Genomic DNA, 57,671 nt, shown 5'->3' with positions numbered 1-57,671 from the left:
CTAAATGAATAGGAGATGAAATGTATGCCCCTAAAAAACTACGGTGTGTTAAAAGGTACAGTTATACAATCAAAGATTGGAAAAGGGAAAACACCTCATTATCAAGTTCATTTACAGGGCGAGACAGGAGTAGATTATCGTATTGCAATTAACGTAAAATCGCAAAGTTATCCATCAGAAGTTTTATATTTTGCGAGTAACAATATTCGGTCAGAGGCGATTCATATTTTACCGACATTACCATTCGGTTTTACAGAAATAAAAAACAATGAACCGAAAGTAGCTTTAGATTATGTAAGAGGAAATTTATTTGACTCAAATCAAATGATTCCTTTGCCTCCCGAAAAAGCAGGAGAAGATAATGATTTAAATGAAAAAATAGAACGTTATATAAAACGAGCAATAGAAGAAAAAGCAATTATTTACGCGTTTGGTGAAAGATGGGGACCAGAAGAAAATACACCAGATTCCTATTTTCATTTCAAACCAGGAAACGGTATACATGATATTCATATGAATCAAGGGAATGTAGAAAAATGGAAAGGTGATGATGGAATATGGCAAGATGGAGGGATACTCATTCACTTTGAAAAGGAAGAAGAATGGATTGGTATCTTTCTTGCATTCCAATCACAGTCATGGTGTACCGATGAAGAAGGGCATGCTCGTGTTCCGGTTGAACATTGTGATTATAAGGGGAATAATTAATAAGAAGAGGGCGTTCAAAAAGAACGTCCTCTTCTTATTTTATAAAACGAAAAACTAACAAGTGTAGAAATACAAGAGAAAAGCAGTGCTACACTAGAAAAAGCAATGAGATACATATTATATTTCATAACCTGTCCAAGTAGCTGGTTACTGTCGTATTGAAACAGTCCCGCTATGATGTTGAATAAAAATAAAACGATAAACATGACGATAACTCCGTCTATTGATCCTTTAATGTCTGGTTTACTTAAAGCGATATGTGCGGAAATGCAAATGGCGATAAATAAAAATAACCAAAAGGAAGGATTCAATAAATTGCCGATTGTAAATAAGCTTTTCAATAATACAAACGTCGACAAGAGCATGTTTTGAATCATTTCTACATTAATAGAAGTAGAAGCAATCGTTTTTTCGAGAGTTGTATTAAATAAAAAATATGATTCTGGTACGAAATAGCGCATTAAAAGGATTAATGCAGTAATACCAGAAATAATAGGCCCAATGCCGATAAAGAAATTCCCAATTCGTTGATACACACTTTTTTGATTGTATTGATGTTGTATGTAACCTAAAGCCCCTTGACTTGTATCTGTTGGGAAGAACTGCGTTGCCACAATTTTATGACGGAACAGTACGCACATAATGGCATGTCCAAGTTCGTGAATCGGAACACCGATCCAAGCCGTTAATAGGAATCCTTTTCTTCCAAAAGCTCTCGACCAATACATGCGTGTGAGAGATTCTAAATAGCCTAATAGAAATCCAATTACAATGATAACGCCAATTAAAGATAATAATTGGATTACGCTTGTAAGGAGTATTTGAAAAATTGAGTTTACCAATTCCATTACCAGTCATCCAATCTGTTAAAAATATTATTTATTCTGTTTCATAATAGCATTTTTTTTCAAGATTACTAGCACATATATTTTCTTTCGGAAGAAGGATTTCAGAATCTTTTTCTTGTAGTCATGTTTTATGTCCAAAGTCATATATTGAACTTGTAACACCCTATAAGGTATATGCTTAAGGAGGGATAAGAGAATGAAATGTCCGTCATGTCATACAGAAAATGCAGCGGAGGCAAAGTTTTGCGGGAATTGTGGACATTCGTTAACGGAAGAAGTAGTGGCAAGTAGTGGCCAAGAAGAAGGGCCGGAACAAGCGCGCGCGGCACAAGAAAAGGAAACGCGTCCAAATGAAACGGTAGAACAAGCGAAGCGGTTCGCGAGCGGCTATTTTCAATTTTTTAAACATGCATTACAAGCACCGACAGCGATTATGAAAAGCGGCGCTATTGAAGTGCGAAATGGAATTGTAAGTCTTGTTCTTATTTGTTTTTTAGGAGCATGTATTTTTTATAGAATGATGAGTGCAGCATCAGCAGTTACGAGAACATTTGCACCAGATATATCTACTCCCACGTTTTTTGGAGAATCTATAACGGTCTTTTTCTTTTTATTAATTTTAACTTTATTTGTCGGATTTATTATTTTTGTAAGTGGTAAGATGATGAAATCGTCTTTTTCGTTTCTTGAAGTATTTGGTATATGGGGAACGATAGCGACGCCGACTATTGTCATATTAGTCCTTTCTTTTCTTTTTAGTTTCTTATTAATCTTTTTCTTACCTATATTATTATCCGTAGCTGCAACTTATATAGGGATTAGTATAACTGTAGCCGTATTAAAGCTAGACAATGGCGGATTAGATCTCGTTTACACACTTATTATTGCAAATGTTTTAATTGGAATTGCAACGTTCATTGTACTTTGGTCTTACATTAGTACGATAATTCAAGCCTTAACAAAGGGAATAACTGGCTTCTAATGAAAAGGTGGTTGACTGAATGAATGTATGTACAAAGTGCGGAGCTCAGTTTGAAGATGGTGTGCAATTTTGTCAAAACTGCGGGTCGAAGAGGGGACGTCCTGTAGTAAAGAAGAACATGAGCGGTGGTGCAAAAGTTGGCATTACACTGTTAGCGCTATTTGTTATAGTGATTATTGGATTGTATTTGTACGGATCGTCGTATTATACGCAGCTGGCACAAGTAGACCGGATGATTACGATTTTACAAGAGCAAGACGGAGAGAAATTAGCTGAGATCGTTACGGCAGATGATCCATCGGTTATGATAACGAGAGAGTGTGTAAAGCCCCTATTTTCATATATAAAAGAAAATCCATCTTACGTAAATGAATTAAAAGGATATTTGAGACAAGGTGAAAAACAACGGGACGGAATAGAAAGAGCTGATTTTTCATTAACGAAAGACGGAAAGTATTTCTTTATATTTGATCGATATAAATTGAAAGCGAAGACGTACTATACAACTTTGCTTACAAATGAAAAAGGCGTATCGTTAAAAATGAACGGAAAAGAAATTGATAAGACAGATGACAAAAAGTTTGAGAAGCAATATGGGCCATTTCTTCCGGGAAATCAAGTGTTTCAATCAGATTATAAAAATGACTATGTAAAATTATCTCGTGAGGAAAAGGTTGTACTTATGAAACAAAGCCAAAATAACGTAACGATAGATTTAACGTTGCAAGGTCAATATATTACAGTTCAAACGAACGCGCCTGGTGCAACATTGTACGTAAATCAAAAACCGGTTACAGCGCTGGCAGGAGAAGAAATTACATGGGGGCCAGTAGCGACTGATGGAAGTGCGACGATTTATTTAGAACGAAATGGAGAAAGCGAACGGGAAACGACACAAGTAGAGACGGTAACGGCACTTTCGTCTTATAATCTTCCATTCCAAAAGAAAAGTACAGAAAAAACAGTTGTTTATAATGTTACTCCAACGCCCGCGACTGGGTATGTATATAATGGTTTCATCTTTCCTGATAGTGATATTCGAAAATTAACGAGCGCAGATTTAACATATTTATCGAAAGAGCAGTTGAAAATTGCTAGAAATGAAATATATGCAAGGCATGGACATATTTTTCAAACGAAAGATATGCAAGCGTATTTTGCAAAACAGTCTTGGTATAGAGAAAATCCTTACTTTACAGGAACGTTAACAGATATCGAAACTTATAATATTGAACTAATCAAATCAAGAGAATAGAACACATGAAAAAAGGTACAGTGCATAACTGTACCTTTTTTATGGTTTTTTATCTGAACCAGGATCCCTTGAGAAAAAGATATGAAAGAGAAATGTGACTTTACTTGCTCCTCCTGATGTACTTGCTTGCACATCAGATAAACCATTAGATGTTAAAACACCTTCAGAATGAGGGGGTACGACTATTTTGAGATTATCATCTGATTCTGATGATGCAGTAACTGTTATTGTATCATCAGATAAGTTCAAAATTTTTACAGTACCGATTGGTAAGATGGACTTGCCAGCGTGTGATGCTGAAGCGAAGCGAGAGCCTTTCCAAATCGTTTGTGGGAAAGTCTCATCATTAGATAACCAAGCACGAGCACTATAGATGGTTGCGTTAATAGAGAATTCTTGATCAAGCGACAAGGCGGGTTTTGGTTCTTTCGGTTCCTCTGGAGTTTGAGCGAGAAGGCCGGCGCACATGTATGTTTCACCTACTTTCAATTGTTACTGTTATAGCATATTAAACATATTGTTTATAAGACACGACAGTTACCTATTCAAGCATAGGTTTGTGCACAAAATTTGAAGATGAAATTCTCTTTCTTTACAATGGAAGTAGGTGTTATTTCTATAAAATATGGAAAACGTAAAGAGTATGTAAAAAAGAAGGAGTGGTAAAGTGAACTATGTCATTATTGGCGGAGATGCAGCTGGTATGAGTGCAGCGATGCAAATTGTTAGAAACGATGAAAATGCAAATGTTGTAACTTTAGAAAAAGGTGAAATTTATTCATACGCTCAGTGTGGATTACCGTATGTCATTAGTGGTGCTATCACTTCAACTGAAAAGTTAATCGCGCGTAACGTAAAGACGTTTCGTGAGAAATATGGAATTGATGCGAAAGTGCGTCATGAAGTAACGAAAGTAGATACGGAAAAGAAAATGGTGTATGCAGAGCATACGAAGACGAAAGATGTCTTTGAATTTCCGTACGATCGATTATTAATTGCGACTGGAGTGCGTCCTGTTATGCCAGAATGGGAAGGACGGGAATTACAAGGCGTTCATCTTTTAAAAACAATTCCTGATGCTGAGCGCATATTAAAAACGCTAGAAACGAATAAAGTTGAAGATGTAACGATTATTGGCGGTGGTGCCATTGGACTTGAGATGGCAGAAACATTCGTCGAACTTGGTAAGAAAGTAAGAATGATTGAGCGAAATGATCATATCGGTACGATTTATGATGCAGATATGGCAGAGTACATACATAAAGAAGCAGATAAACATCATATTGAAATTTTAACGAATGAAAATGTAAAAGCATTCAAAGGGAATGAACGAGTAGAAGCAGTTGAAACGGATAAAGGTACGTATAAAGCGGATCTTGTTTTAGTATCTGTCGGAGTGAAGCCAAATACTGATTTTCTTGAAGGGACAAATATACGTAAGAATCATAAAGGGGCAATTGAAGTAAATGCATATATGCAAACGAATGTGCAAGACGTATATGCAGCTGGTGATTGCGCAACACATTACCACGTTATAAAGGAAATTCATGATCATATCCCGCTCGGAACGACTGCCAATAAACAAGGGCGACTTGCTGGACTGAACATGCTGGATAAACAAAGAGCCTTTAAAGGTACGTTAGGTACAGGTATTATTAAATTTATGGATTTGACGCTTGCAAGAACAGGATTAAATGAAAAAGAAGCGAAAGGGCTACACATCCCGTATAAAACAGTCAAAGTAGATTCGACTAATATGGCGGGCTATTATCCAAATGCAAAACCACTTTACTTGAAATTACTATATCGCTCCGATACGAAACAATTATTGGGCGGGCAAGTAATTGGAGAAGAAGGCGTAGATAAACGTATTGATGTAATTGCAATGGCACTCTTCAATAAAATGAGCATTCACGATTTAGAAGATGTCGACTTAAGTTATGCCCCACCATATAACAGCGTTTGGGATCCAATTCAGCAAGCGGCAAGGAGAGCGGAATAGCACTTTTTAAAGTGCTATTTTTTTGTTAAAGGGGAATTATCATTTTTGTCGAATGAAGAGGATCGGGAAATAGTTACATATGTGGAAGGGGAGTTTTTTTATGATTGTAGCACTTCAAAAAGTTCAAGAATCAGAAAAAGAAATATTACGTAATTTGTACGCTTTATATCTTCATGACCTTTCTAAGTTCACTATGAATATAACTATCGGAGCGAACGGATTTTTTGAATACGAAGATTTGCACATGTTTTGGGAAAATGACGGAATCACTCCGTATTTTATTAAAAGTGATAATGATATTGTAGGGTTTTTATTACTACTGGAACGTCCTTTTTTGAAGAAGGAAAACGACTTTGGTATAAATGACATTTTCATATTGAATCAACACAAGGGGAAAGGAATCGGTAAACAAGTTATTGAGAATGTACTAAAAGAGAAACGGGGGCAATATTTCGTTATCGAGCTTGTGAAAAATATACCAGCTGTTTCTTTTTGGAAGAAAATATATAGGGAGCTAAACATCGAATTTGATGAGAAAATACAGTTAATCGATGATGAAGAATGCCTCGTGCAAACGTTTAAAATACAATGAGATTGGTGCTCCTAGTATATTACTTTGAAATTTAACTTTATTTTGAATATACCGTTCACCCTTGAAAACATAGTACGTATCGCTTATATTGTCATATAGTATTTATTTTTTAAACAAAGCAATGAACGAACCAGGGGGCACAGTATGGCAATTAACATGAAAACAATCGAAGAATGGATTGTGGAATCAAACGCAAGACAAGAAGAAGACTTTGGACACGTTGTGGAAGAGATGAAAGAAGTATGTGTCGGACTTGATAACGCGACGTTAATCTATACGAAAAATGTATTTTGTTTCGGTAAAAAAGTAGAAGTATTTTTCTTCTTCCAAGACCATGTCGTGATTGGACAAGAAAAAGACGAATATATTGAGATTGAAAAATTAAAGTATGATGACATTACAAATAGTAACTTAAAAACAAATGACAAAAATACTACGTTAGAATTAAAGTTTGCTAACGGACAATCTATCAATTTAGATAGTTTAAATGATAACTACGGTACGAAAAATTGGTTATTTGCTAGACAAATTAAGAGTATTTTTAAGTTAATCTAGTAAAAAAGCACGCCGATAGACGGCGTGCTTCTAACAATGCAAAGCCCCTTTTAACCAATTCCGCGCTCGATATGCCCCAACTGGAATTTGAATAAGTGACGTTTCATTTCCAGCATCTATCCCGTATAACTGATCACATGAATTTGTATCAAAACTAAGTAAAGGATGCCCGCCCATCCCCATCGCGGTCGCTGCAAAAACGAGTTTATGAACGAGTATACCTGCTTCCATTTGGTGAATACGGTATCCTCTATAGCCTAATACATTTGTATAATAATCTTTCTTTCCGACTACATGTAGGCAAAGTGGTACTTGAAAAAGGTTTACGTTATCCATCGTCATACTAGACTGAAGTGGGTAGCGAAGGTCTCCATATCGAATTGGTTGTATGGAATGTGTTTTACTGTTATAAGCGTAAGCCCCGTTTTCAATATTTTTCACGTTATAAAAACATCCGTATACGGAGACGCGTGTATTTTCATTTGTATACTTACCGTCAAGGTCGTTGTAATAGGGGAAGGAGAGACTCGCTTCTTGTAGTAAAGTAGCGAGCTCAGCTGCATCCCATTTCGTTAAAGTAAAGTCAGCATCAGGGGAATACCGTTTTCTGCAAAGTTGCAAGAAATCATAAGATAAACGCTCTACTTTCGGCAGTTGTACAGCGTGCTCATGATGTTGATAGTGCTCTTCATGAGCAAGTGTTTGGAAGTGTGCTGTCGATTCGATTATAGAAGCCTCATTTATTTTTGTTATCATCGGATATTCATCTACATGTTTTGAGCGAACGAAATGTTCATGTGCGAGCGGCGGAATTTGTTGCAACAACTCATGAGAAGTAACTGTTTTATTTTCACGGTAATCATTGTGAAACCAATTAGTTTCTGGCTCTGTACTTAAAGGAATAACGGCATACACACTTTCTTCACCTTCTGACAATCCGAGTAAATGGTTCAGTGCACGGTCTAGAAATTGAAAGTATACGCCGTTCGTATAACCGAACTGATTTGCACATTCTAGTAATTGTCCAATGAGAACCCCGCTATCTAATCCTTGAAGTCGATATGAAAAGTTATTGTATTTAAAGAAGTTTTTCCAAAACATAGTGGATACGAATGCAGCACCGAAACAATCCTGTATGTTACAGCGATTACCGAGTGCGTCTGCTAAATAAGAATCGAAATTTCCTTCGCGAAGTAAAATAAGTCGGTGATGCGCGGCGTCATAATGGTAAATGCCGTCTGGATAATCGTCAATCTTTAAATAGATATACAATTCATTCGGGTATAAGGCACCGCCTGAAGGAATGGATCTACGTAATACATTTCTCCCGCTATTTAGCTGACATAATTGTGTTACACCAAATGAATACCAAAGGTAGTGACCAATCTCATTTAGAGTAGGTGTAGTAGAAGAGTTCGATAAAGATAACGGGATTTCTAAGGAGAGCGGGATGGTAGGTACATTTCGATATAATTTATAAGGAAGCGGTGCATCTTTCCAGTCTACCTCATGATTTGGCATAATTTCATCAATAGAGAAATGGAGATGATGTAAAAAAGTATCTAGCTGCATGAAATCCCTCCTTTACTATGGAAACGGGTGCGGATGTGGATTTAATTGTTCATTTGTTAACGGTTCAGTGCTATATCCAAGTGTCATCGGTACGGTATAAACTCGGTCTAACCCTGTAACCCGAGTAAGATGGTGTCCGAACGTCATCGGTAACATACCTGGAATAATAACTTTTACACAGTGTAGTCCATTCTTTTCTATAAGGGGAACGGTTTGATCTACAACGATTACTTCAAGGTCAGATTGATGCAAACGATTTAAAAGTTGGTGGAGATCGGATGTTAAATCCATATCAAATGATTGTGATACATTCATTTCTTGGAACGTTTGCACCGGTGCATCTTCTCGTAAAAGGAAGTGAAGACGTTCTTCCGTTTCTTTCAATCCGTACAGCATACTATGGTCTTCCATTTTATTAACGAAATAAGGATCTTGTAAGCACTTTTCGTAGTATTCTCTTTTGTGCTCGAGCTCATCGTCTGTTATAAGTAACATGCCTGCTATTTCTTGAATAGCGCTTTTTAAGGCTCGAATAGGATCTAAATGAGCGCCTCCCGCACAAACAACGTTCATTCCATTTTCACGCGTATTTTTTGCAATTACCCATAAGCTCGGGATGCCGTGTTCCATCGTCGCGTTAAAAGCGTGTAATTCATATCCGGTAATCGTACGTAACCGCTGGATCATTAATTGTAATTCTGTATCATTTGCTGAATTAAGATCAAGGCGGGGAAGAGGTAATTCGGCATACCAAGTGAGTAAGAAGGCATCACGCTCTACAATTTCTAAAATGCCGTGAAAAATCGCTTCTTCTAAACTACCGCCAATTGCACATCCATTTGATGTTTCATACACGAAAGCGTCTCGATGACCGAGGCTATAATAAGCAATTGATTCAGGAACTAAAAGCGGTCTGTTTTGTGATAAAGAATATCCCCATACCCAGTTTTGCTCATAATCAGGATCAAACGGTTTAAATGGAAAATTATCACGATTGTAATGTTCATTTGTATGTACACCGAGCGAGAGGGGATTTAGTGCATGTTCCTCTAAATCATGAAAACTACCATGCACATTTGTCTTTTTCCCGCGAGGCGACATACCGCAATATCGTTCTAAACCTTCTAAAATAGCAGTTGCTTCACTCACTGCAAATGAATGGGTTCGGCCTGCAACACCTTCATTTCCAAACATCAATGGCATGTTTATAATGACGTCAGCGAATGGTAATACAGAATGCTGCATTTTGCCGTTCAACATACCGACCCGATAATCTAAATAGTCTCTCGTTAAAAATGTGTTTAATTCATGAATGGAACGGCAGCGATACGTTTCGGTGCTTACTTTTAAACTCGGTTGTAAAGAAACTTCCGCCGCATCCGCAGTATCATCAGGTAAATTACTACATACAGGACAGAGAGGATCTGGAAGAAAAGAATGCCGCGTACATTGTAATGTTTGTAAGTTTAGTAAAATAAGTTCATTTTCTAAAGAAGAATGGTTATGAGTTAATATTTTTTCTGTTTCTGCGCAAATAAGATGGCACATTTGTAACATTCCATTTTGGGTGGCACGTACATCACGCCTCGTTACATTATCTGCTTTAAAGGCATATTTCCGCTGTAGTTCCCACATTTCTTTTTGATCAAAGCCAGCGATAAAACGGCGTCCATCAGAACAATGGGAACATCCGGGCGTAAGAGGATGAATGTAAGGACCGATAATACCTTCGCCAAATGAAGTAAAACCACGTAACCACGGAATATGATTTGACCGAAAAATTAGCTCAGCGTCATGATGAATAGTAGAAGGAGATCCGTCATGTAATACGAGAGCGAGATGAATATTTTCAGGAAGTTCTTCTGTAAGGGTATGCTGACGAATGATGGAATATTGTTTGCATAATTGATCATGTACATAGTCTGCAAGAAGGCCATCCCCTATAAGTAATATATTTTGAGTCATAGACCGTCCTCCTTTGCAATTAATACCCCATACACACCGTCTAAGTTTTCTTTCAAAAATGGTTCGATTGCTAAATCAAACACGAAGGGATAAAAATTATGTTCTTCTAAATGCTGTAAGGCAAGCTGTAAAGATTGCACACTTGGAATTTCTTCTTCCGCTTGTATTTCCACTCTAAAAGAATCCGTGTCATATAAAATAATAGATGATTCAGGCAAGATATTAGCTCTGTAAGGAGTCTCTTCACTTTGAATGTGGAGCAGTGATAGTTGTAGTGCGCTTCGTAACGCTAACGTCATATTAATATTAGATGCACCGTACCATCTATCATTTATACCAACCCAAACGACTGGAAAACTGAGAATCTCTTCACTCATTGCGATTTTAGGTGTTTCATGAATTGTAGAGAGAGCATCGTAATAAAATCTACAATGTTTATCATGAATATCAGTTAAATCAATCGTTGTAAGTTCTTCTAGCATATGTGACTGCCGCTCATACAATTTATTATTTAAATGTTGTTGTAGTGCCCGGTAAAATCCTTCTGTCATCGTTTCTCCAGCACCGATACCGATATCGTTATGTTCAGGAATAAGGCGGTGAATGATTTCTGCTACATATGTTTCAATTCCTGTTAAACCAGCTTCTCGGCGTGCTTCATTATGAGTTAATCCACTACGAGTCATAAGAGGCAGAAGGGGAGCTGGGCCATCTGATAATGGATTGGCTACTTGAATATAGCATTGTGATAATGGTAATTGATATGAATCTTGTTCATCCCATACATGGAATATACCGGCTTCTTTAGAAGTTAATGAGTCGAAAAAGCGGAATACATCAGTTGAAGTATGTTGGCCATACCGATGCTCAAGTTTTTCAGAAAGATTTTCTATCGTATCAATTGTAAAACTTTCATCAGTTGCAAGAGGGTGTTTTATAAAAGGATGCCACGTTCCTTCAAGTGTTTCATAGTTTAATAAAAAGAATTGTGATTCTTTTTCACGATATGAATCATCCGCGACATGTTTAAACAATTCAAAAACGATTACATTTGCTAACATGGCAGATGTAATTGGTGAGAAGGAATCCGATGAATTTTCATTTTGCAAAGTCGTTTCATGTAGCCGATGCCATGCGGATTCCCAGCATTCATCACGATTTTCTGTTACGACAGGTCCAGCTATACCGAGTGTTGATAAACAAATAGCTGGTATGAAATTCTTTTTCGTTTCTCTACAAATAGTGTGAACTGTTTTTAAACCGTCAATGTCTCCGTTTTGAGAAACATATAAAATCCAATCAAAAGGTTCGAATACTTCATGCAAGGGACGGTCAATTGTAGTATCGATTTCTTGAAGGAGTACACTGTTATCAACTTCATATGCACGTTCTATTAGCTCATGTATTCTGTCATAGTTTGTTTCATCCCGATCTGTAACGAGGTAATGAAATGTAGGTAAACCAGATTCTAATAAAGAAGAAACTAAGGAAGTGAGCATATCCCCAGAACCAAGTACAAGGACATTTGCTCCGCGGTACGTTTCGAATTTTAAAGCACCTGAATGAGAATCGGCTTCTAAAAATTCAATTTGCGAAGCATATCTGTCGAGTAATGTACTGTTTAATTCATGAGGTGCATCTTGATTTGCATCACGAACGAAACCATTTTCATATAAAATCTCTCCAATTTCAAATACACGGTTTTGATAGGGGAGAGGGAGGCCATCGGTTATTTCGGCTAAAGAATAATTCCCGTTAAACATTGGCATTAATTTTTCAATCCAGTCATAAATTCCATCACCGTCCATACGAAATGAACTGGCGTTATTTCGAAAATAGACACCCCCGTTTGAATCGGGGAGGAAGAAAGTATCCTTATTTACTTTAAGTTTTGCATGAATTGGAAGGTTATTCATTTTAATCCTCCTTACGTTTAGGCATACATTATTACCTTATGTCATGAAATTTGTCCCGTATGAACACAATAAAAAAAGGCTGTAGAATGAATCATTCTACAGCCTTTAATAGATTTTTAATCTATCAACCTTCTAATAATAATGACTTTGGATCTTCAAGCATATCTTTAACAGCAACAAGGAAGCTAACTGCTTCTTTACCATCAACAATACGGTGATCGTAAGATAAAGCAATGTACATCATTGGGCGGTTTTCCATACGCTCGTTATCAATTGCAACTGGGCGTACTTGGATTTTATGCATTCCTAAAATACCAACTTGAGGGCTATTTAGGATCGGTGTTGACATTAGAGAACCGAATACACCACCGTTTGTAATTGTAAATGTACCACCTTGTAGTTCTTTTAATGAAAGTTTGTTATCGCGTGCTTTTTTACCTAATTCACGAATTTCGCTTTCGATTTCAGCGAAGTTTAATTGGTTAGCATCGCGTACAACTGGAACAACTAATCCATCTGGAGCTGCTACTGCAATACCGATATCATAGAATTTTTTAATGATAAGCTCGTCACCTTGAATTTCAGCATTTAATAATGGGAATTGTTTTAATGCTGCAACAACTGCTTTTGTGAAGAATGACATGAAGCCAAGACGTACATCATGTTTTTTCTCGAAAGCATCTTTGCGTTCTTTACGTAATTCCATGATCGCACTCATATCAACTTCGTTAAATGTTGTTAACATTGCAGATGTTTGTTGAACTTCTACAAGACGTTTTGCAATTGTTTGACGGCGGCGGGACATTTTCACGCGCTCAACTGGTTTTTCGAATTCCGTTTTTGCAACTGGAGCAGGAGCTGGGCTCTTTGGAGCAGCTGGTGCTTCTTTTGGTGCTGCAGCATGAGCTTGTACATCATGTGGTCTCACGCGTCCAAGTGGATCTGTACTACGTACGTCGTTTAAGTCGATTCCTAATTCACGAGCCATCTTTCTAGCAGCTGGTGATGCGATAGGACGGTTTGTATTTGGTAACCCTTGTAGTGTTGCAGTTTGCTCAGCACTTGGTGCCGCAGCTTTCGGTGCTTCAGCTGTTTCTTGTTTTGGTTGCTCAGCCACTGGTGCAGGTGTACTTACTGCAACTGGTGCTCCATTAGCATCTAAAATTGCGATAGTTGCGCCAACTTCAACTGTATCCCCAGGTTCGCCTAGTAACTTCGATACAATACCTGAATCTTCTGCAATGATTTCTACATTGACTTTATCAGTTTCAAGCTCAACAACGCTGCCACCTTTCTCAACTTTGTCGCCTACGTTGATAAGCCATTGTGAAATAGTTCCTTCAGTAATAGATTCTGCAAGCTCAGGTACTTTAATTTCGATCATTTTAAATGTCCTCCCCTTATTTGCCTAACGGTGTGTTTTTTCTTCTTTTGTCTTCGGTAATCTCCATTTGTTAGCCTGGCCTTGGGCAGAATATCTGCCCAAGGAACAAGCTAGAAACCTTCATTGTTACTTTTTAGTTGCTGTAAACTTCAATTTCTTGTTTATCTTGACGGAAGTTATACTTCACATCTAAAGCATGTGCAACAATTAGCTCTTGCTCAGCTTTGTGAGCGAATGGATCGCCGCCAGATGGACTAGAGCGATCAGGACGTCCAATGTAGCCTGTTTTCACTTTATCTCCAGCAAGTTCGAACAGAATTGGAGCCATGTAATGCCATGCACCCATATTACGAGGTTCTTCTTGAACCCAAATGATTTCTTCTAAGTTTTTAAAGCGTTTAATAATAGATTGAACTTTCTCAGCAGGGAATGGGTACAATTGCTCAATACGAACGACATGAACTTCGTCTAAGTTGTACTCATGTTTACCAGACTCGATTTCTGCTGCTAAGTCAATCGCCATTTTACCTGTGCTTAAAACAAGACGTTTTACTTTATTTGGTTTCATGCCAAGGTTTTCTTGTTCTAAAGCAGGTTGGAAACGTCCTTCGCTTAACTGACTAGCAGTTGAAAGCGTAAGTGGGTGACGTAATAAACTCTTCGGCGTCATCAATACTAATGGTCGAACAGCTTCTGTTCCTAAGATAGATGCTTGACGACGCAGGATATGGAAGTATTGTGCCGCACTCGTTAAGTTTGCAACTGTCCAGTTATTCTCAGCAGCTAACTGTAAGAAACGCTCTGGACGTGCACTAGAGTGCTCTGGTCCTTGACCTTCATAACCGTGTGGTAATAGAAGAACTAAGCCAGATTTTTGACCCCATTTTGCTCTTCCAGCTGAAACATATTGATCAAATAATGCTTGCGCAGTATTTGAGAAGTCACCATATTGCGCTTCCCACATAACAAGAGTTTCTGGAGCGAATACGTTATAACCATATTCGTAACCAACAACAGCAGCCTCTGATAACGGACTGTTATGAACAGAGAACGATGCATTAATGTTTGGTAAGCGATGCAATGGTGAATATGTTTCGTTTGTATCAGTATCGTGTAATACGATATGACGGTGTGCGAATGTACCACGCTGTGAATCTTGACCAGTTAAACGAATTGGCGTACCTTCTTGTAAAATAGAAGCGAATGCTAACGATTCAGCAAGTGCCCATTCAATTTTACCATTTTCTTCAAGAGCATCTTTACGGCGCTCAAGAATTTTCTTCACTTTCGGATATACGTTAAATCCTTCCGGCCAAGATAGTAGACCTTCATTAATTGCACGAAGTGAGTCAATCTCAACACCAGTATCAATTGACTGAATACCTTTTGCAACAACATCTGGCACTTTAACGTGAATTGTTGCATCGCTCGTATCAGCTGGTGGTACTTGTGCATAGTCGGATTTTAATTGTTCTTGTGTAAACTGTGTAATTGTTTCAACCTCATCTGCATTTAGAACACCAGCAGCTTGTAATTGATCTGCATAAATTGCTCTTACAGTTGGATGGTTTTTAATTTTTTTGTACACTTGTGGTTGCGTAACTGCTGGATCATCCATTTCGTTATGACCGTAGCGGCGGTAACCAATTAAATCGATTAAGAAATCTTTTTTGAACAACATGCGATATTGAATTGCAAGGTTAGCAGCTGCAAGACAAGCTTCCGGATCATCAGCGTTCACGTGAACAATCGGAATATCGAAACCTTTTGCAAGGTCACTAGAATATTTCGTAGAACGAGAATCATAGCTATCAGTTGTAAAACCAACTGCATTGTTTGCGATAACATGAATCGTTCCGCCTGTTTGATACGCGTTCAATCTGCTTAAGTTGAGTGTCTCAGATACAATACCTTGACCAGGGAATGCAGCATCACCATGAACTAAAATTACGAATGATTTTGAAGTATCTTGATCTGGAAGACCAGATTTTTTACGATTCTCTTGAGCAGCACGTGCGAAACCTTCTACTACAGGATTCACGAACTCAAGATGACTCGGGTTATTTGCTAATGTCACGCGAGTGCTAACTTCTTCGTTACTAACGACTTGTTCTCTACCTAGGTGGTATTTCACATCGCCAGTCCAGCCAGAATTAGCCACTGCGCCTTCTATTTTTGCATGTTTGAACTCAGCAAACATGTGGCTATATGGTTTTTCTAATACGTGAGCAAGTACGCTTAGGCGACCGCGGTGAGCCATACCAATCATGACATCCTCAACGCCGTTTTTAGCACCTTCTAGAACAATTTCATCTAAAACAGGTACAAGCATATCAACGCCCTCGATAGAGAACCGTTTTTGCCCAACGAATGTTTTATGCAAGAATTGCTCGAAACCTTCAACAGCTGTTAAACGTTTTAAAAGAGCAGTTCGTTTTTTATTTGATAGTGGTTGACGCAATGAATTTGATTCCACCATTTGATGCAACCACGCGCGTTCTTCACTATCTTGTATATGAGAAAATTCATAAGCTAAAGATTTTGTATAAACGTCTTTTAATCTATGAATTACATCAAGTGCAGTGTGAATACCTTCTGGTGCATCTTGCCATACTGTTTTTGCTGGAATCGCTTTCAAGTCAGCATCGCTCAGTTCGCTCATTGCTTTCTCAAGAAGAGATTGTCCATTTGCAGCATCTTCCATCGGGTTGATGTGAGCCAACGTGTGCCCGAAAGAACGAATCTGCTCAACTAGTTGAACGACTTTAAGAATTTTTTCAATGTTACCTGTGTTTTGAGGAGAAAAATGTGTTGCTGTGTTGTCCCCTGTTACGACATCATCTTGAAACGAAGGAGCTCCAAAAATTTCAAAAAGCTCTTGTAATTCCGGATCAACAGAACCTGCTCCAGTTACGTAAAGATCATACTGTTCAATAACATAACCAAGGTTCGGACCGTGGAACTTGGCCCAAGGGTTTGTCGTTGTATTCTTCCTCGTCATTTGTTTAAACCTCCCAATGCATATAATCCTTTTCCATACAAAGGTGCATTTTGCTCTTTTTCAATAAGTAATGAATCAATAATCAATGTAAATGTTTTCTTTACTCTTATGTTATTACAATAATTTACATAATACCAAACACTATTACTTATCTGTTTTGTAAAAAAACATTCACAATAACTTATCACCCAAGTTAATCTTTCATGTTATAAAGTAATTTTACAGAAAAATGGGGTGGATATATTTGGTATGCCTATACTAATAGCTATAATTGTTGCATTTAAATATAGGTATAATAGTTAGAATGTTTCGATAAAATCAGTTTGAATTATGTATATTGAAATAATAAGCGCTTTCATAGATATTATACAACAATATAACGGAATATAGTATAAAAAATAAAAAATTATGAATTTATCGTAAACTTTATTTAGATAGTGTTAAATATTGAAAGGAAAGTGAAGGATTTCTACAAAAAAAGTTGCTAAACATAAAAAATGCTCCATAAACAGTTAGTTTCTATAAATATGACGAAAAACACCGTAAAACAAATAACGTATTTCGTGAAATAAAGAAATAAATGAAATATTTTAAAAGGATAAAACAAATATGGAGATATTAAATTTTAAAAAAAGAAGTGAGGAGATATAGTAACAGTTATTTACAGTGTTCCGTGTTTCGCTTCAAAATAGACGTGCTGAAATTGAAAAAAGTTTCTTCTATATAAATAGCGTGAATAATAATCAAAATATATGTAAAGGGAACTTGATGTAAAGTTTCCTTTACATATATACTCGGTATATGGAAGGAGGGAGAAATTTCCTTGGAAAATAAAATGGTCGAATACCGAAAAAAATTTGGACTATCTCAAGAAAAGTTGGCTGAGAAACTTGGAGTTTCCAGACAAACCATTATCTCAATTGAAAAAGGGAAATACGATCCATCACTTCCGCTAGCATTTGAAATAGCGAAAACATTTCAGACAACGATAGAACATGTATTTATTTATGAAGGAAAAGAAGAGGGGGAATAGGGATGAATTATTCACAAAAGTACTTTGTAATTATGGGGATTATTTTTCTATTTATGAGTGGATTTATGATATTAACAGGTATAATGACGCATTCTGCACCGCCAGCCATAACGTATCCATTGCTTGGGATGATGATTATGAGTTTCTGTCTAAGCTACTTGCACCCGCAATTTAAAGAAAAAGATGAGCGAATGAAACTTATTCGTTATAAAGGAATGTTTGTAACCTTTTTTGCGTTAACGGCATATTATCTTCTTTTCTCTATCGGCTTAAACTTAAAAATACTTACACTATCTGCTACTGAATTATTAAATATACTTATGGCACTTACAATGAGTACAGTTTTTATCTCATTTGTTGTTTTATCAAAAAGATATTAAGATGGAAGAGAGAAAGGAAGATTAACATATGCAAATGATGTATGCTTTTGGCATTGGGCTTGTATTATTTTTAGCCGTATTCTTATTTATTCGTAAAGACGTTCAAGGCGGGACGTTAACGAAACGAGGATTTTATAAATTAATCGCCTGTTTAGTTGTTATGCTTATAGCGATTATTGTAATGATTGTTTTAATAAGTCAGTCACTATAGAATGTAAAAACGGAACCTTACTTCGGTAAGGTTTTTTTTTATTATTCAACCTAAAAAATACCATTAAATCCATTTACTATAAATAACTTATATTATATAATCCAATGAAATGATAGATAAGGAGTGTAGTATATGAATAAAAAAACTATCTTCTATTTATTAACTTGTCTACTACTTGTAGCTAGTACTACTTATATAATATGTAACAAAAGAGAACAAGTGCCACCTATATTAGTATGGGACGAACAAGAATATTATGTTACGAATGAACCTGCCAAAGTAGAAGAAGTTGGGCGAAAACTTGGCGAAGTAACAAGGGAAATTAAAACAAGTAAAAAACCTACTAAAAATAGAGAATCTAATACATTACAAGAGAAAACAGAAGTATTTACAATGATTGAGGAAGAAAAAAGTGAATATCCGCCTTTAATCATAAAGGAAGCTTATAGTGATGAATATAGGGTAGTGAGGCCGATGTCGAAGCAGGTATTGTGATGAAAAGGAGAATCTTTTGTAGACAGTAATTTAGTATTCGTGTTCGTTAAGAAAAATATTTGTCTTTTCCTCCTATCGGTGCCGTTTACATTTTGATGAATAGAGGAGCAATGCGAAAGAGAGATTTCATTTTATATTTATTATTTACTGCTATTAATATATCGCTTTGGTTATCGTTTATGATTTTTGATTGGAATATGTGGATGGTAGTAGGGCATTATTTGTTTGGAGCAGTTGTTATTGTTTTTTCGAATATGAATAAGAGCTAAGCCAGCAACCTTAAAGTTGCTGGTTTTTATTTTGCTATTTATAATGAAGAAACAAATTTTTAATAGAGAGTAGTGGGCGTTATGAGATGGAAAGAGGGAACGTTTGAAAAAATAGACACGAATGACTCATCTGTTGAGCAACTTATAAACACGTTTAAGGAACAAAACTTAATTGGTGGAACAATAATAAGCTGTTTTAAAGTGCATAACGAAAATTTTTTTAAAGAAATACCACATTCGAAAGATGGACATGAGCACTTCTTTAGAAGAATCTTCAACTCTTTAGACATAATCAATAACTTAGAAGAGTTAAAAATACATACATCAGACAAATATAAGTTTCGTTTTAAAGAGCAGCTGGCAGTTATGCTTGATGGTAGCATTGCTGCGCAAATTTTGTGGGGCGGAGCATATGAAGGGTTTAAGGAACGACCAGTTATCGCAAAACAATTAGCAGTCAATGTATGTCAATATATGTTCCAAGATCGATACGAAGATATTAAAGTGTTCGAAAGCTATCGCCCTTGGACAGATTGGTTTTACGATGTTGCGTGGGATGTTACTTGGATGGTGTTAGATAGTAGGGAACAGAAAATGTGGTTCATTTGTGCTACGGATACAGATTGATAGAAGAGGGCCTTGTAGGAATGCTGCAAGGCCCTTTATCTTTTGGGAATTAATAGAAAACGAATCATATAAATGCTATACTAAAAAATGTTTGTAATGTCAGTTTCATAATATTGTATGATGCTGACTTACTAGAAAAGATAAGAGGAGAATGAGCGTGCAAAAGATAAAGAAATTATTGCTATTAATGATGGTAGTAGGATTAACAGCAGGTGTTTTAGCAGGGTGTGCAAATCCGAAAGATACTACAGAAGAATTTTTAACAGCGATACAAAAAGGTGATATAGAAAAAGCTCGTACATTTGTTGAGAGTGACAAGGAATTTAATAAACTAAATGAAAAAACAGATGATACTGAGGCAAAAGCAATGCTAAGTGCAATTACAAAGAACTTTAAATTTGAAAAGCTAGAAGAAGTATCGAAAAAGGATGACAAAGCAGAAGTGAAAGTGAAAATTACATCTGCTGATCTATCCGTTGCTGTAACAAAAGCAGTGGGAGAAGTTATGCCAATGGCCTTCGCTAGCGCATTTAGTGAAGACAAAGAACAATCTGAAAAAGCAATCGAAAAAACAATGACCTCAACTATCATCAAAAACTTAACGGATAAAGATGCAGCAATGGCAACTCGCGAAGTTACATTGAACTTAAAGAAAGACAAAGATGGCGACTATAAAATCGTTGCTGACGATAACTTGAAAGAAGTATTGTTTGCCAATGCAAAGTCTTTGGAGAAGATGTTTGGTGGGAAGTAATTGAATGAGATAAAAAAGAGACACTATATCACGTAGAAGGTTGATATGGTGTCTCTTTTTTATATGACCCCGGAGAGGCTCGAACTCACGACCTCCACCCTGTCAAGGTGGCGCTCTCCCTGCTGAGCTACGGGGGAAAACGTTGATTTAAAGGGGGTCTTAAGGATTTATATAAATGAAATTCTATTAAAAAAGGCGCAGGTTCTGTGACCGCTGTGACCAATATTGTGACCACAAAATTATGTCTTTAACTGTCTGTATAATGGTAAAAGGAATGAGATGTCTCATTCCTTTTTTGATGTAGAGGGGGGGAGTTTCCACAATCTCCAACCCTCTTATTAGAGCAGGGCTACATAGCACCCAAATCTACACCAAACAAGGCATAAAAAATTTCGATACGAGATAAGTTGAAATCTAAAAGGAAAACAAAGTCTATTGAATGAGTTTCTTAAAAATAAGGGTTTCTTAGCCTTTTATATCAACATCAGTAACTTAGTAGTTTGGATTAGACAGTTCAACTTCATGTACCCATTTAATCATTCTATCTATTTGGAATTTGAAAATAAATATTAAGTTTTTTAATATACTGCCAATTATGTTGGGAATCACATATAATAAATTTTGTGAGTAAGAAACTTATTATATTAGCTTAGAAGTATAGGAGGAGGCATTTGTTGTGAATAATTATCAACGACTGAGATTAGAATTTAATAATAACTGGGAAGAAGGAAAAAGAATTTCTTTACCACACTATAATTTATTGATGGAAAAAATACATGCCACCACGACAGGGGGATTTATTCCATTCAAATTCCCTGAGACCGATGATAATGAGTTCCATAAGGCGCTTGCTTATTTCCTTGATGGTCTCGATGGATTACCATTAAGACCAGATATCGCTTTTGATAATACATGGAGAGCGGTTGATTCATATGTATTAGGTATTTTTCAAGGTAATACAGAACAACCGAAAAAAACTTGGGATTTGTATATAGACTCTTATCAGATAGTAAAAGATACATTTGAAAGATTTCATAATTTAATACCTCTACAATCCTTAGAGTTTTTATCCAAGAGGCTACTCAATAACTCAATATCAAATGTGGAAAGAAGACATGTTAAACATATACGGAAAAGAGTCAAAAGAGTTTTGACCGAGGTAGATAATGCTCTATATGATGATATCTTAACGAAATATAACATCTTTAATGCAGATACCCAGAGAAGATGTGCATCTTTATTTAAGATTGTGTTGGCGGGTCAGAGTATTAACTTAAATAATAGAGATGTTCAACTTAATACCAAACAAAATGCAGTGTTAATTTTAGATGGTATTATTTATTCTTCAAGGAATGAGAGGTTTCATGGGGATTCGTTTCCGCAATTCTTAAGTAGTAAGGCTAAAATGTCAACTTTCGCTAGTGGATATTTTGTCTTTCTGTATACATATTTTTTGTTTTTGCTATTAGTACACTATGATACTGTACTTGAGTTAGAAATTAGTTCTGTCATTGAAAACATTAATGTAAATCTTGATATTTATGAAAAGTTGTTTTTAAACAGTATAAAGCGTTAACAAATTCTTTATTTAAACTTACTAAATTATTTCCCTCCAATACTATAAGTGATGGAGGGAAATAATTTAGTAAGTTTTTTACTTTTTAGACAGTCCCTTTATACTGTAGGTGTTTTTTCTTCTTTTTTTATAATCCCCTCAATTTGCTTGACAGTAATATCTTTGGTACTATGAGCCGAATCTCTTTCATCTATAATAATGGATATGTTTTTTATCGTGATTATATTCGATGTCGTAATCCATAGTTGTAGTTCCATATTGAAAAGTCGGCATACTATAACTCTTTGTCTTGTATAGCATCATTTTAGAGACAGAAGTATGTTATGGCAATTGCAATTTTAGTTCTTGCTAAATATTGTATATACGTTATGACAATTATGTGTGTTATAAGTGGTCATGGGAGTATGAGGTTATATCATATAAGCTTTGAACGGAGAAGAGATTTTCCGCATCCCACAGCAGTCTTATAATGGAAAGAGAGATGAGTACTTACATCCACACCAATGTAATGTATGGAACTCCGATACGAGACGGGTATTTGATGCTTTTTATTTAATAAAAATACCTTAACAATAAGTATTTCTAAAGTAAATGTCGAAGCGTGTATACATCATTTGTTCATGTCGACACTTTGTATTTTGGATATCAAAGTATTTTTGTATCGATACTACTATTGTAAGTAACGCTTGATGCAAGAGTTGATGAGAAGACGCTAATTACAAATCCTTTAGAAGGTTATGGTGGATATAAGAAAGAATTTTTATCAAGTTGTTGATAGAATCTATTGCGTTACACTGTTAATAATATTAATAATTGAATGAGGCGTTAAACAAATAAACTATAAAAGGAGAGAGTTTATATGTACCAGCTTCAATAGGAGGCTTACCTGTTACGTACTAAAATAGATAGGATGTTTCATGTCTATGACGAGGGATAAGTGTGTTTTCTTTGAGGTCAGAGTATGTAAATCCACTTCTTTTTTGTGGTTATTGGGATAGGATATATCGACTCGTACTAATCTTATGAGTGCTTTTTTAGCCGTACACAGTTTGTCGGTGGCTATTTAAATTCTGGGTTTATATGCTTCAAACTCTTGTGGTTCTAAGGTTTGGAAGGAACTCCCTAAAAAAAGGGGAGTTCTTTCTAAAGTTGGAGGGTAAACTCCCTAAAAAAAGGGGGATTCGTTCCAGACCTTCGGGAAGAATTCCTCAAAAAAAGGGGAGATAACGGGTCGCTAAACAGAAGACGAATTATAAATAGAAGATAAAAATAAAAAAGAATATATGTAACGCCCCCCGCAAGCGAGTAGGGGACGTTACGGTCTTCGGTAATTTCTGCTTTTTTATGGAGGCTAAAGTTTTAGATAAAGCAAAAGAACCACCAATTCCCTTCAAAGCGTAGTGGTCTAAAGATAAGAAAAATAATCTATGAGCCAACCGCCTTTGTAGGCATTTAAGTCAGATAGTTTTCAACCCTTGTCAGCTTCTTAGTTGTGAAATGATACTAATGTAGACGGGCAAAAGAAATTGATAAATGCTGATAACTTTTGGGGTGTGAGATAATACTAAATTATGAGAGTATACGAACTTTTTAGTTGTAATTTAAAAATATACCATTTACTACAATTTTTCATCAGAATCACTAGTAATTCTTAAGTGAATCTGATATAATTTTAATTTTGGATACATGTTGATATTGTGTTGCGTCTGTGATATAATAGACTTACAGTTAAATAGATGTACTCGCATTCTTGTCCAACGGACATAGTGTTATTTTGCGACTTAGTTCTATTGCAGAACTGACGACTTAGGCACAGAAGAGTCTATCAATCCATTAATTTGGGTCGGTAGCTTTTCTGTGCCTTTTTGCGTTGACTTTTTAGTAACGAAACTACGTTAACAGAAGGAGAATGTGGATGAATAATACTTACTATTGCTACTCAAAACAACTTAAGGATTTCTTGAAAATGAATAATTTAAGATATGCCACCACTGGAAAACACAACAATGGAAACATCTATTGGTGCTTTGAACGTGGTGAAAAATTAGACAGTGCTTTAGGTAAATGGAATGAACTTAAAGAATTATTGAAAAAGTGAAAAAATTACGGCTAGTGAAAAAGGCTTCTTCATACTAAGTCAAGGAAGAAGATTAAGAATTTTAAGTAAAAGAAGGAGAATTACAGTGATTAATTACGTTGAAGTTGATAATAATTTTATTTGGAATATTGAACAGTACAACTGCAAGGAGCAGTTCATTACAGTTCTATTAAGAACCTGGAGCATGAATCCAATGGGTTCAGCTAGAGTAGGGGTTAACAGCTTGCTACAGATGCTTTCGTTGAGTGATGATAAAAAGAATAAAGCATCTTTAAAAGAAACCCTTGTAGCAATGGAAAAGAAGGGTATGATTATTATCTTTGAAGATTTCATAAAGATGAATCAGATTCAAGCAGAAGATATGAAGTATGCGAATGATTACTTTATTGAAGTATCTGATATTTCTGATGCTAAAACAATTTCTGGAGAGAATGCTGAAGGTAAAGTCAAGAACAACTTCACTAAGATTTCATTTGATGTGATGATGAAGCTTATTGCAATGAAAGAGCGTAATAAGTCAATCGCATTCGCAGTTTACTTCAATATTGTGCATTGGATTTGGGAAGGGGTTTCAAATTGGAGTGTGTCAAACCCCACAATTGAAAAGCTTGCAGAAGCTACTGGATTAGATAAGAAGACAATCACTAAGTATGTGAAAGTGCTTATGGAAAATGAGTTAATCTACTTTGAAACTATCAGAGAAGAATACGATAAAGAGAAGAACTACTACTGTAAATGGGAATATAGGGAATCATTTAAGGCAGATGTTAAGGCTCTTCAAAATTATTATAAAGAGAAAGGTGGACAATAGAGTGAAATATTATTATATTGAGGGACAAATAGAGTTGCGTATTGACAAGAGAGGGAATATCGTTTTTAGTCCTATAACAGGAATGTACGCTAAGGGTAAAAGCGTTGGTGAAATGCTTGATAGCTATGACTTAGAGATAATTCCCAGTAACAAAAAGATAAAAGAAGAAATGGGAATAACAGAAGAAGACATGAGCAGGTTCAATTTCCCGAAGATAATCAGAAAAAAACTTGTAAAGGATTGCCGTCCGATACAAGTCAAAGAAAATAAAAAATTAATTAGTTAATGACATTATAAGATATAAACAGATAAAGGTCATCCCTTTAATAATGGTGACTCTACGATAAAGTATCACAAATAAAAGAAAGAGGTAATTTGAATTGATGGAAAATTTAAAAGTATTTGAGAACGGAGAATTTGGTAATTTAGGAATTTTAGATGTTAATGGCAAGTTAATGTTCCCTGCGACAAGATGTGCAGCTTTGTTAGGATACAAGAACAAACATGATGCAATAGGAAAACACTGCAAGAAAGATGGGGTCGCATTTTGCGAGGTCACCGATTCTCTAGGAAGAGGTCAGAAAGTAAAGTTTATTACAGAAGGTAATCTTTATCGATTAATCGTTAGTTCTAAATTAGAAGAGGCTGAACGGTTTGAAAGTTGGGTGTTTGATGAAGTTATTCCTCAAATTAGACAAACTGGTGGGTATATTCCTGTAAAGGCAGAAGAATCTGACGAAGAAATATTGGCTAAAGCATCATTAGTTGCTAAAAAGACATTGGATAAAAAAGACGAAATTATCAAACGACAACAGCAAAAAATCAAAGAGCAGGAAGATATTGTTCAATCATACAACAGAATGATTGCATTGGATGGAATATTCAATATGAAAGAAGTTGCTCAGTTACTAGACTTTGAGATTGGTAGAAATAAATTATTTGCACTTCTACGAGATAAGAATGTCTTAGATAATCACAACCTACCATATGAAATGCATCGTAAAACAGGGAGATTTAAGGTTAAATTGTTTGAAATAGATGGAAAAACGGTTACTACAACAATGGTTACATCAAAAGGTATCGATTATATTAATAGATTGATAATGAAAAATGGAAGATATAAACCTCGTAAGGAAGTCAGCTAAAAGAAGTATCAGAGGGAAGAGGAGGACTCTTGTTGAGGCTCTCCTTTTTTTGTGTCTATGAGCGGATAATTGGGCATAGGGAGAACGTGTACAAAATGTATGTTCAATAATTAGGTAAGGTGAAATAATTCTGTAGAAGAAATGAGTCTAATGAATACATAAATATTTAGTAACGTAATTTTATATTTAAAGCTATTTTGTTATTAACGAAAGGCCTAGGTGTTAATAAAATTACAATTTTAATATGTTAACTATCAATATAAAATCTATGATTTTTCTAATAAAAGACTTTAATAAAATATATGAAAAGGGCTAAGCTAAAGCTTAGTCCTTTAATAGAAATTCATCTATCCTTCTGAAACAAGCTTCAATATTTTCTTCAATTTGTTGGCTTGTAATAACGTTTAGCATGTAATCATTATTACTTGCTACAGTTCTCTTGATGGCATCTTTATTCCTTTGCTCCACTGTTTTATGATAGGCATGTCCGTCAAGTTCAATAACCATTTTCTTTTGTTTATACCAGTTGATTATCAAAAAATCAAAACGGATATTGACCCCTCTTATCGAACTAAAATCAAATTTATGTGTGCCAGGAACATCAGAAGCGCTCATATAGTAATTATCATTCTTCCGATTAACATAGAATGTCGAGCGGTTACCACAAAATTCAGGAATCAAGGCAGGTTGTGTTGTATCGTGGTAATAGTTATCTACCCAGTATTTGTAAAACTTCTTTTCTATATAGCTTGTAGATAATTCGCTTAGTACAGTAGGTAGGTCGGTGTCATAGCATGTTAATTGCTCATTAACATGCTCGATTGTCCAAGGAATTAAATCTGACCCTTCAACTATTTCTGTTTTAGCATAGTTATGAGACCCTTTTTGAAGACCATAATTTATATCGAAGTAAAGCTCTTTGTTCCATCTTTTACCAAATCTTATTCGGTCTTCCATTGGCCCTTTTTTCTTTGCAAGCTTTTTATTCTTTTCATACTTTTTGGTAAAGCGTTCTAGTATAAAACTCCTAGCACATTCTGAAACTAGCCAACGCTCAGATACTTCATTTGTTGATTGGAGTACACCATCAATGAATCGTTTAGGACCAAACCAGCCTTTTTTATGATTTAATAGTTTCTTTTCCATAAGGTCTTCATACATTTGTTCTGGAGTCCAGATTTTATGCTTTCTAATGTAAGCATCCATATGTTGTGAAAGAACACCATTAATATATTGTTGTTGAGCTTTTGGAAAATCTGCATAATTCAATAACATCACCCCTGAAAAATTATACCATTTATTTGAATATTTTAAAACTATATAAAGCTTACTTAGTAGTTTTTGATGGGTCTTGTCTAATCAAGGATAATTAATAAATTTTCGATTTTATTAGTTGAATGCTATTTATCTCTATTAGTAAATAGCTTAATTGTTATAACATAGATTAAAGCAAACTGTTAGAGTTATCTAGTCATACTTTGATTATTGAGAAGAAGTACTGTTCTGCATTACAATTAAAGTATGAGCGGGGAAGAATAAGAACTTTTATGGTATACATAAATACAATGAATTAATTATGAGAGAAGCGATAGAGTATGAAGAAAACATGTGCAATTATAAAATTGTAAACCTCAAACCAATTGTAAGTGTGGAATGAAACACATAAGGAGAATCTCTTAATGGAAGTTCTTTGTTTTTGTATACTGGAGCGAATGATTGAGTATAACGTGTTTAGCACATAGAATTTAATAAGTTAGTTTTACGGAAACAACTATTACTATTAAGTACTGCAGTTTACGTATTTGTCCAGTAATAATGAACTAATATATTTCTAGGTAATTTTAAATAAATCTAACTTTTATCCAAATGAAAGAATTTGTTGAAAGGATAGAAAATTGTGGTAAAATTACATTTGATAAATATAAGTGGAATATTCTTTAAATTCAATTAAGAGGGTAAAATAAATGAACTTTTTTAACAACATAATAAATTCGAGTCCTGTTATAAATACAGCAACAATTCTTTCCTTAATTTTAGCAGTCATAATTTTTTTATATCAAGAGGTTAAACAAAGAAAAGAACAGCAAAAGGAAATAATAAGATTAAAAGAAGAGATAATTAACCTGGTGATTAGAAATCATGTTAACAGTGGGGTTCAGATATTCCGAATTGATTTAGATTCACTAATAGAGGGGTTTGAAAAAAATAAAAATTGTAAATTAAATATGGAGAGAGTGGACATTGTTAAGATGATTTATGCGAGAGTATGTGAAAATGAGCATATTTCTAATGACATAAGGTTAGGATTATTAAAGCAACTGGAAGAAATGTTGGAAAACTCAAGATATGAAGTAACTAATACTACCATTCAGGATGAGTCAGATACATTTTCTTTTTTCACTTCAAGAGTCTCTTTAATAATATCATTAGTCTGCTTTATTTTTATTGTACAATCTGCTCAGTATTTTGAATCAAATCTTAACCTAAATAATGTGATAAAATTTGCGGCTGTTTTTGTTCCAATTGTAATATTAGTATTAATAAATCCTTTATTAGATAACTTAATAAAAAAGTTAGTCGGAATTATGGAGGGGAGTTTTTTTCTTTTGGCAAAAAAAGAGAAAGAGGATAAGGATAGTAAATTGATTGAGCAAAACTACCAGATATCACTTTCAACTCTTAACGATGAAGTAAAAGAAGAAGTTAAATTCAATGAATTTTTTAATGACAGTGAGGAGATTAGACAAGTATATGAGCAAAGAATTATAATAGAAGCTATAATAAGGCAACTTTACTTCAATATATTTAATGAGGAAACAAAAATGTCTGTTATTAAAATAATTTCTTTATTAATTGAAGAAGCTGTTCTTTCAAAAACACTTGCTTATAAATTAAAGCAAGTTTACTCAGCTAGCAGTCATGTGGTACATGAGGGGAAACTGCCTTCTAGCATTAATAATTATGAACAGTTAATTAATCTTATGAAAGAAAGTGCATTTATTATCAATTCTATACTAAATGATTATACAGAGAAATCTAAAGATGTATCTTAAGGATTTGAAAAAGAAAACATAAATATTTTATTAAAGAAAGTAATACACCTATGTTTTGTTAGGATGTCCTTAAAAGGTAAAGGACATTCTTTTTTATTCTATAATAATAAATTGTAGGATAAGGAAGTATTTAGAAAAAAATAAGGAGGTTTTTTATATGAAACCGAGCAAGATATCTATAAAGGTAGAAGATGATTTAACTGGTGAAAAGTTCGAATATAAGCTACGCATGTTTTTCCCAAACTATGAAAATATAGGGAGGGAGATGAAAAGGTATTTGGAAAACTTCACTTATGCTGATGCGCAATTCATTGTTAAAATGATACGACTATATCATATATTTGGTACGCAAGATTTGATGAGAACGAAATCAATTAATATAAAAAAACTTATAGAAAATAGTTTATTGCAGTTACATAAACATGAAATTTCTGGTTCAGTAGGTGGAGATAAATATGAAAATGAAAATTTACTAGAGACTGCACTGTTTAAAAAAAATACCCCTTTTAACCTGCTAATGTCAGAAGAATCTTACATTAGTTTCCGAGAAAGTGTTTTAAATGAAATTGAAAGTGTTGATGCTCAAATTAATACAATGATGGAAAACGTACTGGCTGAACAAATTGACCAATTGGGATTTATGAAAAAAATTAAATACCACTTAGTTAAGAAAAAAAAGGTTAATGAAATTAAGGATGAGCTAAAAGAAAAAATGTACTTAATGATATTGGAGACAGCTAAGGAAATAGATAACGATATAGAAAAGCAAAATTTCCACATAGAGGCGCTAAGCTTAATAGAAAACTTTCAAAAAGATAAGTATCAGGAACTAATAGAAAAAGTTCTTAACTATTTTTCAAAACAAAAAGGGGAGAATATTGCATATATTAACCAACTTCGACAGGATGGTTATGAATCAGAAATGAATAATCTTTTTTGGATTGTAGAAAATACTGTCTCAAGAAGTGATGCTTTTGATTTAATTCGTTTAGAGGCTGAATCAATATACATAGGTTTTATGGATTGGTTTCATAAACGAGAATACGAGAAGTTAAGAGGGGAAATGGAATTCTTTGAAAGGAGAGCTTTTCAGTTATTATTTTTTAAGAGAAAAATATTTTATGATAGAATTCCTGTGTTTGAGCCTATGTTTAAAAGTTTTATGTTTGATTCAGGAGAAGAAATTACTGCGAAATTAACGTTGTTATTAATATTCAAAAAAAGGGAAATTAGTAATATTAATCTTGAAGAAGAAATGCTAGTTAATTGGCGTCAATACCTTTCTCTATATCCTTCTCTGGTGGATGATAAAATTGATTTTTTTGAAATTCTATTAGATAAAACTAAGTGTATAAAATATGCTAGGCAAGTATGTAGCCAGCAAGAACTTGAGATATTAAAATGGTTTTTAGATGGAATAAATCTTGAATTAATTTCGATAAAGAGTGGCATAGAGAAAAAAGAAACTATTCGTATATTGGAAGAAGCGGTTAAAAAGATAGAAAGTAATTATAAGGGAGGTAAGTACAATTAAAATAATAGACAAGTTAGAGACTTTAAAGAAAATTCCCAAAAAGATAACTATAGTTCATTTAAGTATTACTTTTATAAGTATATTTGCTCTTATTTGTATTTTCTTCTGGGATTGGAATGGGTGGGAGAAAATAGGTTGGATAGGTAGTTTTCTTGCAGGTATAGGAATTATATTTGTGACAATGCAATTCTTTATTCAAGAAAATACTTTTAAAAAAGAGCAAATTATGTTAATAATGCAATTGAACAAAGAATTGAATCAGTATGATAAGTTGCTAGAAGGGATTAATTATCAGTCTGGTCTTGATGGAGAAGAGTTAGAAAAGTTCTTAACTTATATTAAAGAGACTATTATTCTATTAAACCGTATTAGCTTATTAATTGATAATAAAGTATTAAAGTCCCATGATATATATTTGTTTACTGACCATTCTCTCGTCAAATTGATAATATTGACTATAAAATCGTTAGTACAACACCATGACAATATAGAAGGGATTGAAAATAATATTAGCAGTTATTTTATAATTAAATATAGAAGTAGTTTAATTTCCCTATATGAAAACTTAAAAGACCATGACTATAGTTTATCTATAGTGCAAAATGAAGTGGAACAAATTAAGTTAATTGATAAAGATAGAAATAATTTATCTTTATTTGTCACAGCGAACGAATAATAAGTTAGAAATGATGTATGGTATTGATTTAAAAGAAGTATAGTATAACTTTCTTTTCAATGTACCAACAGATTATATATATTAACGTGTGTCTATAGGATAGGTTGTGTACTATTACATGAGCCTTTCAAAGGGTATGAGTAAATTACTCATATCCTTTTTTATTTAGCAAAAGTCTATAACAGGTAAGTTTAAAAGCTTAGAATGGTATATTTGCCTAAAATACATTTTGTAGAATAACTTCCTAAACTAAGGTCAAGTTGTTAATTTTATTTTGTTATAGGGTTAAGTAGAGACAGTGAAAATTATCCTCTATAATAGAATTAACCATATACAGCACAGTTAAGGACTCCAAGGAGGCTCTTAACAATGAAAGGAAGCGTAAAAAAAGATAAGAAAACAGGAAAATATTTTTATATTGTAGACATTGGTATTGACCCTTTAACAGGTAAGAGAAAGCAAAAGAAGAAGAGGGGATTCATTACCAAAAAAGAAGCAGAAAATGCGTTAACAATGCTGCTCTCAGAAGTTCACACTGGAACACACATAGAACCTAGCAAACTCTCTTATGGTGAATATCTGGAAGGTTGGTTTAATACCAAGAAGCACAGTGTTGGTATCCAAACAGCAAAAGTACTGAAAGGGTATTTAAACAGTCGTATCATCCCTTCCCTAGGTAATATCAAATTAGCTAAGCTAACATCGTTGCATATGCAAAACTACGTCAATTCGCTGCGAGACGAAGGTTTAAAGCGAGGAACAATTGAGAAGATAATCAAAATCATTCGGAACTCTCTTGAACATGCAATTGATTTAGAGTTAATAAGTAAAAATATTGCAGCGAAAACGAAATTGCCTAAAGCTGATAAGGAAGAATTAACGGTGTGGAACGAACAGGAAGTACAACTGTTCTTGAAAGCGGCACAGGATAGCAGGTATTCTATCGTTTTTCATATGGCTCTTGTAACTGGTATGCGACAAGGTGAATTGCTAGGGTTACGGTGGAAAGATGTTGATTTAGAAAAAGGACATTTAACCATAAGTCAAACGTTAAGTCATGATGGGAAGACGTTCTTGCTTGGAGGAAAGACAAAATCAAGTTTAAGAAAAATACTATTACCTGCGTCAACAGTAGCCAAGCTAAAGAAACACAGAGCAATCGTATTGAAAGAGAAGCTTAGCCAAGGTGAGGAATACCAAGACAATGACTTGGTGATGTGTAATCCGTCTGGAACACCAATTAATCCTGCTAATGTGAGGAGAAGTCTAAACGCTTTGATTCAGAAAGCGGCTGTGCCAAAGATTCGCTTTCATGATTTACGTCATACACATGCAACTTTGTTATTGGCTAAAGGTGTGAACGTGAAGGTGATTTCTGAACGCTTAGGACACAGTAACATCAAAATCACACTAGACACCTATTCACATGTATTACCAACGATGCAAGAAGATGCAGTGAATAAAATAGAAGAGATTTTGTAGGGAATGTGACCAATTCTGTGACCACTGACTCTATAGAGTATGAAAGTAAACAAATAAAAAACCGCATCAAACGTTAATTTGACACGGTTTCTATCAGTATGACCCCGGAGAGGCTCGAACTCACGACCTCCACCCTGTCAAGGTGGCGCTCTCCCTGCTGAGCTACGGGATCCCAACTATAAATGTTACCATCAGCAATGTATTTTCATTTCATTCGTGTAATCGGAGGATTTGTACAATTTGTTGAGTATTGTAACATTTGATGTATTCCTATAATAGCAACGAACTTTAATGGTGTAAAGATGTAATTTTCCGAATATTTATATTCTAATTTTTGTATAAAAAAATAAGCCCCGAAGAGCTTATTTTAATAATAATATCAACGCAATTATCAATGATATTTTCAAAAATACAATCATAAATAATGGAGCTTGTTCATAAGCTATCGTCCTGTAACTGTCATTCCTGCTGTGTAAATTGTATCAATAGAACCGTCAGCGCCTTTTATTTCGACTTTATAACGATATGTTCCATCCTCATAAATATCATCGCCATATCCTGTGAAAGTTGCAATTTCATCATTGCTTCCAGCTGGGACCCATTGATTTTGCCAACGGAAGTTGGTTTCAAATTCTCCCCATCTATCGCCATATTTCTTTTCAAGGCTGACATTGTAATGAATTTCTTCAGCTCGGTCATTTGTAATTCTTGCAATTACGCTGTTACCAAAAGTAACTTGTGTAGAGTGTACCTGAACTGTAACACCGTTCACCGTTTCACCAGGACCACAAATGTAATGACAACCATCCCATTCGTCAGCATGTGCTTTTGGTGTTTCAATGTTTATAACCGTTAAACCGCCTAAAGCTAATGCGCCAGTTAATAATACTTTACCAAATGTTTTCACTTGAAATTCCCCCTAAGTATATTCTCAATTCGTTCGATAGATATCACATTAATCTAATGGAACGTTTTTTCCTTAAGTGTATTCGCTATGAATCTTTCATCTTGTAGTAATCTAATCACTACATAAAATTTCATAGTTTTGATTCCATATATGTATCATGATTTACATAGAACAAATCTGTTAATACGCTTTAGTTATTTACTTATTCCACTACTTCTTATTACCTTTTATTGGTAAAATATTGATTTTATTATATAACATTATTATCTATTTACAAGAGAAAATAATACTGTATGCAAAAATGCATAATAAAAAACACTGCTTGTATTCTAGATTACAGATTAAATGGAGTGTTGGGTTTCAATTAATATTTGATTGGAACCTAATGCTAATTTTTTATACTTAACAGTATACATATATTACTTTTTTTAGTCATAATTGATAAACCTTGTCCAGGGGACACTCTTCTTGCTGAGCTACGGGATCTTCAAAAGGGAAAGTATAAGCCGATTATGCTAGTAATGTATGAAGGGATAATGATAAGAAGAAAATTCAGTGAAAAGTAGTTTTTGAATGTAGCTGTTATATTATTTCCGGTATTTATCTAAAGGATTTTCATCGCTTAAATCAACAATTAAAGGGCATAAAAATAACAGTGGTAAAGCGGCGTTAGCTTGATGAAAAGTATCATTAGACATATATTGCCTCCCAAAACAATACGGACAATCTTTTTCAAATGTCACGAGTATTGACCATACATCTTTTACTTTCCATTTCGTTTTACAATACGTACAACGCGCCATTGAGTTCCTCCTCAGTTTAAGGTGTTTTCTAATATATTCTACTTTATTGTACGAAAGTCATTTGAATTTGATGTGGTAAAATGCAAAACAAGCCTAACCTCGTTCTACATTCAGGGAGGGGTTAGGCTTGTTTTAATTCCGTTCAAAGTCTCTGTGTATCAGGCTGTTTATACATTGCCTAGATAGCTTCGTGTTAAATTCGGGAGAATAATTTTTCCATCTTTACTGTATTTTTCGAATAGCTCTGATAGGAGAAAAATAAAAATTTTATACTGTTCGTCATTTTCTTTCGGAGCATAAGATGCTGATAAATTCCTTCCCAAAAACCCTTCATAATCAAAAAGTAAATCATTTTGATATTCTTTAAAATCATACTTTCCATCTTTAAAAAAGTTGTTAAATACTTCTGGAGTTTCATCTATTCCACCGCTAAAGCCTTTAAAGTTTGGACAGGTTTTCTGGCAAATTTCTGCATTCTCTTTAATAAGTGGACTAGTTAAATCTCTACTATTCCAAACAAGTGCAACATTTGCTTTTTGTTTTAAAATTCGTTGGCATTCGATTTTGAAAGCCTCTTTATCAAACCAATGAAATGCTTGGGCAACAGTTACTAAATCTACACTATTTTCTTTTAAAGTGGTATTTTCAGCAGTTGCTTTTATGGATTGAAAACGAGAATATAGTTTTAACGATTGCTCAGCCATCTTTCTCATATCATCATTTGGCTCAACTCCAATAACATGTAAACCACTTTCAAGCAGCTGGTGGCTAAATATCCCCGTACCTGAACCAATATCAGCCACAATCCGATTCCCTTTCAGTTGGTTAGCTGAAAGCAAGTAATCAATATATTCATTAGGATAACTAGGGCGATATTTTGCATATATATCGGCCCTGTCAGTAAAATTTTCTGTTGTTTTCACAGTACTACCTTCTTTCTTACGATATGATGTACAGAAATAGAAATTAAATATGAATTCCGGCATCAATCTTTAAGTCTACAACTTAAGAATCCAGCTAAATAGAGGGCCTCAGTTTCTTTATTCAAATATCCTTTATCCGTTTAGTATCTATTTTAGATAATATCTTCCAAAAGACTAGAATGGCTTACTCAATTATGTTTTAAAGTGTATATTTTTATGGATTTATTTAATAATTTATGAGCGATTGTATGTCGTATTACGTTTACGTAGGTAAGAGATTTTTATTTTTGCTATTTAAATTGGCCAATATATCCTTTTTACAATTTACTGAAAATCATGTATAACAGAGATACATGATTATTTTATCTCGCTATTTGCGGGCAGTAAGACCCCTTACCTCGAAATTCAGCAAAAGCAAAGAAGTTAGGTTGGGGTCGGGATGGCCGTAAAAGTCCGATTCGTGAGGGTTGATTAAAGTTTCACTTTATAAATATTCAGAAGTAGAGGGAGAAAAGTTGTAATGGTAAGAAAAACGTTCAAGATGCGCGTGTCTAAAAATAGAACGATTTCGATTAATGGTTCGATTCTTGATGTAGATGTTACACATGATGAATTTTTACAAGAGTTTGTTGAGTGGGTCGATTCTAAAGGTTGGTCGTTTATGGGGATAACGGATGAGATTACGCCCGAGGAAGCTAGTCAAAAGTTAATAGATTCGTTGATTGATGAGAAGGATAAGAAAGAGTAATTCCTTCTTATTTTTATTGTATATTTATGTTCTTTATCGTAAAAATATGATATAGTGAAAAATAGTGAAAATTCTTCCAGTTTAATACAAATTACATATGATTGGTAGATTTATTATTTTGTTAGAGGAGTAAATGGAAAAGGGAGAGTCATATGGTAAATTTTAAGAGAATTTTGGTTTTTATTACAGTTATTTGTTTGTTTTTGTTGACACCTATGACATTGCGTGCTGAGACGAATATTGGAGTAAATCCAGAACAAGTTGCACCACCACCTGCAGAAGGACCGAATGTTTTTAGTCAGTTTGCAACGACAATTGATGCAAAAACAGGAGATGTTTTGTATGACAAAAACGCATATCACCGTGCATATCCTGCTAGTACGACGAAGGTGTTAACAGCGATTTTACTCATGGAACATACAAAGCCAGAGGATCAATTTACATTTTCACAATTAGCATTAGATCAAGAGAAGAGTAATTATCAAATTGAGTTTCAACCTGGAGAGACAATTAATAGAAATACTGCGCTTATGATTTTAATGGTGCTGAGTGCGAATGATGTGTCGTATGCGATTGCGGAGCGGATTGGCGGGAGTGTTGAGAATTTTGCTAATATGATGAATGAGAAAGCGAAGCAATTAGGGGCGAAAGATAGCCACTTTGTAACACCGAATGGATTACATGATCCGAACCATTATACAACGCCGTATGATATGGCTATGATTACGAAGGGTGTGCAAAAGTATCCTGAAATTTTACAAGCGATGAATACGAAAAGAACGACAGTTACGACGTCTAGGCAGACGGTGTCTATTTTTAATAAATCTAATTTTTTTGAAAATCCATATAGCATTGGCGGTAAAACAGGGTTTACGAATGAAGCGCGTAATACACTTGTTTTATTAAATGAGAAAGATGGAAATCGTATTATAAGCGTAGTAATGGCTTCTCAAAGACCTGAAATTTATGAAGATTTGAAGCAGATGGCGGAATATTCTTTCGGTCAATTTACGAAGCAAATGGTGCTCGATAAACATAATTGGCATCAAAAAACAACATATTTAAATAAAGATGTTAATTCTGAGTTAGAACAAAGTGCAGAGCTTATGCTTAAGAAAGATGAAGGGAAAAATGTGAAAACTATTTTCCGGGCGGCTTCATTAGATAAAGAATCTTTATATCATAAAGGAATACATCGTGGTGAGGTAGTTGGTGCAGTTGATATTACGAAAAATAATCAAACAATTGCGACGGTAAATGTTCTTTCAACAGAAGATGTCACTTTTGCGATACCTAAAAAAGATACAACTATGCCTGAAGTAAAAGACTCAAATATGAAAGTAATAAGTGTTGGGATAGGTGCGATTGTATTATTTGGAGCAATTTTATATGTAGTGTTGCGCCGAAATACAAAAGGAATGAAATCAGAAGGTAAATAAATTACTAATAAAAAGACTGTGTAAAATTTTGGCACAGTCTTTTTTATATATCTTAAATAACTAATAATTGTAAATTTTCTTATTGCAATAACTAGAAGTTCGTTATATCATTTACTTGTGTTCTTGTTAAAGAACAAAATGGATATTGCATACTTCAAATAATATAAAACAACGGAGAGGGAGAGAGACGATGAAATTAATATGGAAGATAATTAGCAACGCGATCTCATTTGTTTTATTTGCATTGATGGTTTTTTTAGCTTTTGTAGTTATTTCTTCAAAAGCAAGCGGTGGTGATCCGACAGTGATGGGATATCAATTTAAGAGCGTTCTTTCAGGATCAATGGAGCCGACGTTTTTAACAGGATCAATCATTGCAATAGAACCAAACAAAGATGGTTCTAAATATCAAAAAGGTGATGTTATTACCTTTAAAGAGAAAGATCAAAAAATTATCACTCACCGTATTATCGGTGTGAAAGATACAAATGGAAAAGTAATGTATGAAACAAAAGGGGATAACAACAACGGACCAGATTTAGAGCCAGTACTTGCAGAAAATGTAGTTGGAAAGTATGCAGATATTACAGTTCCATATGTTGGTTATTTACTGAATTATGCGAATTCGAAAGCAGGAGCAGCATTACTTCTTATTATTCCAGGAGTCTTTTTGCTTGGTTATTCCGCTATTTCTATTTTTGGTGCTATTCGTAGCATTGACGGAGAAAAGAAAGATAAAAAAGTAGAACAATCCGTCTAGTTCGTTTGGTTATACTTTCCGTTTAGGAAGTTAACAAATATATATTAAGGGGATATGGACATGACTTTAAAGAAAAAATTAGGAATGGGTATTACATCAGCAGTATTAGGAGCAGCTTTAGTTGGTGGAGGAACATTTGCATTTTTCAGTGATAAAGAAGTGTCAAACAATACATTTGCGGCTGGAACACTGGATTTAGCATTAAATCCATCAACAGTTGTTAACGTATCGAATTTAAAGCCTGGGGATACAATTGAAAAAGAATTTAAATTAGAAAATAAAGGCTCTTTAGATATTAAAAAGGTTCTACTGAAAACAGATTATAATGTAGAAGATGTAAAGAAAGATAATAAAGATGATTTTGGTAAACATATTAAAGTAACATTCTTAAAAAATGTAGATAAGCATGAGACAATTGTGAAACAAACTACTTTAGATAAATTAAAAGGTGACACACTTACAGCTGTAGATAATGATTTATCGGCTTGGTTCTGGGATGAAAAAGGTATTTCAGCAGGTAAATCTGATAAATTCAAAGTGAAATTTGAGTTCGTTGATAATGGAAAAGATCAAAATCAATTCCAAGGCGATAAGTTACAATTAAATTGGACGTTTGATGCACAACAAACAGCAGGTGAAGAAAGATAATAATAAAAAGGGCTATCACATGGATAGCCCTTTTTCTATTTTTCTAGTATTTGTCTATCAATTTTAATAGTTCTTTACTATAATATAGATAACGTTCTGTATAAAGAACGTAATGTTCGATGGGAGAGATTAAGATGCTGAAAAGAACGCGTAATTTTAAAAAGATGCTTATATTGCCGTGTATGTGTTCTATTACGTTTTATTTAGGATCTCAAATTATGACGCATACAGAAGCGGCGTTCATTGATGAAACGAAAGTAGAAGCGACGCTTTCTACAGCAATTATATTTCCGAAAACAGTTAATACGTTAAAAGAGCAATCTGAGAAACATAAACAGTTTATTGAGCGTGAGTATGGAACGATGAAGGGGAAATCGAAAGCAACTTCTATTGAAGAAATAAAACAGGCGATTTCTGTATGGCAACAAGGGCGTGAGAAAATTGTTGCTGAGAAGGAAGCTCTGCAAAATGTATATACTGAAATAGAAGCTCCTTACAATCAAATACAAGAAGAATTAAAGGTAAATAAAGATGAGTCGATGCAGCAAGTGTCCATATATGTAAATGAAGGCTTTCGCAGTATCAAAGAGAAGCGTGACTATATTGAGAAAGAAATTAGCTTGAAAGCTATTGATGAGCAAATTCAGGCTCTTCAGCAACAATTAAACGTTGCAATTGAAGCGGAAGGACAAAAGAAAGTAGAAGAACAGAAGAAAGCCGAAGAACAAAAGAAAGCCGAAGAACAGAAAAAAGTAGAAGAACAGAAGAAAGTAGAAGAACAGAAGAAAGTAGAAGAACAGAAAAAAGTAGAAGAGCAAAAGAAAGCGGAAGAACAGAAAAAGCTAGAAGAGCAGAAGAAAGCGGAGGAACTGCTTTAGTGAAACAGCTAGAAAACAAGAATGTGGTGTAAGAGAGGGTGAACGAATAAGCAAGACTAGTAATATTTATACGAGTGTGAGGGAACGTTAGCCCTCACCTCTTTGTTTTTCTTTTTTCTTATAGTATTAAATGATTTGAGTGTGAAAAAAGTTATAAATTATCATCATTTTTTCTGAAAAGTCTAAATAATATTGAGAAATAAAAATAACTGAAAATATTAATAAATATGTGTTGTGTTTATATAGGGTTGTTCGTTATAATGAACATAAGGTTTTTAAAAAAGAACACATATTAGCTAAGCTAATATAGTTTTCTTTACATCTCTTATTGAAAAATAAGTGATAAAAATATAAAAAAAAGCTAGGGGGAATTGATTGTGAGTCTGAAAAAGAAATTAGGTATGGGAGTTGCATCAGCAGCATTGGGGTTAGCTTTAATTGGTGGAGGAACATTTGCATTCTTTAGCGATAAAGAAGTATCAAACAATACATTTGCAGCTGGGACGTTAGACCTTACATTAAACCCTAAGACGCTTGTAGATATTAAAGATTTAAAACCAGGGGATTCTGTTAAGAAAGAGTTCTTATTACAAAACAGCGGTTCGTTAACTATTAAAGATGTTAAATTAGCAACAAAGTATACTGTTAAAGATGCAAAAGGTGATAATGCTGGTGAAGACTTTGGTAAGCACGTTAAAGTAAAATTCCTTTGGAACTGGGATAAACAAAGTGAGCCTGTATACGAAACAACTTTAGCAGACTTACAAAAAGTTGATCCAGATCTTTTAGCTAAAGACATCTTTGCTCCTGAGTGGGGAGAAAAGGGTGGATTAGCAGCTGGTACAGAGGATTATCTATGGGTACAATTTGAATTTGTAGATAATGGAAAAGATCAAAATATCTTCCAAGGTGATACATTGAATTTAGAATGGACATTCAATGCTAACCAAGAAGCTGGGGAAGAAAAATAATAAAAAAGCGGGTATCCCCCGCTTTTTTTATAAAGAAAAAGAAGTGCTACTTGTAAGCACTTCTTTCTATTTATTATTTTGCTTCCACTTTGTAAATTCAAGAAATTCACGAAATTGTTCTTTGGAGACACCAGAGTTCATTGCATCTTTAACGAGTTGTGTCCATTCGGAGTCTAGGTTAGTTTCCTTTGTTGTTTCATCATGAAGTAAAGTATCAACTGGAATTTGTAGAACTGCTGCGATCTTTTCAAGAAACTGAATGGAAGGGTTTTTTTGTAAATTTCGTTCTATAGAACTAATGTAAGATTTAGCAACGCCAGCTTTTTCGGCAAGTTCAGTTAATGAAATCCCTTTTTGTAAACGAAGGCGTTTTATACGTTCTCCAATCATATTTGCGCACCTTTCTATCAATATGTAGTTGTCTTATGATGTCATTATTATAACATAAACTTCGTTAAAAAGAACAAACCTATTGAGCCTGACTGGATGGCTTCATACGTTGGAAAAATTGCTCGATGTCTTGCATGGCGATACCAGCATCTAGAGCTTCAAGTATTAAATCAATCCATTCTTGATCCAGTGCGTCTGTCTTATCTTTGTACAAATGTAATTCCTCCCTAATTATCGGTCATAATTGCTGCTACAGAATACATGATAATGCAATCGGATTTTGTGTTTTATATAGTGAATTATCAAATATTGTGTAGATGAAACAAAGATAAAATCCCCATTAAACTCCCTCTATGGAAATTATAAATTGTTCGATAAAAACTTTCAATATTTTCAGAAAACATTGTTGAATTGTGATATATTCGTATGCTAACTATGAAATTTTTACAAATATATTAAAAATATTACATAATATGACTAAATATTGAAAAAATATTGAATTTTTAATAAAATTCAATTTGTAATACATATTATTTATTAGGGGAGGAAATAAGGGATGAACAAGAAACCGTTCAAAGTTTTGTCATCAATCGCTTTAACAGCTGTATTAGGCCTTTCATTCGGGGCTGGCACTCAATCTGCATATGCTGAAACGCCTGCGAATAAAACGGCTACGAGCCCAGTTGATGATCACTTAATTCCGGAAGAACGTTTAGCAGATGCGCTAAAAAAACGTGGGGTAATTGATTCGTCAGCTTCAGAGAAAGAAACAAAGAAAGCTGTCGAAAAGTATGTAGAGAACAAAAAGGGTGAAAATCCTGGGAAAGAAGTACCGAATGGGGATCAACTTACGAAAGAAGCATCTGATTTTTTAAAGAAAGTGAAAGATGCGAAAGCAGACACGAAAGAAAAATTAGATAACCCTGCAACAGGAACACCTGCAGCGACAGGCCCAGTTAAAGGCGGTCTAAATGGTAAAGTACCAACTTCTCCAGCGAAACAAAAAGACTATAACGGTGATGTACGTAAAGATAAAGTACTCGTTTTACTTGTAGAGTACGCTGACTTTAAACATAATAATATCGACAAAGAGCCTGGATATATGTATTCTAACGATTTTAATAAAGAACATTATGAAAAAATGTTATTCGGCAACGAGCCGTTTACATTAGATGATGGAAGTAAAATTGAAACGTTTAAACAATATTACGAAGAGCAATCTGGTGGTAGTTACACAGTGGACGGAACAGTTACAAAATGGTTAACAGTTCCTGGTAAAGCTGCTGATTACGGTGCAGATGCTGCTAGCGGCGGTCATGATAATAAAGGACCAAAAGGCCCACGTGATTTAGTAAAAGATGCATTAAAAGCAGCTGTAGATAGCGGTCTTGATCTATCAGAGTTTGATCAATTTGATCAATATGATGTAAATGGTGATGGAAATAAAAATCAACCGGATGGTTTAATTGATCACTTAATGATTATTCATGCAGGTGTTGGACAAGAAGCAGGTGGTGGTAAATTAGGTGATGATGCAATTTGGTCACATCGCTGGACAGTTGGACCAAAGCCATTCGCAATTGAAGGTACACAAGCGAAAGTTCCATATTGGGGTGGAAAGATGGCAGCGTTCGACTACACAATTGAACCAGAGGATGGAGCAGTTGGTGTATTCGCGCATGAATATGGTCATGATTTAGGTTTACCAGATGAGTATGATACACAATATAGCGGTGCTGGTGAGCCAATTCAAGCTTGGTCTATCATGAGTGGCGGAAGCTGGGCTGGTAAAATTGCAGGTACAACACCAACGAGCTTATCACCACAAAATAAAGAGTTTTTCCAAAAAACAATCGGCGGTAACTGGGCAAATATCGTAGAAGTAGATTACGAGAAATTAAATAAAGGTATCGGTCTAGCGACATATTTGGATCAAAGTGTTACGAAATCTAACCGTCCAGGTATGATTCGTGTTAACTTACCAGACAAAGATATAAAAACAATTGAGCCGGCATTCGGAAAACAGTATTACTACAGCACAAAAGGTGATGATCTTCATACGAAGATGGAAACACCACTGTTCGATTTAACAAATGCAACGACTGCAAAATTTGACTTCAAATCATTATATGAAATTGAAGCAGAGTATGATTTCCTTGAAGTACACGCTGTAACGGAAGATGGTCAACAAACGTTAATTGAAAGACTTGGTGAGAAAGCAAATAGTGGAAATGCAGATTCGACAAATGGAAAATGGATTGACAAATCATATGATTTAAGCCAGTTCAAAGGTAAGAAAGTAAAATTAACATTTGATTACATTACTGATGGTGGTTTAGCATTAAATGGTTTCTTACTTGATAATGCTTCATTAACAGTAGATGATAAAGTAGTATTCTCTGATGACGCAGAAGGTACGCCACAATTCAAATTAGATGGTTTTGCTGTTTCTAACGGAACAGAGAAGAAAAGCCATAACTACTATGTTGAGTGGAGAAACTATGCTGGTTCAGATAACGCGTTAAAATTTGCACGTGGTCCAGTATATAACGCTGGTATGGTCGTATGGTATGCAGATTCAGCTTACACAGATAACTGGGTAGGTGTACATCCAGGACACGGTTTCCTAGGTGTAGTTGATTCTCATCCAGAAGCAATTGTAGGAACTTTAAATGGTAAACCGACAGTGGAAAGTAGTACACGATTCCAAATCGCAGATGCGGCGTTCTCATTCGATAAAACGCCAGCTTGGAAAGTTGTATCTCCAACGCGTGGAACGTATACGTATGATGGTTTAGCAGGTGTACCGAAGTTTGATGATTCTAAAACGTATATTAATCAACAGATTCCAGATGCAGGACGTATTTTACCGAAGCTTGGTCTGAAGTTTGAAGTAGTAGGACAAGCTGATGATAATTCTGCAGGTGCTGTTCGTTTATATCGTTAATACTGTAAAACTACCGAGAGATTTTCTTTCGGTAGTTTTTTTGTGAGCAATGAATTTTATATAGCTGAAAAAGTCATATATAATGTAACCTTAAGAATAAAAATTTGTTATATATGAAGTCTATATAAATAATGAAAGAATTGGATAAAAATAGTGGGAGAAGGTGAGTGAATGAGTATTTCCTCTATTGTAAGTAGGCAAAAGGAATATTTTTTAAAAGGGCATACGAGAAGCATCGAAATGCGAAAGAATAATTTGAAGAAGCTTTATGAAGGCATTCAGCGTTTTGAAGAAGAAATATTTCAGGCATTGAAATTAGATTTAAATAAGTCAGTTCACGAGTCGTTTACAACGGAAGTTGGATATGTATTAAAAGAAATTTCCTTTCAATTGAAACATATTTCATCGTGGAGTAAACCGAAACGAGTTCGAACAGCACTTACTCATTTTGGATCAAAAGGAAAAGTAGTGCCAGAACCGTATGGTGTGACGCTTATTATTGCACCGTGGAACTATCCTTTTCAATTAGCAATTGCACCACTTGTAGGAGCACTGGCAGCTGGAAATACAATCGTTTTAAAGCCGTCAGAGTTAACACCAAGCGTTTCAAAAGTGCTTAAGAGAATGTTAGATGAATTATTCCCAGAAGAGCTTGTAGCGGTAGTAGAAGGTGGCGTTGAAGAGAGTACATCTTTGCTGAGGGAACCATTTGATTATATTTTCTTTACTGGTAGTGTTGGCGTTGGAAAAGTTGTAATGGAAGCAGCAGCGAAACAGTTGACGCCGCTCACTTTAGAACTTGGCGGGAAAAGTCCTTGTATTGTACATAAAGATGCAAAGATAGAGATGACAGCAAGAAGAATTGTTTGGGGTAAGTTTTTAAATGCAGGGCAGACGTGTGTAGCGCCAGATTATATGTATGTGCATTCTTCCGTGAAAGAAAAGCTAATTGAGGCACTGCGACATGAAATTATAGAGCAGTATAGTAAAGAACCTTTGCAAAATGAAAATTATGTGCGTATTGTAAGTGAGCGTCATTTTGAACGATTATGTGGATTTTTACAAGATGGTCAAGTCGTAATTGGTGGAAACTATAAGAAAGATACATTACATATTGAACCGACAGTACTAGCGGATATTACATGGAAAGATACTGTTATGGAAGATGAAATTTTTGGTCCGATTTTACCAATCATAGAGTACGACAACATAGAAGATGTAATTGGCACAATCCAGCAACATCCGAAGCCGTTAGCGTTATATGTATTTTCTGAAGATAAAGAAGTACAAAAGAAAGTGACGAGTAATATTTCATATGGTGGAGGCTGTATTAATGATGTTGTTTATCATCTTGCCACGCCATATTTACCTTTTGGGGGTGTTGGAAGTAGTGGATTAGGGGGTTATCATGGGAAAGAAAGTTTTCGGACTTTTTCACATTATAAAAGCATTTTAGCCCAATCTACAGCATTCGACATGAAAATTCGTTACTCTTCTACAAAAAGTGCTTTAAAATTCATACGAAAGTTGTTAAAATGATGATGGTGTTTATCAGTAGGCGTAGCCGTATGATAATAGCCCCTTCGCAATGGAAGGGGTTTTTCTGTTCGACGTTATGTATCATGCGAAAATGAATCAAACATACTACATAAAGAATAGAAACGAACGCTTGTTAAATAACCATTTTTGTTTGGATCGAAACAAAAAATAGTCTATAGAACATAAATATTTATTCATGAATATAAAAATTTAAAATTTAAGGTAGATAGGACGGGAAAATGAAAAAGATTATTAAAGTTGAAGCAGTTGAAAAACATTTTGGAAATCAAGTGATTATCCCACCTCTTTCTTTAGATATTAAAGAGGGAGAGTTTTTAACAATTTTAGGGCCGAGTGGCTGCGGGAAAACGACTTTACTTCGTATGATCGCAGGATTTGAAACTCCAACTAAAGGGAATCTTTTATTAGATGATGAAAGAATTAACGATTTGCCGCCATATAAGCGTCATATGAACCTAGTGTTCCAACATTACGCACTATTCCCACATATGACAGTAGAGAAGAATATTTGTTTTGGTATGAAAATGCAGAAAGTATCAGCAGCAGAGCAGAAAGAGCGTGCTGAAGAGGCAATGCGTTTAACGCAGTTACTTGAGTTCCGTAATCGTAAACCTGCGAAGCTTTCTGGTGGACAACAGCAGCGTGTTGCGATTGCAAGAGCGATTGTAAATAATCCGCGTGTATTACTATTAGATGAGCCACTTGGAGCGCTTGACTTTAAGTTACGAAAAGACTTGCAACGTGAATTGAAAAACTTACAACGTAATTTAGGAATTACGTTCATATACGTAACGCACGATCAAGAAGAAGCAATGAGCATGAGCGATCGTATTGTCGTTATGAATAAAGGACATATCGAACAAATCGGAACGCCGAAAGAAATTTATAATAAGCCGAAAACATTGTTCGTTGCGACATTCATCGGTGAAAATAATATTGTGAAGAACGGGGAAGGCTATGTAGCAATTCGCCCTGAAAATGTAAAAGTACGTTCGGTTGAAGAACCAATTTTAAAAGAATACCATCTTGGACATATTGAAGATATTGAGTTTGTCGGAAATATGGAGAAGCTTTATGTACGTGATGAGAAAACATCAGAATTACTAATGGCATATCAAACTGCTGAAGAGGCAGTGCAGTGGAGCATTGGAGATAATGTATATGTAGGCTGGGAGCAAGAGGACGAGGTGACCTTAAATTGAAAAAAGGGAAATTACTCGCACTACCTACAGTCGCGTGGCTGCTAATTTTCTTCCTAATCCCGCTCGTATTCGTATTAGGATTCGCCTTCATGCAGCGCGGAGCTTACGGGACAGTAGAAATGCAATTTACGCTGGAGAATATATCCCGTGTATTTGATCCATTGTACTTAGGAACGTTATGGGAAACTGTTAAGATCGCAGTTATTACAACAGTAATATGTTTATTAATTGGTTATCCGTTTGCGTATACAATTACAATTGTTGACCGCAAATACCGCTCTATTCTTTTATTATTGGCAACGATCCCGTTTTGGATTAACTTTCTTGTTCGTTCATACGCATGGATTGTTATTTTACGTTCACAAGGTCTTGTGAATACGTTGTTATTAAAGCTTGGCATTATTAGTGAACCGTTAAATTTATTATATAATACTCCTTCTGTAATACTCGGAATGGTCTATTCTTTATTACCATTTATGATTTTACCAGTGTATGCAGCAATTGAGCAGCTGGATAAGCGTAAGCTAGAAGCGGCTTATGATTTAGGAGCAACACCAATAAAGGCATTTTGGAATATAACAGTGCCGATGACGATGTCAGGAATTGCGACTGGTTCTATTTTAGTATTCGTTTCTTCTATCGGAATGTTTGTTGTATCAGACGTGATGGGCGGATCGAAAGTAGCATTAATCGGAAACGTTATTCAAAATCAATTCTTAGGTGCACGTGACTGGCCGTTTGGATCTGCGTTATCGATTATCGTTGTTCTATTCTCTGTTCTGTTAATTTACTTATATTATCGTGCAACGAAAGTATATAAATATAATGAGAACGGAGGGGAATAGGCAAAGATGAAGAAGTTTTTAGTTTCTTATTCTTGGTTGATTTTGTTATTCTTGTATTTTCCAATGATGGTTTTAATGGTCTATTCTTTCAACGACTCTCGCATTAATGCGGAGTGGGAAGGTTTTACATTCCATTGGTATACAGATTTATTTCAAAAACAAGATGTTATTGATGCATTTGTAAATAGTATTACGATTGCAGTTATAACAACGATTGTGACAACAGTACTTGGTGTATTCTTTGCAATTGCTTTGCATCGTTATAAATATCGTTTCGAAGGGGCTATTAATGGCCTTGTATATTTACCAATTTTAATTCCTGATATTTTAATGGGATTATCTTTACTAATTCTTTTCAGTCAGTTAGGAATGGAACTTGGACAAACAACGATTATTATTGCACATATTACATTTAGTATTTCGTTTGTTGTTGTTATTTTAGCTGCGCGTCTTTCAAGTATGGGACGTGACTTAGAAGAAGCTGCAAATGATCTAGGAGCAACGCCTTGGCAAACGTTTCGTTATGTAACGTTCCCAGCAATTGCACCGGGAGTTATTTCGGCAGCATTATTAACATTCACATTATCAATTGATGATTTTGTAATTAGTTTCTTCGTATCAGGACCAGGATCAACAACATTGCCACTATACATCTACAGTATGGTTAAGCGCGGAGTATCACCAGAAATTAATGCTCTTTCTACAATTTTAATTGTTGCTATCGTAGGATTAATGGTTTTATCTGAAATCTTCCGGAACAAAGGTGCAGATGGTGAAGAAAACTCTGGAGGACACCTTCCTTTATAATACGAACGATATAGAAAGTACAAGGGGGTAATAAACCGATGAAATTAATGAAAAGAATAGCTGGCGCAGCAATTAGCTTTAGCCTTGTTGCTGGTGTGCTTGCTGGTTGTGGTGAAAAGAAAGAAGAATTAAATATTTATAGTTGGGCTGACAATTTTGATGAGCAAGTGCTAAAAGATTTTGAAAAGAAGTATAATGTGAAAATTAACTATGACAAGTACGCAAGTAATGAAGAAATGCTTGCGAAATTACAAGCTGGTGGCGCAAAGTATGACTTAATTCAGCCGTCGGATTACATGGTTAAAACAATGGCGAAAATGGACTTATTAGCTCCGTTAGATAAAAAGAATATCCCGAATATCGAAAATATGGTTTCTAATTTTAAAACACCTGCGTTTGATCCAGAGAATAAATATTCTTTAGTGTACACTTGGGGTGTAACAGGGATTGCATATAATAAAAAGTATGTGAAAGAAGCACCTACAAGCTGGGCGGACTTATGGAATGAGAAATATAAAGGACATGTAACGTTACTGAACGATTCTCGTGAAGTATTAGGAGTGGGTCTTAAGAAGCACGGGTTCTCAAACAGTACGAAAGACGATGCACAATTAAAGACAGCAGCAGATGATTTAAAGAAGCTGCTTCCAAACTTATTAGCATTTGATACAGATAACATTAAACAAAAATTCATTACAGAAGATGCTTGGATCGGAACAGTTTGGTCTGGAGATGCAGCATTTATCGCAAAAGATAATAAAGATGTAGAATATGTTGTACCAAAAGAAGGCGGCACAATTTGGGCTGATACGTTAGCAATTCCAAAAGGTGCAAAACATAAAGAGCTTGCTGAGAAATTTATGAACTACTTACTAGATGAAAAAGTAAGTGTGAAAAACTACGAGTCAATTGGTTACAGTAATCCAAATGAAAAAGCTCATCCTCTTCATAGTAAAGAATACCGTGATAATCACATGATTTTCTTAACGAAAGAAGAGTTAGATCGTACAGAATGGCTTGTTGATGTAGACGATAAGTTAAAAGACTATGATCGTTACTGGACAGAGCTAAAAACAAAAGGTAAATAAGCAAGGAAATGCGGTTTCTAAAGTAGAAATCGCATTTTTTCATAGTAGGAGGAAATCGTTTGAAGAAGAAGTTACATCAGTATGAGGTAATGTGTATCGGTTTGTTATTTGCTGTATTTGGTATTGTTGCTTGGCGCGTACATGCAGGTGGCGTTACAGTGATGGATACATATGTCCGTGGATTAGTAAGAGGGCTACAAACGGAAAGTTCTCTTACATTTTTCTCGTACTTTACAAAATTGGGATCAGCAATTGGGATAGTCGCTACGCTCGTTATAAGTTTGCTTGTTTTTTGGAAGAAGCGTTATTATGCTGCGATGATTGTATATCCAATGGGAATTTTAATAACACATCTTGTGAATAAAGGGATAAAAGAGATTGTAAAGAGAGAACGTCCGTCATTAAATGAAGCGCTAGATGCACTTGGGTATAGTTTTCCTAGTGGACATGCAATGTTATCGATTATGACATTTGGATTTCTTACTTATATCATTGCTGCTAATTTGAAAAGCGTAGCTGGGAAATGTGTCACAACGATTTTGATGGGGATAGTAATTCTGTCGATTGGATTAAGTAGAGTCATTTTAAATGTACATTACCCAACTGATATTTTAGCTGGTTACTGCGTAGGTGGTATTTTGTTAATTATCGCGATTTACTACCATCGTTTACTTACTGAGAGATTAGGGCTTAATAAAGAGAGATAGAAAAACGTCTGGAAAAACTATTATTATAGTTTTTCCAGACGTTTTTTGTTTATATCAAGATGTGATACAGTATAAGTGACAATTGAATTATGTAAAGTAGGTGAAAATGTGTGAAGACAAATGTACATAAAGTTGATAAGTGGGGGAAGTTAGGAGCCTTTTTGTATCAGTTTCGTTATACAGTAATTGTAGCGTTACTGTTGCTCGCAATCGCACTTGGGATTTTTGCTCCAAAGCTACCGGGAGTATTAGGTGGTGACGGTTTCCAAACGGAAGGCGACTATCAAAAAACAAAAGAAATTTTAGATAAAGATTTTAAGAAGTCTCAAGATACTCTGCTGCTCGTTTTTGAGAAAAATAAAGATGCTTCGCATGAGGAATTTAAAAAGCGAATAAATGAAATTGTAAAGAATGTTCAAGAGAAAGAGAACTATGAATCTTTCCATCACCCAATCCAAAATAAAGAAATGCTACAAGATGACATCGGCTATGCGACAATTTTATTTTCCGGGAAAACAAATAAGGAACGAATGGAAAAGACATTACAATTTGCTGATGAGATTGAGAAAGAAAGTAATATAGCATTAAAAGTAACACCTACAGGGTTTCCGAAAATTAATAAAGAGATTAATGAAAGAACGCAAAATGATTTAAAAGTAGCAGAGATGATTGGATTACCAATTGCGTTTCTTGTATTACTATTTTCGTTTGGTAGTCTTTTGGCATCAATTTTACCGATTTTGAATGGGGCGCTTAGTGTTATTAGTACGATGGGTATATTGTATTTCATCGGTGTTGATAAAGAACTATCTATTTTCGTGTTAAACGTTGCACCGATGATTGGACTTGCATTATCTATTGATTTTGCGCTATTATTTGTGAACCGTTTTCGAGAGGAAGTTGCTAAACGAACGGTAAAAGAAGCGATAGCAATTACATATCAAACGGCAGGACGTGCGATTGTATTTTCAGGATTATGCGTATTTGTTGGGTTATCCGGTTTGTTTTTCTTTAAGATAGATTATATTCAATCTGTCGCGATTAGCGGAATGATTGTTGTCATTATGAGTATTTTATTCTCATTCACACTTCTTCCAGCACTATTATCGTTAATCGGTAAAAGAATATTAAAAAAGAATCAAGTAGCACATACGCCGGCAAAAGCATGGCGTAAATTTGCACGATTTGTGATGAAACATCCAATTGCAATGATTATTGTTGTTACAACATTTATTGTTATTTGCTTATTACCGTTACGTACAGCTAATTTGCAGTTCCCTGGTGTTGAAGCTTTACCTGAAAAGAGTGATACAAGGATTGCATATGAAAAGTATGAAGAAGCATTTAATGAAACTGTCAAAACACACGCTGATGTTACATTAGTTGTAGAGACGAAAAAAGATATGAAAGAAAAAGAAAGTCTACAAAAGATAGAAGAAGTCGTTCAAAAGTTAAAAGATGATAAGAAAGTACATGAAGTAAGAAGTTTATACGACGGGTTAACTGGAATGAAAGCAGATCAAGTTGTTGGAATGTTGCAGTCGCCAGAATCAGCGAAACTAACTCCTGTATTTGAAGCATACACGCAAGGGAATAAGACGACGATAGAAATCTTTTTGAAAACAAAACCACGTACAGAGACTGCAAAACAGTGGGTACGTGACTTTAAAAAGAACTATAAAGAAACGGATGTTACGTATTATCTAGGCGGAATGACGACGTTTCAACAAGAATTAGAAGATGAAATTAAAGATAAAGTTGTAATTGGTATGTCTGTTATATTTGGATCGACCTTTGTTATATTATTATTTGCATTCCGATCTATACTCATTCCAATTAAGGCAATTGTTATGAATATACTTAGTTTAAGTGCAACCATTGGAATTGTTGTTTGGTTATTTGAAGGTGGTCATTTCGGTTTAGAAGCAAGTCCGGTTCTGTTTGTCTTACCAATCTTCATTTTTGGCCTCGTATTTGGGCTTAGTATGGATTATGAAGTATTTCTTATTTCACGTATTCATGAGCTCTATGAAGAAACAGGAGATAACGATCAAGCAACGTTAGAAGGGCTCGTTTCAACAAGTAGAATTATTACATCAGCTGCTTTAATAATGATTGTTGTAACTGGTGCATTCGCATTTACTGATATTTTACCAGTAAAGCAGATGGGTCTTGGCGTTGCATTAGCAATATTTCTTGATGCAACAATTATTCGTCTTATGCTCGTACCAAGCTTAATGAAGTTATTTGGAGACTGGAACTGGTGGTTACCATTTCGAAAAAAAAGAGAAAAAGCATCATAAAAAATGCTCATCAATATGATGAGCATTTTTTATGAATAGCAAAGCCTACATTTTGCAAATAGTATGTGATAAGAACATTACATAATAAGTAGGTGAAGGCAATGTTTCGTTATTTTAAGTTTAAGTTAAATGATACAGTACAGTTTGCCGAGAACGATGGGCATATGTATCGCATTGTCGGTTATCGGTTAGAAAAAGGGTTTTATCCAAAAGATGAATGGACTCATATCATTTATGAACTACTTAGAGAATTTGACGGATATACGATGGATGCAGAAGAGGAAGAACTTGTAAAGGTCGTTCAAGTAGAGGATGAGTATTACAAAATACAAGAAGTATCAGGTTATCGCTATCCAGTAAAAATGAAACAAAAACAACAAGTGATGAAAATAGAAAAGATGGACGATTTATTAGATGCTTACAATGATTATAAAAGGTTGGCGGATTTCTTTAAAGATTTATCGTATGAACAAAAAGCTGAAGAAGTATTGTTAGAAATGAAAAGACTTAGAGCTTGAGGGGCAGTCTATTATAAGACTGTCCTCTATTTTTGACGGTGCATCAAAGTGTGTTTTCCGTTACAATGAGAGAATCAATAGAAATAAGGTGATAAACAGTATGGAAACAAAGAAAAAGGGTGAATGGTGTGAAATTACCGTTCCAGCTAAATGGAATGGTATAAGTATTGAATCGGTATTAAAAGTAGAATGGGAAATACCGAAAAAGCTATTACATCAGCTTCGTATGGAAAAAGGTGTTACGGTTAACGGGGAACAAAGAAGATGGAATGAGCTTTTAAAAGAGAACGATAAGTTACAAGTCCATATGTTTGCGGAGGAAGAGTACGGTGTAGATCCAGAATATGGTGAATTACATGTAGTATACGAAGATGATCACGTACTTATCGTAAATAAACCAGAGCAAATGGACACGCACCCTGCTGAAAAAGGTGGAACCGGGACGCTTGCAAATCTTGTTGCTTTTCATTTTCAAATGCAAGGTTTAGAGACGAAGGTGCGTCATATTCATCGTTTAGATAAAGATACGACAGGTGGTGTCGTGTTTGCTAAGCATAGAATTGCTGGTTCAATTATGGATCGCTTATTAATGGAAAGAAAAATTAAAAGAACGTACGCAGCGCTCGTTGAAGGGAAAGTAAAGAAGAAAAAAGGAAAGATTGATGCTGCTATCGGAAGGGATCGCCATCATGCTACAAGGCGTCGTATTTCTCCAAAAGGTGACCAAGCTATCACATATTATAAAGTAGAAAAGTATTTTAAGAAGCAAAACACGACTTTCGTAACGTTACAATTAGAAACGGGTAGAACACATCAAATTCGTGTTCATATGAGTCATAATGGTAATCCATTAGTTGGGGATGTATTATATGGTGGACAAACAAAATATATGTCCAGTCAAGCATTGCATGCGATGAAGATAAATTTCTTGCATCCAATTACGAAAGAAGCGATTGAAGTTGATGTGCCGTTTCCTACAAAGTTAAATAATAAAATAAAAGAATTTCAAAAAGAAAATGCGTAAAGTATAAGTTTTAACTTGAAAAAAGTAGATTTTTGCAGGGATTTCTCTAAAAGAAGCGAAGCCGTTAAGAGAAAAGAGAGGTGAGAATCACTTGATTAAATATAAGTATGTACTGGGAATATTTTTCGCTTGTCTTTTACTTACTCTATTTCTCTATCCCTATTTACCAAATCGTATGGCAGTACATTGGAATGTAAATGGTCAGCCAAACGAGTTTATGAGTAAACAAGTCGTTGTAGCATTTATTCCCTGTTTTATTATTTTTTCATATGGATTTTTGTATATTATTTCACATAATATATTTAAGTTTAATGAAAGAGAGCATGGTATTATAGGCGGATTTATAAAGAAAATTACGTTATTTATGTTGTTTATTCATACGCTTATCCTCTTTATTAATTTTGGGGATTTGATATCCTTTCAAACAGGATTAACGATTGGGATTAGTATGTTTCTTTTTATGCTGAGTAAAGAATTTAAGAAAATAAAAGGCAAAGAAAAAGAAAAAGATCCAATTAAATTACAAAAAATTTGTTTAGTGAGTAGACGGATTTTTCAAGTGATGGCATGTGGCATATTGTTTTCATTGTTTTTGAACTTAGAGTGGGGATTTTATGTATTGCTTAGTGTAATAAGCTGTGGATCTATGTTGTTTATGTTATATATTTTCTATTCATACATAATAGAAAGCTATGAAACTTAAAAAAGAGTCTTCTCATTATGAGAAGACTCTTTTAATCTATTTACTTCGTAATAAATTGTTGTGTCCAGTAGTTGCCGCTTTCTACATAACCAACACCGATGTGAGTGAAGCCGTTATTTAAGATGTTTGCACGGTGTCCAGCGCTGTTCATCCAAGCTTGTACTACTTCTTCAGGTGTACGTTGACCTTGAGCGATGTTTTCACCTGCAGATGTATAAGAAATACCAAATTTCTTCATCATGTCAAACGGAGACCCGTATGTAGGGCTGTTATGATCAAAGTAGTTGTTTTTTTGCATATCTTCAGACTTAATACGTGCTACTTTACTTAATTCAGTATCGATTTTTAGTGCTGGTAAGCCTTGTTTTGCACGCTCAGCGTTTGTTAATTCAACAACACGTTGTTCAAACTCGCTTAAAGATTTTGCTTCTTCAGCAGGCTTTTGCTCAGCTGGTTTTTGCTCAGCTGGTTTTTGAGTATTGTTGTTTTCAGCAGGCTTTTGAGCTTCTGGTTTTTGAACTTCTTCAGCAGGCTTTTGCTCGGCAGGTTTTTGCTCAACTGGCTTTTGAGTTTCTGGCTTAGCTGTTGGTTGCTCAGTTACAACATTTTCAGTAGGTTGTTGATCAGGAATGAAGCAGTTTGGTTGGAAGTTTCCTTGTTGCCATTGTGCTAATGATTCAACTCCCATAGATTGTAAGAATGCTTGTAATTCTTGTTGGCTCATTTGTTTCATCATTACTTTTGAATGCTGAATATTTTGAACCTTTACGTTAGATGGTTGTACTGTTGCAGCTTGTGCATCTAGAGAAGATACTCCTAAAGTAAGAGCTGTTGCAGCAGCTACAGATAATAAAACACGCTTTTTCATGATGTGTGTCCCCCTATATAAAGTTTTAATTTGTTTTCACACGATTTGTTTTTGACAGCCTGTCTGACTGACAAATTCATCGTAGCATACAATTTGCGAGAAAAAAGATGGAAAAAAATTCATAGACTTTAAAATTACCTAATTTATCCTAAGAGAAGAAGGGAGTAAAAATAAGAGAAATATAGAGTATAAAAGGAATTTATAGTGTTTTTATACTTGGTTTTAAGAGGGGATTTTTGGATAAAGTTACCTAAATAGAAAATGAAGAATCCTATTGTATCAATGGTTTGAACGATTTTTTGAGGAATATAATGGATTGATTTTTACAAAACTGTAATGTTTCTGTTGTTCTTTTTTATAATAAAGTAACATATTTTTAATGTTGTAGCAGACAAAAAAGCGGCTATCTCTTTACATAGACGAAGGAGATAGCCGTTTTCCTATTATTACGTATGTTACGAGTTATTACGAGTTAGTTTCAATTGCTTCTAATAATAAATCCACAATGTGAATTCCTCTCATTTTATGAGAAAGCCCTTCTCGCTCAATGCCCAATTTCATTTGTAATAAACAACCTGGATTTGCAGTAACAATGGTTGCTGCTTCTGTTTCATGCACACGGTCCATTTTGTAATCTAGAAATTCCATTGATAACTCTGAATGAACAATATTGTAAATACCAGCAGAGCCACAGCAGCGGTCGGCATCTTTCATTTCTCGATATGTTGCACCTTGGATAGCCTCTAGTAACATACGAGGTTCAGAAGATGTGCGCATAACATTGCGTAAATGACAAGAGTCTTGATACGTAATAACCTGCGGCGTGAGTCGTAAGTCAGTTCGCTTATGGAAGTCTAATTCTACTAGTATAGCAGTAATATCTTTAATTTTAGAAACAAACTGCTTAGCACGTTCAGCCCAATCCGGATCATCCTTTAAAAGATAATCATAATCTACAAGATAAGCCCCGCAACCACCTGCATTCGTAATAATATAGTCGATGTTTAAATTTTCGAATGCTTTTATATTTCGCTTTGCTAATTCTTTTGCTCCACTCTTTTCACCAGCATGTCCATGCAATGCACCGCAGCAACTTTGTGTTTTCGGAATAACGATATCACAACCAGCTAATTGAAGAAGTTTCATCGTTGCATTATTTGTTTCTAAAAACATCGTATCCATTAAGCAGCCTGTAAAGAATGCAACTTGTTTTTTCTTTGTACTTTCTGCAGGTAAAAATGAAGGACGATCTTTCATCGCTTTCATTTTAGGGACTTTTGGTAAAACGAGATCCATCGTTGCAAGGGTTTCAGGGAATAACTTCATAATCCCTGTTTTATGTGTTAGCGTTTGTAAACCAGAACGTTGATAAAATCCGATTAGTCCAGTTAATGTTCTCATTCGATTTTGATGGGGGAATAATCCTTCAAAAACGACTTTTCGAACAGCTTTCACTGGCACTGAGAATTTTTTATTTTGATTAATAATATCACGAGCTTCTTCTAATAAATGTCCATAATTTACACCAGATGGACAAACAGGCTCACAAGCACGGCAACCAAGACAAACGTTTAATGTATGTTCAACATCTTCATCTGGTTCGATTAAACCATCAACGACTGCTTTCATTAATGCAATACGTCCGCGCGGTGAATGTGACTCTTTATATCCGGATTGAATGTAGGTAGGACAAGTAGGTAAACAAAAA

General features: G+C 34.8%; 54 protein-coding genes and 2 tRNA genes (1 of these 56 only partly in view). 39 read left to right on the top strand and 17 right to left on the bottom strand.

Annotation, left to right across the window (positions count from 1 at the left end; translation table 11 throughout):
* The first annotated feature begins 24 nt into the window (after positions 1–24).
* Positions 25–708 (top strand): DUF2278 family protein, encoded by a 684-nt coding sequence (locus ACUN13_RS09230; protein ID WP_025690128.1) that lies wholly within the window; start codon positions 25–27, stop codon positions 706–708.
* 14 nt (positions 709–722) lie between these two features.
* Here ACUN13_RS09230 and ACUN13_RS09225 read toward each other — a convergent pair whose 3' ends face one another.
* Positions 723–1,556, bottom strand: a complete 834-nt coding sequence (locus tag ACUN13_RS09225) for a hypothetical protein (protein WP_025690126.1) — start codon at positions 1,554–1,556, stop codon at positions 723–725.
* A gap of 196 nt (positions 1,557–1,752) precedes the next feature.
* Here ACUN13_RS09225 and ACUN13_RS09220 point away from each other — a divergent pair, with 196 nt between their 5' ends.
* Positions 1,753–2,538 carry a zinc ribbon domain-containing protein gene (locus ACUN13_RS09220; RefSeq protein ID WP_000650094.1) on the top strand — a complete coding sequence of 262 codons (786 nt, stop codon included), beginning with the start codon at positions 1,753–1,755 and terminating at the stop codon, positions 2,536–2,538.
* Between the two features lie 19 nt (positions 2,539–2,557).
* A complete protein-coding gene (locus ACUN13_RS09215; RefSeq protein ID WP_025690123.1) occupies positions 2,558–3,793 on the top strand; it encodes a TcaA 3rd/4th domain-containing protein in 1,236 nt (411 codons plus the stop codon).
* 39 nt (positions 3,794–3,832) lie between these two features.
* Here the strand turns inward: ACUN13_RS09215 and ACUN13_RS09210 are convergent, their stop codons facing one another.
* Positions 3,833–4,261 (bottom strand): hypothetical protein, encoded by a 429-nt coding sequence (locus ACUN13_RS09210; protein ID WP_000332414.1) that lies wholly within the window; start codon positions 4,259–4,261, stop codon positions 3,833–3,835.
* A 199-nt stretch (positions 4,262–4,460) separates the two neighbouring features.
* Between ACUN13_RS09210 and ACUN13_RS09205 the strand changes: the two genes are divergently transcribed.
* The 3 genes from ACUN13_RS09205 (at position 4,461) to ACUN13_RS09195 (ending at position 6,942) form a co-directional block, all read left to right on the top strand.
* Complete coding sequence (locus tag ACUN13_RS09205) at positions 4,461–5,795, top strand: CoA-disulfide reductase (protein WP_025690122.1); 1,335 nt, start codon at positions 4,461–4,463, stop codon at positions 5,793–5,795.
* 100 nt (positions 5,796–5,895) lie between these two features.
* Complete coding sequence (locus ACUN13_RS09200; RefSeq protein WP_025690121.1) at positions 5,896–6,387, top strand: GNAT family N-acetyltransferase; 492 nt, start codon at positions 5,896–5,898, stop codon at positions 6,385–6,387.
* A 144-nt stretch (positions 6,388–6,531) separates the two neighbouring features.
* Positions 6,532–6,942 (top strand): DUF3908 family protein, encoded by a 411-nt coding sequence (locus tag ACUN13_RS09195; protein WP_025690120.1) that lies wholly within the window; start codon positions 6,532–6,534, stop codon positions 6,940–6,942.
* Between the two features lie 30 nt (positions 6,943–6,972).
* On the opposite strand, the gene ACUN13_RS09190 is transcribed toward ACUN13_RS09195, so the two are convergent.
* From ACUN13_RS09190 to odhA, 5 genes are all read right to left on the bottom strand, one after another.
* Positions 6,973–8,514 carry a SagB family peptide dehydrogenase gene (locus ACUN13_RS09190; RefSeq protein WP_025690118.1) on the bottom strand — a complete coding sequence of 514 codons (1,542 nt, stop codon included), beginning with the start codon at positions 8,512–8,514 and terminating at the stop codon, positions 6,973–6,975.
* 15 nt (positions 8,515–8,529) lie between these two features.
* On the bottom strand, positions 8,530–10,479 hold the full coding sequence (locus ACUN13_RS09185; RefSeq protein ID WP_025690116.1) for a TOMM precursor leader peptide-binding protein: 1,950 nt from the start codon (positions 10,477–10,479) through the stop codon (positions 8,530–8,532).
* A complete protein-coding gene (locus ACUN13_RS09180) occupies positions 10,476–12,395 on the bottom strand; it encodes a putative thiazole-containing bacteriocin maturation protein (protein ID WP_025690114.1) in 1,920 nt (639 codons plus the stop codon). Before ACUN13_RS09180 ends, ACUN13_RS09185 begins: the two co-directional genes overlap by 4 nt.
* 124 nt (positions 12,396–12,519) lie before the next feature.
* Positions 12,520–13,779: a 2-oxoglutarate dehydrogenase complex dihydrolipoyllysine-residue succinyltransferase gene (gene odhB, locus ACUN13_RS09175; protein ID WP_000569922.1), complete on the bottom strand. Its 1,260-nt coding sequence runs from the start codon at positions 13,777–13,779 to the stop codon at positions 12,520–12,522.
* A 133-nt stretch (positions 13,780–13,912) separates the two neighbouring features.
* A complete protein-coding gene (gene odhA / locus ACUN13_RS09170) occupies positions 13,913–16,780 on the bottom strand; it encodes a 2-oxoglutarate dehydrogenase E1 component (RefSeq protein ID WP_000197161.1) in 2,868 nt (955 codons plus the stop codon).
* 823 nt (positions 16,781–17,603) lie between these two features.
* On the opposite strand from odhA, the gene ACUN13_RS09165 reads away from it, so the two are divergent.
* The 7 genes from ACUN13_RS09165 (at position 17,604) to ACUN13_RS09135 (ending at position 20,549) form a co-directional block, all read left to right on the top strand.
* Positions 17,604–17,813: a helix-turn-helix transcriptional regulator gene (locus ACUN13_RS09165; RefSeq protein WP_000428506.1), complete on the top strand. Its 210-nt coding sequence runs from the start codon at positions 17,604–17,606 to the stop codon at positions 17,811–17,813.
* Positions 17,814–17,815: 2 nt separating this feature from the next.
* Complete coding sequence (locus ACUN13_RS09160) at positions 17,816–18,193, top strand: hypothetical protein (RefSeq protein ID WP_001109902.1); 378 nt, start codon at positions 17,816–17,818, stop codon at positions 18,191–18,193.
* Positions 18,194–18,221: 28 nt separating this feature from the next.
* Positions 18,222–18,404, top strand: coding sequence for a DUF3976 domain-containing protein (locus ACUN13_RS09155; protein WP_001178291.1), 183 nt, complete (start codon positions 18,222–18,224; stop codon positions 18,402–18,404).
* 132 nt (positions 18,405–18,536) lie between these two features.
* Entirely contained in the window at positions 18,537–18,899 is a 363-nt protein-coding gene (locus ACUN13_RS09150) for a hypothetical protein (RefSeq protein ID WP_001036583.1), read from the top strand.
* Positions 18,900–19,009: 110 nt separating this feature from the next.
* Entirely contained in the window at positions 19,010–19,168 is a 159-nt protein-coding gene (locus tag ACUN13_RS09145; protein WP_179206952.1) for a hypothetical protein, read from the top strand.
* An 81-nt stretch (positions 19,169–19,249) separates the two neighbouring features.
* On the top strand, positions 19,250–19,795 hold the full coding sequence (locus tag ACUN13_RS09140) for a hypothetical protein (protein ID WP_001267333.1): 546 nt from the start codon (positions 19,250–19,252) through the stop codon (positions 19,793–19,795).
* Between the two features lie 157 nt (positions 19,796–19,952).
* A complete protein-coding gene (locus ACUN13_RS09135) occupies positions 19,953–20,549 on the top strand; it encodes a hypothetical protein (protein WP_025690104.1) in 597 nt (198 codons plus the stop codon).
* Positions 20,550–20,613: 64 nt separating this feature from the next.
* On the opposite strand, the gene ACUN13_RS09130 is transcribed toward ACUN13_RS09135, so the two are convergent.
* Positions 20,614–20,684 (bottom strand) — tRNA-Val (locus ACUN13_RS09130).
* 541 nt (positions 20,685–21,225) lie between these two features.
* On the opposite strand from ACUN13_RS09130, the gene ACUN13_RS09125 reads away from it, so the two are divergent.
* The 5 genes from ACUN13_RS09125 to ACUN13_RS09105 all read left to right on the top strand — a co-directional run bounded on the left by ACUN13_RS09125 (position 21,226) and on the right by ACUN13_RS09105 (position 26,179).
* Positions 21,226–22,125 carry a hypothetical protein gene (locus ACUN13_RS09125; protein ID WP_202283383.1) on the top strand — a complete coding sequence of 300 codons (900 nt, stop codon included), beginning with the start codon at positions 21,226–21,228 and terminating at the stop codon, positions 22,123–22,125.
* Positions 22,126–24,040: 1,915 nt separating this feature from the next.
* Positions 24,041–24,223 (top strand): hypothetical protein, encoded by a 183-nt coding sequence (locus ACUN13_RS09120; protein WP_445423759.1) that lies wholly within the window; start codon positions 24,041–24,043, stop codon positions 24,221–24,223.
* A gap of 85 nt (positions 24,224–24,308) precedes the next feature.
* The gene (locus ACUN13_RS09115; RefSeq protein WP_202283385.1) at positions 24,309–25,034 is read left to right on the top strand and encodes a hypothetical protein; all 726 of its coding nucleotides are present in this window, start codon (positions 24,309–24,311) and stop codon (positions 25,032–25,034) included.
* A 1-nt stretch (position 25,035) separates the two neighbouring features.
* Positions 25,036–25,320, top strand: coding sequence for a hypothetical protein (locus ACUN13_RS09110; protein WP_202283386.1), 285 nt, complete (start codon positions 25,036–25,038; stop codon positions 25,318–25,320).
* A gap of 97 nt (positions 25,321–25,417) precedes the next feature.
* The gene (locus ACUN13_RS09105; protein WP_202338087.1) at positions 25,418–26,179 is read left to right on the top strand and encodes a phage antirepressor KilAC domain-containing protein; all 762 of its coding nucleotides are present in this window, start codon (positions 25,418–25,420) and stop codon (positions 26,177–26,179) included.
* Between the two features lie 324 nt (positions 26,180–26,503).
* On the opposite strand, the gene ACUN13_RS09100 is transcribed toward ACUN13_RS09105, so the two are convergent.
* Positions 26,504–27,448: a hypothetical protein gene (locus ACUN13_RS09100; RefSeq protein WP_202283388.1), complete on the bottom strand. Its 945-nt coding sequence runs from the start codon at positions 27,446–27,448 to the stop codon at positions 26,504–26,506.
* 695 nt (positions 27,449–28,143) lie between these two features.
* Here ACUN13_RS09100 and ACUN13_RS09095 point away from each other — a divergent pair.
* The 4 genes from ACUN13_RS09095 (at position 28,144) to ACUN13_RS09080 (ending at position 32,924) form a co-directional block, all read left to right on the top strand.
* Positions 28,144–29,232 carry a hypothetical protein gene (locus ACUN13_RS09095; RefSeq protein ID WP_202283389.1) on the top strand — a complete coding sequence of 363 codons (1,089 nt, stop codon included), beginning with the start codon at positions 28,144–28,146 and terminating at the stop codon, positions 29,230–29,232.
* 157 nt (positions 29,233–29,389) lie between these two features.
* The gene (locus ACUN13_RS09090) at positions 29,390–30,766 is read left to right on the top strand and encodes a hypothetical protein (RefSeq protein WP_202283390.1); all 1,377 of its coding nucleotides are present in this window, start codon (positions 29,390–29,392) and stop codon (positions 30,764–30,766) included.
* Between the two features lie 175 nt (positions 30,767–30,941).
* Positions 30,942–31,442, top strand: a complete 501-nt coding sequence (locus ACUN13_RS09085) for a hypothetical protein (protein ID WP_071680198.1) — start codon at positions 30,942–30,944, stop codon at positions 31,440–31,442.
* A 369-nt stretch (positions 31,443–31,811) separates the two neighbouring features.
* A complete protein-coding gene (locus tag ACUN13_RS09080) occupies positions 31,812–32,924 on the top strand; it encodes a tyrosine-type recombinase/integrase (RefSeq protein ID WP_202283391.1) in 1,113 nt (370 codons plus the stop codon).
* A gap of 99 nt (positions 32,925–33,023) precedes the next feature.
* Here ACUN13_RS09080 and ACUN13_RS09075 read toward each other — a convergent pair.
* From ACUN13_RS09075 to ACUN13_RS09060, 4 genes are all read right to left on the bottom strand, one after another.
* Positions 33,024–33,096: transfer RNA gene (locus ACUN13_RS09075), tRNA-Val, on the bottom strand.
* Positions 33,097–33,366: 270 nt separating this feature from the next.
* Complete coding sequence (locus tag ACUN13_RS09070) at positions 33,367–33,831, bottom strand: hypothetical protein (protein WP_025690103.1); 465 nt, start codon at positions 33,829–33,831, stop codon at positions 33,367–33,369.
* A gap of 587 nt (positions 33,832–34,418) precedes the next feature.
* Positions 34,419–34,634 (bottom strand): hypothetical protein, encoded by a 216-nt coding sequence (locus tag ACUN13_RS09065; protein ID WP_000090222.1) that lies wholly within the window; start codon positions 34,632–34,634, stop codon positions 34,419–34,421.
* 167 nt (positions 34,635–34,801) lie between these two features.
* The gene (locus tag ACUN13_RS09060; protein ID WP_025690101.1) at positions 34,802–35,557 is read right to left on the bottom strand and encodes a class I SAM-dependent methyltransferase; all 756 of its coding nucleotides are present in this window, start codon (positions 35,555–35,557) and stop codon (positions 34,802–34,804) included.
* Positions 35,558–36,077: 520 nt separating this feature from the next.
* On the opposite strand from ACUN13_RS09060, the gene ACUN13_RS09055 reads away from it, so the two are divergent.
* The 6 genes from ACUN13_RS09055 (at position 36,078) to calY (ending at position 41,001) form a co-directional block, all read left to right on the top strand.
* Positions 36,078–36,305, top strand: a complete 228-nt coding sequence (locus tag ACUN13_RS09055) for a hypothetical protein (protein ID WP_000251856.1) — start codon at positions 36,078–36,080, stop codon at positions 36,303–36,305.
* Between the two features lie 152 nt (positions 36,306–36,457).
* Positions 36,458–37,744 carry a D-alanyl-D-alanine carboxypeptidase family protein gene (locus ACUN13_RS09050; RefSeq protein ID WP_025690099.1) on the top strand — a complete coding sequence of 429 codons (1,287 nt, stop codon included), beginning with the start codon at positions 36,458–36,460 and terminating at the stop codon, positions 37,742–37,744.
* A 190-nt stretch (positions 37,745–37,934) separates the two neighbouring features.
* On the top strand, positions 37,935–38,504 hold the full coding sequence (sipW, locus tag ACUN13_RS09045; protein WP_000767792.1) for a signal peptidase I SipW: 570 nt from the start codon (positions 37,935–37,937) through the stop codon (positions 38,502–38,504).
* Between the two features lie 60 nt (positions 38,505–38,564).
* Positions 38,565–39,152 (top strand): CalY family protein, encoded by a 588-nt coding sequence (locus ACUN13_RS09040; RefSeq protein WP_000172852.1) that lies wholly within the window; start codon positions 38,565–38,567, stop codon positions 39,150–39,152.
* Between the two features lie 119 nt (positions 39,153–39,271).
* Positions 39,272–40,030 (top strand): DUF4047 domain-containing protein, encoded by a 759-nt coding sequence (locus tag ACUN13_RS09035; protein ID WP_445423758.1) that lies wholly within the window; start codon positions 39,272–39,274, stop codon positions 40,028–40,030.
* 377 nt (positions 40,031–40,407) lie between these two features.
* A complete protein-coding gene (calY, locus tag ACUN13_RS09030; RefSeq protein WP_000053714.1) occupies positions 40,408–41,001 on the top strand; it encodes a biofilm matrix protein CalY in 594 nt (197 codons plus the stop codon).
* A gap of 66 nt (positions 41,002–41,067) precedes the next feature.
* On the opposite strand, the gene ACUN13_RS09025 is transcribed toward calY, so the two are convergent.
* Both ACUN13_RS09025 and ACUN13_RS09020 read right to left on the bottom strand, forming a co-directional pair.
* Complete coding sequence (locus ACUN13_RS09025) at positions 41,068–41,391, bottom strand: helix-turn-helix domain-containing protein (protein ID WP_000578884.1); 324 nt, start codon at positions 41,389–41,391, stop codon at positions 41,068–41,070.
* A gap of 79 nt (positions 41,392–41,470) precedes the next feature.
* A complete protein-coding gene (locus tag ACUN13_RS09020; protein ID WP_000276219.1) occupies positions 41,471–41,605 on the bottom strand; it encodes an anti-repressor SinI family protein in 135 nt (44 codons plus the stop codon).
* A gap of 342 nt (positions 41,606–41,947) precedes the next feature.
* On the opposite strand from ACUN13_RS09020, the gene inhA1 reads away from it, so the two are divergent.
* The 11 genes from inhA1 to ACUN13_RS08965 all read left to right on the top strand — a co-directional run bounded on the left by inhA1 (position 41,948) and on the right by ACUN13_RS08965 (position 55,095).
* Positions 41,948–44,338 carry a M6 family metalloprotease immune inhibitor InhA1 gene (gene inhA1, locus ACUN13_RS09015; protein ID WP_001035936.1) on the top strand — a complete coding sequence of 797 codons (2,391 nt, stop codon included), beginning with the start codon at positions 41,948–41,950 and terminating at the stop codon, positions 44,336–44,338.
* A gap of 171 nt (positions 44,339–44,509) precedes the next feature.
* Positions 44,510–45,877, top strand: coding sequence for an aldehyde dehydrogenase (locus ACUN13_RS09010; RefSeq protein WP_000028378.1), 1,368 nt, complete (start codon positions 44,510–44,512; stop codon positions 45,875–45,877).
* 239 nt (positions 45,878–46,116) lie between these two features.
* A complete protein-coding gene (gene potA, locus ACUN13_RS09005; RefSeq protein ID WP_000720334.1) occupies positions 46,117–47,100 on the top strand; it encodes a spermidine/putrescine ABC transporter ATP-binding protein PotA in 984 nt (327 codons plus the stop codon).
* Positions 47,097–47,945 carry a spermidine/putrescine ABC transporter permease PotB gene (gene potB / locus ACUN13_RS09000; protein ID WP_000715500.1) on the top strand — a complete coding sequence of 283 codons (849 nt, stop codon included), beginning with the start codon at positions 47,097–47,099 and terminating at the stop codon, positions 47,943–47,945. The genes potA and potB overlap by 4 nt, the downstream gene beginning before the upstream one ends.
* A 6-nt stretch (positions 47,946–47,951) precedes the next feature.
* A complete protein-coding gene (gene potC / locus ACUN13_RS08995; RefSeq protein WP_000714192.1) occupies positions 47,952–48,752 on the top strand; it encodes a spermidine/putrescine ABC transporter permease PotC in 801 nt (266 codons plus the stop codon).
* A gap of 38 nt (positions 48,753–48,790) precedes the next feature.
* Positions 48,791–49,840: a spermidine/putrescine ABC transporter substrate-binding protein PotD gene (gene potD, locus ACUN13_RS08990; RefSeq protein WP_000772485.1), complete on the top strand. Its 1,050-nt coding sequence runs from the start codon at positions 48,791–48,793 to the stop codon at positions 49,838–49,840.
* A 59-nt stretch (positions 49,841–49,899) separates the two neighbouring features.
* A complete protein-coding gene (locus ACUN13_RS08985) occupies positions 49,900–50,547 on the top strand; it encodes a phosphatase PAP2 family protein (protein ID WP_000727792.1) in 648 nt (215 codons plus the stop codon).
* 110 nt (positions 50,548–50,657) lie between these two features.
* Positions 50,658–52,850: an MMPL family transporter gene (locus ACUN13_RS08980; protein WP_025687756.1), complete on the top strand. Its 2,193-nt coding sequence runs from the start codon at positions 50,658–50,660 to the stop codon at positions 52,848–52,850.
* Between the two features lie 101 nt (positions 52,851–52,951).
* Positions 52,952–53,368, top strand: a complete 417-nt coding sequence (locus ACUN13_RS08975; RefSeq protein WP_000490301.1) for a hypothetical protein — start codon at positions 52,952–52,954, stop codon at positions 53,366–53,368.
* Positions 53,369–53,468: 100 nt separating this feature from the next.
* Positions 53,469–54,392 carry an RluA family pseudouridine synthase gene (locus ACUN13_RS08970; RefSeq protein ID WP_000448349.1) on the top strand — a complete coding sequence of 308 codons (924 nt, stop codon included), beginning with the start codon at positions 53,469–53,471 and terminating at the stop codon, positions 54,390–54,392.
* Positions 54,393–54,483: 91 nt separating this feature from the next.
* Positions 54,484–55,095: a DUF1648 domain-containing protein gene (locus tag ACUN13_RS08965; RefSeq protein ID WP_006917704.1), complete on the top strand. Its 612-nt coding sequence runs from the start codon at positions 54,484–54,486 to the stop codon at positions 55,093–55,095.
* 40 nt (positions 55,096–55,135) lie between these two features.
* On the opposite strand, the gene ACUN13_RS08960 is transcribed toward ACUN13_RS08965, so the two are convergent.
* Entirely contained in the window at positions 55,136–55,963 is an 828-nt protein-coding gene (locus ACUN13_RS08960) for a CAP domain-containing protein (protein WP_025687757.1), read from the bottom strand.
* Positions 55,964–56,428: 465 nt separating this feature from the next.
* Positions 56,429–57,671: the 3' portion of a (Fe-S)-binding protein gene (locus ACUN13_RS08955; protein WP_025687758.1), read on the bottom strand. Its footprint extends 86 nt past the window's final position; the window shows 1,243 of its 1,329 coding nt (coding positions 87–1,329); its start codon lies beyond the right edge, outside the window; the stop codon is at positions 56,429–56,431.

This window comes from Bacillus cereus group sp. Bce041 (assembly GCF_052646455.1).
Note: the sequence above shows the minus strand (reverse complement) of the source record. Positions and strands in the feature narration are given on the sequence as shown.

What these genes read in the sequence shown, in the direction of transcription:
- potA (WP_000720334.1), top strand. Translation starts at nt 46,117, where the DNA reads ATGAAAAAGATTATTAAAGTTGAAGCAGTTGAAAAACATTTTGGAAAT.
- inhA1 (WP_001035936.1), top strand. Translation starts at nt 41,948, where the DNA reads ATGAACAAGAAACCGTTCAAAGTTTTGTCATCAATCGCTTTAACAGCT.
- odhA (WP_000197161.1), bottom strand. Translation starts at nt 16,780, where the DNA reads ATGACGAGGAAGAATACAACGACAAACCCTTGGGCCAAGTTCCACGGT.
- odhB (WP_000569922.1), bottom strand. Translation starts at nt 13,779, where the DNA reads ATGATCGAAATTAAAGTACCTGAGCTTGCAGAATCTATTACTGAAGGA.
- ACUN13_RS09160 (WP_001109902.1), top strand. Translation starts at nt 17,816, where the DNA reads ATGAATTATTCACAAAAGTACTTTGTAATTATGGGGATTATTTTTCTA.
- ACUN13_RS09225 (WP_025690126.1), bottom strand. Translation starts at nt 1,556, where the DNA reads ATGGAATTGGTAAACTCAATTTTTCAAATACTCCTTACAAGCGTAATC.
- ACUN13_RS09150 (WP_001036583.1), top strand. Translation starts at nt 18,537, where the DNA reads ATGAATAAAAAAACTATCTTCTATTTATTAACTTGTCTACTACTTGTA.
- ACUN13_RS09120 (WP_445423759.1), top strand. Translation starts at nt 24,041, where the DNA reads ATGAATAATACTTACTATTGCTACTCAAAACAACTTAAGGATTTCTTG.
- ACUN13_RS09155 (WP_001178291.1), top strand. Translation starts at nt 18,222, where the DNA reads ATGCAAATGATGTATGCTTTTGGCATTGGGCTTGTATTATTTTTAGCC.
- ACUN13_RS09010 (WP_000028378.1), top strand. Translation starts at nt 44,510, where the DNA reads ATGAGTATTTCCTCTATTGTAAGTAGGCAAAAGGAATATTTTTTAAAA.
- ACUN13_RS09080 (WP_202283391.1), top strand. Translation starts at nt 31,812, where the DNA reads ATGAAAGGAAGCGTAAAAAAAGATAAGAAAACAGGAAAATATTTTTAT.
- ACUN13_RS09190 (WP_025690118.1), bottom strand. Translation starts at nt 8,514, where the DNA reads ATGCAGCTAGATACTTTTTTACATCATCTCCATTTCTCTATTGATGAA.
- ACUN13_RS09090 (WP_202283390.1), top strand. Translation starts at nt 29,390, where the DNA reads ATGAAACCGAGCAAGATATCTATAAAGGTAGAAGATGATTTAACTGGT.
- ACUN13_RS09025 (WP_000578884.1), bottom strand. Translation starts at nt 41,391, where the DNA reads ATGATTGGAGAACGTATAAAACGCCTTCGTTTACAAAAAGGGATTTCA.
- ACUN13_RS09140 (WP_001267333.1), top strand. Translation starts at nt 19,250, where the DNA reads ATGAGATGGAAAGAGGGAACGTTTGAAAAAATAGACACGAATGACTCA.
- ACUN13_RS09185 (WP_025690116.1), bottom strand. Translation starts at nt 10,479, where the DNA reads ATGACTCAAAATATATTACTTATAGGGGATGGCCTTCTTGCAGACTAT.
- ACUN13_RS08960 (WP_025687757.1), bottom strand. Translation starts at nt 55,963, where the DNA reads ATGAAAAAGCGTGTTTTATTATCTGTAGCTGCTGCAACAGCTCTTACT.
- ACUN13_RS09210 (WP_000332414.1), bottom strand. Translation starts at nt 4,261, where the DNA reads ATGTGCGCCGGCCTTCTCGCTCAAACTCCAGAGGAACCGAAAGAACCA.
- sipW (WP_000767792.1), top strand. Translation starts at nt 37,935, where the DNA reads ATGAAATTAATATGGAAGATAATTAGCAACGCGATCTCATTTGTTTTA.
- ACUN13_RS08970 (WP_000448349.1), top strand. Translation starts at nt 53,469, where the DNA reads ATGGAAACAAAGAAAAAGGGTGAATGGTGTGAAATTACCGTTCCAGCT.
- ACUN13_RS09095 (WP_202283389.1), top strand. Translation starts at nt 28,144, where the DNA reads ATGAACTTTTTTAACAACATAATAAATTCGAGTCCTGTTATAAATACA.
- ACUN13_RS09105 (WP_202338087.1), top strand. Translation starts at nt 25,418, where the DNA reads ATGGAAAATTTAAAAGTATTTGAGAACGGAGAATTTGGTAATTTAGGA.
- ACUN13_RS09195 (WP_025690120.1), top strand. Translation starts at nt 6,532, where the DNA reads ATGGCAATTAACATGAAAACAATCGAAGAATGGATTGTGGAATCAAAC.
- ACUN13_RS09230 (WP_025690128.1), top strand. Translation starts at nt 25, where the DNA reads ATGCCCCTAAAAAACTACGGTGTGTTAAAAGGTACAGTTATACAATCA.
- ACUN13_RS09040 (WP_000172852.1), top strand. Translation starts at nt 38,565, where the DNA reads ATGACTTTAAAGAAAAAATTAGGAATGGGTATTACATCAGCAGTATTA.
- ACUN13_RS09035 (WP_445423758.1), top strand. Translation starts at nt 39,272, where the DNA reads ATGGGAGAGATTAAGATGCTGAAAAGAACGCGTAATTTTAAAAAGATG.
- ACUN13_RS09220 (WP_000650094.1), top strand. Translation starts at nt 1,753, where the DNA reads ATGAAATGTCCGTCATGTCATACAGAAAATGCAGCGGAGGCAAAGTTT.
- potC (WP_000714192.1), top strand. Translation starts at nt 47,952, where the DNA reads ATGAAGAAGTTTTTAGTTTCTTATTCTTGGTTGATTTTGTTATTCTTG.
- ACUN13_RS09145 (WP_179206952.1), top strand. Translation starts at nt 19,010, where the DNA reads ATGCGAAAGAGAGATTTCATTTTATATTTATTATTTACTGCTATTAAT.
- potD (WP_000772485.1), top strand. Translation starts at nt 48,791, where the DNA reads ATGAAATTAATGAAAAGAATAGCTGGCGCAGCAATTAGCTTTAGCCTT.
- ACUN13_RS08975 (WP_000490301.1), top strand. Translation starts at nt 52,952, where the DNA reads ATGTTTCGTTATTTTAAGTTTAAGTTAAATGATACAGTACAGTTTGCC.
- ACUN13_RS09055 (WP_000251856.1), top strand. Translation starts at nt 36,078, where the DNA reads ATGGTAAGAAAAACGTTCAAGATGCGCGTGTCTAAAAATAGAACGATT.
- ACUN13_RS09065 (WP_000090222.1), bottom strand. Translation starts at nt 34,634, where the DNA reads ATGGCGCGTTGTACGTATTGTAAAACGAAATGGAAAGTAAAAGATGTA.
- ACUN13_RS09180 (WP_025690114.1), bottom strand. Translation starts at nt 12,395, where the DNA reads ATGAATAACCTTCCAATTCATGCAAAACTTAAAGTAAATAAGGATACT.
- ACUN13_RS09200 (WP_025690121.1), top strand. Translation starts at nt 5,896, where the DNA reads ATGATTGTAGCACTTCAAAAAGTTCAAGAATCAGAAAAAGAAATATTA.
- ACUN13_RS09050 (WP_025690099.1), top strand. Translation starts at nt 36,458, where the DNA reads ATGGTAAATTTTAAGAGAATTTTGGTTTTTATTACAGTTATTTGTTTG.
- ACUN13_RS09215 (WP_025690123.1), top strand. Translation starts at nt 2,558, where the DNA reads ATGAATGTATGTACAAAGTGCGGAGCTCAGTTTGAAGATGGTGTGCAA.